At 41.7% G+C, this 49,365-nt stretch carries 42 protein-coding genes; 28 read left to right on the top strand and 14 right to left on the bottom strand.

Going from position 1 to position 49,365, the window contains the following annotated elements:
• Positions 1 to 169 precede the first annotated feature (169 nt).
• Together CQA49_RS06195 and topA are read right to left on the bottom strand one after the other, a co-directional pair.
• A complete protein-coding gene (locus CQA49_RS06195; protein WP_115575095.1) occupies positions 170 to 1,216 on the bottom strand; it encodes a microcin C ABC transporter permease YejB in 1,047 nt (348 codons plus the stop codon).
• Position 1,217: 1 nt separating this feature from the next.
• Positions 1,218 to 3,416, bottom strand: coding sequence for a type I DNA topoisomerase (gene topA / locus CQA49_RS06190; protein WP_115575094.1), 2,199 nt, complete (start codon positions 3,414 to 3,416; stop codon positions 1,218 to 1,220).
• Positions 3,417 to 3,583: 167 nt separating this feature from the next.
• Between topA and CQA49_RS06185 the strand changes: the two genes are divergently transcribed.
• Both CQA49_RS06185 and CQA49_RS06180 read left to right on the top strand, forming a co-directional pair.
• The gene (locus CQA49_RS06185; protein WP_115575093.1) at positions 3,584 to 5,128 is read left to right on the top strand and encodes a flagellin B; all 1,545 of its coding nucleotides are present in this window, start codon (positions 3,584 to 3,586) and stop codon (positions 5,126 to 5,128) included.
• Between the two features lie 34 nt (positions 5,129 to 5,162).
• Positions 5,163 to 7,505: a motility associated factor glycosyltransferase family protein gene (locus CQA49_RS06180; protein WP_258864242.1), complete on the top strand. Its 2,343-nt coding sequence runs from the start codon at positions 5,163 to 5,165 to the stop codon at positions 7,503 to 7,505.
• On the opposite strand, the gene CQA49_RS06175 is transcribed toward CQA49_RS06180, so the two are convergent.
• The 8 genes from CQA49_RS06175 to CQA49_RS06140 all read right to left on the bottom strand — a co-directional run bounded on the left by CQA49_RS06175 (position 7,502) and on the right by CQA49_RS06140 (position 14,453).
• Positions 7,502 to 8,278 carry a hypothetical protein gene (locus CQA49_RS06175; RefSeq protein ID WP_147288660.1) on the bottom strand — a complete coding sequence of 259 codons (777 nt, stop codon included), beginning with the start codon at positions 8,276 to 8,278 and terminating at the stop codon, positions 7,502 to 7,504. The two genes, CQA49_RS06180 and CQA49_RS06175, sit on opposite strands and share 4 nt — an antisense overlap.
• A 52-nt stretch (positions 8,279 to 8,330) precedes the next feature.
• The gene (locus CQA49_RS06170) at positions 8,331 to 9,131 is read right to left on the bottom strand and encodes an undecaprenyl-diphosphate phosphatase (protein ID WP_115575091.1); all 801 of its coding nucleotides are present in this window, start codon (positions 9,129 to 9,131) and stop codon (positions 8,331 to 8,333) included.
• On the bottom strand, positions 9,132 to 10,157 hold the full coding sequence (locus CQA49_RS06165; protein WP_258864241.1) for a L,D-transpeptidase family protein: 1,026 nt from the start codon (positions 10,155 to 10,157) through the stop codon (positions 9,132 to 9,134).
• A gap of 50 nt (positions 10,158 to 10,207) precedes the next feature.
• A complete protein-coding gene (gene era / locus CQA49_RS06160; RefSeq protein WP_115575089.1) occupies positions 10,208 to 11,149 on the bottom strand; it encodes a GTPase Era in 942 nt (313 codons plus the stop codon).
• Between the two features lie 326 nt (positions 11,150 to 11,475).
• The gene (locus CQA49_RS06155) at positions 11,476 to 12,249 is read right to left on the bottom strand and encodes a HugZ family heme oxygenase (RefSeq protein ID WP_115575088.1); all 774 of its coding nucleotides are present in this window, start codon (positions 12,247 to 12,249) and stop codon (positions 11,476 to 11,478) included.
• 269 nt (positions 12,250 to 12,518) lie between these two features.
• Positions 12,519 to 12,935, bottom strand: coding sequence for a hypothetical protein (locus CQA49_RS06150; RefSeq protein ID WP_258864240.1), 417 nt, complete (start codon positions 12,933 to 12,935; stop codon positions 12,519 to 12,521).
• A 12-nt stretch (positions 12,936 to 12,947) separates the two neighbouring features.
• Complete coding sequence (locus CQA49_RS06145) at positions 12,948 to 13,721, bottom strand: HesA/MoeB/ThiF family protein (RefSeq protein WP_115575087.1); 774 nt, start codon at positions 13,719 to 13,721, stop codon at positions 12,948 to 12,950.
• A 96-nt stretch (positions 13,722 to 13,817) separates the two neighbouring features.
• Positions 13,818 to 14,453: an MBL fold metallo-hydrolase gene (locus CQA49_RS06140; protein WP_115575086.1), complete on the bottom strand. Its 636-nt coding sequence runs from the start codon at positions 14,451 to 14,453 to the stop codon at positions 13,818 to 13,820.
• 111 nt (positions 14,454 to 14,564) lie between these two features.
• Between CQA49_RS06140 and CQA49_RS06135 the strand changes: the two genes are divergently transcribed.
• The 4 genes from CQA49_RS06135 to miaB all read left to right on the top strand — a co-directional run bounded on the left by CQA49_RS06135 (position 14,565) and on the right by miaB (position 18,361).
• Complete coding sequence (locus CQA49_RS06135; protein WP_115575085.1) at positions 14,565 to 15,803, top strand: hypothetical protein; 1,239 nt, start codon at positions 14,565 to 14,567, stop codon at positions 15,801 to 15,803.
• A 111-nt stretch (positions 15,804 to 15,914) separates the two neighbouring features.
• Complete coding sequence (locus CQA49_RS06130) at positions 15,915 to 16,409, top strand: flavodoxin (RefSeq protein ID WP_115575084.1); 495 nt, start codon at positions 15,915 to 15,917, stop codon at positions 16,407 to 16,409.
• Positions 16,410 to 16,479: 70 nt separating this feature from the next.
• Positions 16,480 to 16,731 carry an HP0268 family nuclease gene (locus CQA49_RS06125; RefSeq protein ID WP_115575083.1) on the top strand — a complete coding sequence of 84 codons (252 nt, stop codon included), beginning with the start codon at positions 16,480 to 16,482 and terminating at the stop codon, positions 16,729 to 16,731.
• A 34-nt stretch (positions 16,732 to 16,765) separates the two neighbouring features.
• The gene (miaB, locus tag CQA49_RS06120) at positions 16,766 to 18,361 is read left to right on the top strand and encodes a tRNA (N6-isopentenyl adenosine(37)-C2)-methylthiotransferase MiaB (RefSeq protein ID WP_258864239.1); all 1,596 of its coding nucleotides are present in this window, start codon (positions 16,766 to 16,768) and stop codon (positions 18,359 to 18,361) included.
• 35 nt (positions 18,362 to 18,396) lie between these two features.
• Here the strand turns inward: miaB and CQA49_RS06115 are convergent, their stop codons facing one another.
• Positions 18,397 to 19,608 (bottom strand): CapA family protein, encoded by a 1,212-nt coding sequence (locus CQA49_RS06115; RefSeq protein ID WP_115575082.1) that lies wholly within the window; start codon positions 19,606 to 19,608, stop codon positions 18,397 to 18,399.
• Positions 19,609 to 19,660: 52 nt separating this feature from the next.
• On the bottom strand, positions 19,661 to 20,371 hold the full coding sequence (locus tag CQA49_RS06110; RefSeq protein ID WP_115575081.1) for a hypothetical protein: 711 nt from the start codon (positions 20,369 to 20,371) through the stop codon (positions 19,661 to 19,663).
• A gap of 290 nt (positions 20,372 to 20,661) precedes the next feature.
• Here CQA49_RS06110 and CQA49_RS10285 point away from each other — a divergent pair, with 290 nt between their 5' ends.
• Positions 20,662 to 22,686, top strand: coding sequence for a methyl-accepting chemotaxis protein (locus CQA49_RS10285; RefSeq protein WP_115575080.1), 2,025 nt, complete (start codon positions 20,662 to 20,664; stop codon positions 22,684 to 22,686).
• Between the two features lie 112 nt (positions 22,687 to 22,798).
• On the opposite strand, the gene luxS is transcribed toward CQA49_RS10285, so the two are convergent.
• Positions 22,799 to 23,284 (bottom strand): S-ribosylhomocysteine lyase, encoded by a 486-nt coding sequence (luxS, locus tag CQA49_RS06100; RefSeq protein ID WP_115575079.1) that lies wholly within the window; start codon positions 23,282 to 23,284, stop codon positions 22,799 to 22,801.
• Between the two features lie 172 nt (positions 23,285 to 23,456).
• On the opposite strand from luxS, the gene CQA49_RS06095 reads away from it, so the two are divergent.
• Positions 23,457 to 25,913: a heavy metal translocating P-type ATPase gene (locus CQA49_RS06095; RefSeq protein WP_115575078.1), complete on the top strand. Its 2,457-nt coding sequence runs from the start codon at positions 23,457 to 23,459 to the stop codon at positions 25,911 to 25,913.
• Positions 25,914 to 25,974: 61 nt separating this feature from the next.
• Here CQA49_RS06095 and CQA49_RS06090 read toward each other — a convergent pair whose 3' ends face one another.
• Positions 25,975 to 26,808 (bottom strand): hypothetical protein, encoded by an 834-nt coding sequence (locus CQA49_RS06090; protein ID WP_258864237.1) that lies wholly within the window; start codon positions 26,806 to 26,808, stop codon positions 25,975 to 25,977.
• Between the two features lie 112 nt (positions 26,809 to 26,920).
• Here CQA49_RS06090 and glyS point away from each other — a divergent pair, with 112 nt between their 5' ends.
• The 20 genes from glyS to CQA49_RS05990 form a co-directional block, all read left to right on the top strand.
• Positions 26,921 to 29,053, top strand: coding sequence for a glycine--tRNA ligase subunit beta (gene glyS / locus CQA49_RS06085; protein ID WP_115575077.1), 2,133 nt, complete (start codon positions 26,921 to 26,923; stop codon positions 29,051 to 29,053).
• A 92-nt stretch (positions 29,054 to 29,145) separates the two neighbouring features.
• Entirely contained in the window at positions 29,146 to 32,115 is a 2,970-nt protein-coding gene (locus CQA49_RS06080; protein ID WP_115575098.1) for an FAD-binding and (Fe-S)-binding domain-containing protein, read from the top strand.
• Positions 32,116 to 32,123: 8 nt separating this feature from the next.
• On the top strand, positions 32,124 to 33,065 hold the full coding sequence (rsmH, locus tag CQA49_RS06075; RefSeq protein WP_309544439.1) for a 16S rRNA (cytosine(1402)-N(4))-methyltransferase RsmH: 942 nt from the start codon (positions 32,124 to 32,126) through the stop codon (positions 33,063 to 33,065).
• The gene (locus tag CQA49_RS06070) at positions 33,062 to 33,595 is read left to right on the top strand and encodes a hypothetical protein (protein WP_147288659.1); all 534 of its coding nucleotides are present in this window, start codon (positions 33,062 to 33,064) and stop codon (positions 33,593 to 33,595) included. The genes rsmH and CQA49_RS06070 overlap by 4 nt, the downstream gene beginning before the upstream one ends.
• 35 nt (positions 33,596 to 33,630) lie before the next feature.
• Positions 33,631 to 34,632: a phosphoribosylformylglycinamidine cyclo-ligase gene (purM, locus tag CQA49_RS06065; RefSeq protein WP_115575075.1), complete on the top strand. Its 1,002-nt coding sequence runs from the start codon at positions 33,631 to 33,633 to the stop codon at positions 34,630 to 34,632.
• 9 nt (positions 34,633 to 34,641) lie between these two features.
• Entirely contained in the window at positions 34,642 to 35,565 is a 924-nt protein-coding gene (locus CQA49_RS06060) for an SH3 domain-containing protein (protein WP_115575074.1), read from the top strand.
• A gap of 1 nt (position 35,566) precedes the next feature.
• Entirely contained in the window at positions 35,567 to 36,403 is an 837-nt protein-coding gene (locus CQA49_RS06055; RefSeq protein ID WP_115575073.1) for a shikimate dehydrogenase, read from the top strand.
• Positions 36,404 to 36,501: 98 nt separating this feature from the next.
• Positions 36,502 to 37,263, top strand: a complete 762-nt coding sequence (locus CQA49_RS06050; protein WP_115575072.1) for a hypothetical protein — start codon at positions 36,502 to 36,504, stop codon at positions 37,261 to 37,263.
• Positions 37,264 to 37,551: 288 nt separating this feature from the next.
• The gene (gene corA, locus CQA49_RS06045) at positions 37,552 to 38,502 is read left to right on the top strand and encodes a magnesium/cobalt transporter CorA (RefSeq protein ID WP_115575071.1); all 951 of its coding nucleotides are present in this window, start codon (positions 37,552 to 37,554) and stop codon (positions 38,500 to 38,502) included.
• A gap of 5 nt (positions 38,503 to 38,507) precedes the next feature.
• Positions 38,508 to 39,245 carry a TerC family protein gene (locus tag CQA49_RS06040; RefSeq protein ID WP_115575070.1) on the top strand — a complete coding sequence of 246 codons (738 nt, stop codon included), beginning with the start codon at positions 38,508 to 38,510 and terminating at the stop codon, positions 39,243 to 39,245.
• Positions 39,246 to 39,304: 59 nt separating this feature from the next.
• Positions 39,305 to 39,667 (top strand): arsenate reductase family protein, encoded by a 363-nt coding sequence (locus tag CQA49_RS06035; protein ID WP_115575096.1) that lies wholly within the window; start codon positions 39,305 to 39,307, stop codon positions 39,665 to 39,667.
• 16 nt (positions 39,668 to 39,683) lie between these two features.
• Positions 39,684 to 41,033 (top strand): SH3 domain-containing C40 family peptidase, encoded by a 1,350-nt coding sequence (locus CQA49_RS06030; RefSeq protein ID WP_115575069.1) that lies wholly within the window; start codon positions 39,684 to 39,686, stop codon positions 41,031 to 41,033.
• Between the two features lie 15 nt (positions 41,034 to 41,048).
• Positions 41,049 to 41,876: a metal ABC transporter solute-binding protein, Zn/Mn family gene (locus tag CQA49_RS06025; protein ID WP_115575068.1), complete on the top strand. Its 828-nt coding sequence runs from the start codon at positions 41,049 to 41,051 to the stop codon at positions 41,874 to 41,876.
• Positions 41,877 to 41,897: 21 nt separating this feature from the next.
• Complete coding sequence (locus CQA49_RS06020; RefSeq protein WP_115575067.1) at positions 41,898 to 42,098, top strand: DUF5408 family protein; 201 nt, start codon at positions 41,898 to 41,900, stop codon at positions 42,096 to 42,098.
• A 60-nt stretch (positions 42,099 to 42,158) separates the two neighbouring features.
• Positions 42,159 to 43,139 (top strand): glycosyl transferase, encoded by a 981-nt coding sequence (locus tag CQA49_RS06015; protein ID WP_115575066.1) that lies wholly within the window; start codon positions 42,159 to 42,161, stop codon positions 43,137 to 43,139.
• 12 nt (positions 43,140 to 43,151) lie between these two features.
• Positions 43,152 to 43,916, top strand: a complete 765-nt coding sequence (locus CQA49_RS06010; RefSeq protein ID WP_115575065.1) for a glycosyltransferase — start codon at positions 43,152 to 43,154, stop codon at positions 43,914 to 43,916.
• Positions 43,904 to 44,872 (top strand): Gfo/Idh/MocA family oxidoreductase, encoded by a 969-nt coding sequence (locus CQA49_RS06005; RefSeq protein WP_115575064.1) that lies wholly within the window; start codon positions 43,904 to 43,906, stop codon positions 44,870 to 44,872. The genes CQA49_RS06010 and CQA49_RS06005 overlap by 13 nt, the downstream gene beginning before the upstream one ends.
• Positions 44,869 to 46,026, top strand: a complete 1,158-nt coding sequence (locus CQA49_RS06000) for an FAD-dependent oxidoreductase (protein ID WP_115575063.1) — start codon at positions 44,869 to 44,871, stop codon at positions 46,024 to 46,026. Before CQA49_RS06005 ends, CQA49_RS06000 begins: the two co-directional genes overlap by 4 nt.
• Before the next feature lie 84 nt (positions 46,027 to 46,110).
• On the top strand, positions 46,111 to 48,213 hold the full coding sequence (locus CQA49_RS10610; RefSeq protein WP_115575062.1) for a methyl-accepting chemotaxis protein: 2,103 nt from the start codon (positions 46,111 to 46,113) through the stop codon (positions 48,211 to 48,213).
• A 174-nt stretch (positions 48,214 to 48,387) separates the two neighbouring features.
• Positions 48,388 to 49,365: cache domain-containing protein (locus CQA49_RS05990; RefSeq protein ID WP_181882620.1), on the top strand; the 978-nt coding region annotated here is incomplete at its 3' end.

Genomic DNA, 49,365 nt, shown 5'->3' with positions numbered 1-49,365 from the left:
GGGGAGAGCCTCGCTACTTCCCTTGCTAGAAAAAAATCGGGCATTAGCACTTCTGCTAATGCTAAATCACCGCTTTTTTTCACCACGCAAGGGGCGAGAGTGATGGTTACGCTTGCGCGTAACTAAAATTCCTTTGATTCTAAAAATTTGCATTACAAATTTTCAGAATCTAGCGAGTTCCGAAGTGAATCCTTGGATCTATCACCACATAGAGTGCATCGCTGATAATGCCAACGATGAGCGCTAGGAAAGTAAAAATATACAGCGTGCCAAAAATGATGGGATAATCCCTATTTACCACGCTTTCATAGCCCAAAAGTCCCAATCCATCGAGGCTAAAGATAATCTCAATCAACAAACTTCCGCTAAAAAACATTCCCACAAACACCATCGGAAATCCGCTCACAATCAAAAGCATTGCATTGCGAAAAATATGCTTATAGAGAATCTGTTGCTCACTCGCGCCTTTTGCACGCGCTGTTTGGACATAGGTTTTGTGGATTTCTTCTAAAAAGCAATTTTTGCACAGCATACTAAGTGTGGCAAAACCGCCAATAGAGATACAAAGCACAGGCAAGCACAAATGCCACAAATAATCTTTAACTTTTCCAAAAAAGTCCATTTGCGCGAAGTTCTCACTCACAAGCCCGCGCAGTGGGAAAATATCAAAATAGCTCCCGCCCGCAAAAAGCACGATTAAAAAAATCGCAAATAAAAAACTCGGTATCGCGTGAAAAATCACCACCACAAAGCTTGTGGCGATATCAAACGCGCTTCCATGCCTTTTTGCCTTGATAATGCCTAAAGGAATGCTAATAAGATAGATTATAAGCGTGCTAAAAAAGCCTAGAGAAATGCTCACAGGGAGCTTTTCGATGATGATGTCAAGCACTTTTTGCTGACGATAAAAACTCTCACCAAAATCAAAAAGCGCGTAATTTTTTACCATTATAAAAAAGCGCTCTAGCAGGGGTTTATCAAAGCCATAGAGTTTTTCAATCTGCCTAATTAGCTCAGGCTCTAAGCCGTTGCTTCCTTTATAAAAGCTTTTTTGCGCGATAGCAGATTCTGCGGGCTTGTCCAATCGCTCTAGCTTTGCGATAGTGCGCTCAATCGGACCGCCCGGGGAGAGTTGGATAAGGAGAAAATTAAGGATAAGAATCCCAAATAAAGTCGGCACAAGCAGTGCCAAGCGCTTAGAGATATAACCAAGCACGCTAGCACTCAGTTTTATGCTTGCATTTTAGGCACTCGTGGAATTTCCCACTTTTTAGCTCGCGCTCTACCATCGCCCCGCCACATTCCTTGCAGCGCTCTTTTATAAGCGGATATTTGGAGATAAATTTGCATTTTGGGTAATTTTGACAACCATAAAACGCCCCGCGTTTTGAGAATCTCTTTAATAGATTCCCACCACATTCTGGGCATGGTACGCCAAGGACTTCTTTTGGCTTGAGCGATTTTGTATTTTTGCATTCTGGGTAGCCACTGCATGCGATAAACTCGCCATTTTTCCCAAATTTTTTCACCATATCTCTGCCACATTTTTCGCATTTTTCACCCACACTTTGAGAATCTTGAGATTCACTAGGCTTGATATATTTACACTTCGGATACCCGCTACATGCGACAAATTCGCCAAATTTCCCCTTGCGCAAAACAAGCTCTTTATTGCATTTTGGGCAAAGCTCGCCTGTTGGGATTGCTTGCTTTTGTGAAGCGATGGTTTGCTTGCCATCTTCAATTTTTTGCATAAATGGCTCGTAAAATTCCCACAGCACTTGATTCCAATCCGCCTTTTCCTGCGCGATAGAATCAAGCTTATCTTCAAGCGCAGCGGAAAAATTGCTATCCACAATTTCATTAAAATGAGATTCTAGCACTTCAATCACTTGAAACGCGCTTTGCGTAGGGACAAGCGCCTTTTTCTCGCTTTGAAGATAATCGCGCCCAAGAAGGAGCGAGATTGTCGGGGCGTAGGTGCTAGGTCTGCCGATTCCAAGCGCTTCGAGATTTTTAATAAGGCTCGCTTCAGAATAGCGCGCTGGTGGCTCTGTCTGCTTTTTGACACTTGCAATTTTTTGCGCGTTGATAGATTCTTTGACTTTGAGTTGCGGGAGCAATTCATCTTTATCCTCTAATTCTAAAATTTTATAGAATCCATCAAAGACTAGGCGCCTACCATTTGCCTTAAATTGCGCGCTTTTGTCCTCATTTGCAAAAATAATATTTTGCAACTCAAACTCCGCATCTACGCTCTGGCTTGCCAAAAAGCGCTTATAAATGAGCGTGTAAAGCTTAAGCTCTTCTGGCTTTAAGAAGCTTTTTGCAATCTCTGGTGTGAATCCAAGATTTGTCGGGCGGATTGCCTCGTGCGCCTCTTGCGCGCCTTTTGACTTGCTGGCGTAGGTTTTTGGCTTCGCTGGGACATAGGCTTTGCCATAGTGAGTTGCCAAAACCTCGCGCGCGCTATCCCTTGCCTCTTTTGCGATATTAAGGCTATCTGTCCTCATATAAGTAATCACGCCCATCACGCCTTCATGCGTCTGCACGCCTTCATACAGCCTTTGGGCGATGCTCATTGTCCTAGTTGGGGCAAAGCCTAGCTGTGTCGAGGCGGCTTGCTGGAGTGTGGAAGTCATAAATGGCGGAGGCGTAGTAGTTTTTTTACTTTTTTTATTGATTTCTGCCACGATAAATTGCTGTTTTTTGAGATTTGTCAGAATCTTTTTAACCTCTTTTTCATCTTGCAAAGAAAGCTTTTGCAGTGTTTTGCCCTCATAGCTTATGAGTTCAGATTCTATAATTTCTTTTTTATCCGTCTCAAAATGCGCTTGGATAAGAAAATAAGTCACGCTTTCAAAGCTTTGAATCTCGCGCTCTTTATCAATCACAAGCTTTAGTGCCGCACTTTGCACGCGCCCAGCACTTAGCCCACGCGCGATTTTTGAAGAGATGAGATTGCTTAGCTTAAAGCCCACGATTCTATCAAGTAGCCTTCTTGCCTGCTGTGCATTAACCTTATTCATATCAATGCGCTTTGGATTTTCTAACGCGTGCTTTATCGCGCTTTTTGTGATTTCATGAAACACGATGCGCGGAAATTCCTCTGTGGGCAAATCAAGCGTTTGCGTGATATGGTAGCCTATCGCCTCGCCCTCTCTATCCTCATCGGTTGCAATATAAGTCGTCTTTGCCTTTTTGGCAAGCTTTCTAATTTCCTCAACAATGCCTTTATGATCTTTGTCAATCATATATGTTGGCACAAAGTGCTTGTCTTGCACATTGATACCCAGCGTGTATTTTGGCAAATCGCGGATATGCCCTTTTGAAGCGATAACTTCATAATCCTTGCCTAAAAAGTTTTTAATCGTGCGCGCCTTAGCGGGAGATTCTACGATGATAAGGTTTTTCATTGGGGATTCTCTTTTGCTTGGTTTTTGAGAAATTCTATCACAATGAAAGTAAAAAACACAAAACTTCTTTAATTTTATGCAAATTTTGCGCACAAAAATTGTGGAATATCTTTTGCTTTATTCGGCACAAGCAAGAAAAACTTTAGCAAAAAAAAAGGATTCTGAACATGAGCTTTCGGATTAACACAAACATTTCTGCGTTGAACGCACATACAATCGGAGTTGCAAATAATAGAAGCTTGCACAGCTCGCTAGAGAAGTTAAGCTCTGGTTTGCGTCTTAATAAGGCTGCTGATGACGCTTCAGGTATGGCTATCGCTGATAGTTTGCGCTCACAAAGTGAAGGGCTAGGGCAAGCAGTAAGGAATGCAAATGATGCTATTGGTATGATTCAAGTTGCAGATAAGGCGATGGACGAGCAGCTAAAAATCCTTGATACGATTAAGACAAAAGCCATTCAAGCCGCGCAAGATGGACAAACTACAGAATCTCGCAAAGCCCTGCAAAGTGATATTTTGCGCCTCTTAGAAGAGCTTGATAATATCGCAAACACAACAAGCTTCAACGGACAACAAATGCTCTCCGGCGCATTTTCTAATAAAGAATTTCAAATCGGCGCGTATTCAAACACGACGATCAAAGCTTCTATCGGTCCTACAAGCTCGGATAAAATCGGACATATTAGGATGGAAAGCTCCTCATTTTCTGCTAGCGGAATGCTCGCTTCTGGTGCAGCGCGCAACCTTACAGAAGTGATGTTTCATGTCAAAGAAGTTGATGGGAAAAATAGCTTTACCCTTGAAACGGTTAAAATTTCAACCTCTGCAAATACCGGTATCGGTGTGCTTTCAGAAGTTATCAATAAACACGCAGACACGCTGGGCGTGCGCGCTACTTGGAATGTCATGGGGACAGGAAGCAGTCCTGTGCTCTCAGGCACCGTGCATGGATTGGTGATAAATAATGTAACAATTGGGACAATCAATGATGTGCGTAAAAATGACGCAGATGGACGCCTTATCAATGCAATTAACTCTGTCAAAGAGCGCACAGGGACAGAGGCATTTATCGATATTACCGGGCGCTTAAATTTGCGCAGCACTGATGGGCGCGCGATTGCTATTAGGACGCAAAGTGCTACAGGAGCAGTTTTTGGCGGGGGGAATTTCGCTGGGATTAGCGGGACAGAACACACAATCGTTGGGCGCTTGACGCTTATCCGCACAGACGCACGCGATATTATCATTAGCGGGACGAACTTTAGCCATGTGGGATTCCACACTGCGCAAGGCATTGCGGAATACACCGTGAATCTACGCTCGGTGCGAGGGGAGATGGATTCTAACATTGCTTCAGCATCTGGGGCAAATGCCAATGTGGCGCAAGCAGAATTGCACGCAGGCGGAATAGGTGCGGGTGTGACAAGCCTAAAAGGCGCGATGGTGGTAATTGATATGGCAGAATCTGCGAGAATCCAGCTTGATAAACTTCGCGCAGATATCGGTTCAGCGCAAATCCAGCTTGTGGCGACAATTAATAATATTTCTGTCACACAAGTCAATGTCAAAAGCGCAGAATCTCAAATCCGCGATGTGGATTTCGCCGCAGAATCTGCGACTTTCTCTAAACATAATGTTTTGGCGCAAAGTGGTAGCTTTGCAATGGCGCAGGCAAATGCAGTGCAACAAAATGTTTTGCGCCTTTTGCAATAGAGCCTCTTAAAATTTTATGGATTCTTAAACTTTTATGCAGGATTTTTTTGAAACAAACTTTTGCGCGCTAAAGCTTAAAAATCCTGCCTTAAGCGCGCGCTTAGCAAGGGTTATCCCAAACCAAAAATATGAAGTTTTTTTAACAAATGATGCGCTGGATTTTAACATCATCAACAAAGTAGATTCTACGCCTCTCTTCCCCCAAACACCGCTAAAAAGCACAAATGAAAAGATTATTAACTTTATGCCTTATGCGCTGTATCCGTATTTGTATTTTTTCGGGCTTGGCAATGGCGTGTTTTATAAGGTTTTGTTGCAAAATGAGAATCTCAAACGCGTGGTGGTGATTGAGCCAGAGCTTGAGATTCTCTTTATTGTGTTGCATTTGCTGGATTTTTCGCAAGAGATTTTGCAAGGGCGCATTCTTTTTTGGGATAGAGAAACAAGCTATCAAGAAGTGCTTGATAATTTTATCAAAGACAAGCACACAAAGCTTTATGCGCGGCTGTATGATTTGCATATTTTTAATGGATATTATGAAAAATTTAGCGCGCTAAGTATTGAGTTTAATAAGTGGATTGTGCGTGCGCTGGAGCATTGCGTGATAAGCGTGGGGAATGATAGCAGGGATTCTATCATTGGGATTTCGCATCATATTGCGACTTTGCCTCAAATGCTTGCTTCACCGACACTTTTAGAGCTTTTGGAGGAATTGCGCTTTAAACGCGCACGGTATTTTAAAAGCGAGGCAAGTGATTTTGCAGAATCTGTGGATTCTAGCGAAGCAAAAAACGCCACGCGTCATTGTGAGGATTCACAAAATCCGAAGCAATCCACAAAAAACCTTACGCAACCAAACAGCGTTGCAGAATCTACAGAATCTAAAAACTCAAAAAATATCAAGTATGGGCGCGAGCGTAAGCGAAGCGGAGGCGAAGCGGAATTTACTTCCGCGAAGACGATACCAATTGATGGAATAGGAGCGGAGGCGAAGTGCGATTTACTCGCACGAGATAATACAATTAATAAAACAGATTCCCAAACAACAAGCCAACGCGATAGAATCCAAGATTCTCATCAATTAGAAAATATCGAATATGGGCGCGAGCGTAAGCGAAGCGGAGGCGAAGCGGAATTCACTTCCGCTGAGACGATACCAATTGATGGAATAAAAGGTAGCACCGCGGTAATTGTCGCCACAGGTCCGAGCCTTAGCAAGCAACTGCCACTTTTAAAAAAATACCAAGATTATCTTACGATTTTTTGCATTGACGCATCATTCCCAATCCTCGCAAGAGAAGGCATTAAGCCTGATGTTGTGTTGAGCTTAGAGCGCGTTGATTTGACGGCGAAATTTTATGAAGACACGCCAAAGCAAGCGCATAAAGGCGTGATTTTTGCCATTAGCTCCATCGTGCATAAGCGCCTCAAAGACGCGCTCAAAGGCGATTTGGTGCAATATAATATGCGCCCATTTGGCTACACTTATTATTTTGATTTTAAGGAATATGGCTATATTGGCGTGGGAATGAGTGCGGCAAATATGGCGTATGAAATGGCGGTGTATGCGCGCTTTCAAAGGGTGATTTTAATCGGGCAGGATTTGGCATTTTCAGAATCTGGAAGCTCACATGCAAAAAATGCTGTGTATGGCGAAGATGAAATCAACCCACAAGAGCGCAAAGATGTCGTTTTGCTCCCTGCGTATGGGGGAAAAGGCGAGGTGAAATCCACTTCAATTTGGAAGCTTTTTTTGGAATTTTACGAAACAGATATTGCGCAAACGCCTTATAAAATCGAGGTGATAAATGCTACAGAAGGTGGCGCGCGCATTAAAGGGACAAAAGAGATGAGCTTTTTAGAAGCGCTAAAGGGTTGCGAAAATGGGGGCAAAAAAGAATCTCTTATCCTCGCTTCACCTACGCCAAAAACCTATCAAGCAAATCTTAGCAAAGCGCGCCAAAAAACGCAGGAATTTATCGACTTTGGTTTGGAGAAAAAAGCAAAAATTGAAGAGGTGTTTTTGGAAGTAGCGGGGCTAATCGAAAAGCTAGAAGAAGCAAACAAGCAAAATGCTTTGGAATCTTTTGACTTTGAGATTCTCACAAATGCGCTCGAGCATATCGAGGAAGTGAAGGAGTTTTTCAAGGAAGAGAAGTTTAGCATGTGCTTTAATGACGCGATACAATCTTATATCGTGCATCAAGAGATGGAAATCGCTAAAATTATCGTGCGCGTGGCAAAAGATGAAATCGAGCTAAAGGCAAAGCAAATTGATTTGCTCTACGCGCATAAATACTGGCTGTTTTCGCTTGCTGGGGGGATTGATAGCGTTATTGAAGTGGCAAAAAAAGCCTTTGAACAGTGGGAAGTTTAAAACCAATTATAAGATAATAAAATCCGCAAACCAAAGGCTTGCGTGTAATTGTAAGGCTCTTTGAAATAAGAATAAAGCGCACCTGCTTGATACAAAGGCTGGGCGTTAGATTCTGCAATATTCCAATACTCAAAATACGCGCTAACGCCCACGCCCATATCGATTCCATATTCTTTCAATTCTCGCTCAACGCCAAAATTAAGCTCCAACCCAAACCCGCTATGCTGTGTAAATTCAAGGTTACTATCAAAACCCAAATCCTTAAAATAGCTCGTGTTTTTCCCACTCCAAAGGCTTTTATAAAGCACATTTGCAAAAAGCCTAACATCAGAATGAAGTGCGTATTGCGCGTTAAACCCAGAGATAAGATAGAGATAGCTTTGCTCGCGTTTGTAGCCAGAGTTTGCAGAGATTTGGTTAGTCAAAAAGCGATAGCCAAGCCCAATGTCAAAGCTCACAAATGCATTGCTCGTGTGGATAAAAAGGGGCTTATAGTGGTATTCAAAAAATGTGTAAGTGTCTTTAGAATCTGTATGTAATGGCGTGCAAGCATTGCGAGTGCATTCCGAGCCATTGTAGCGCGCGCTTGAAGTGCTAAAATATGCAAAATTTACTTGATGATGTGCTTCTCCAAAAAAGGCATCATCGTTGAAGTATTTATATTCCGCGCCAACTCCGCCAAAAAGCCCCGAAATATCCATCACGCGTGGTTCTTTGTAGAGATAATACTGCCCGCTAAAGCTTAATGAAAAGCTATGGCGAGGCAAAGTCATGGAATCTTGAGCAAGGCTAAGAGAGCAAAAAAAAAAAAAAAGAAACCCAAATTTAGCTAAAAAGTTCAGAATGCGCATCTAGCACTCCAAAAGCAAATAATGCTAAAAACAGCGCACCTATGAGGATTCTATAGATTCCAAAAGGGACATAGCTAAATTTTGACACAAAGAAAAGGAAAAATTTAATCGCACCAAGTGCCGAGATAAAAGCCACAACCCCGCCAACAAGCAAAATTGCAAGATTTGCAGAATCTAAAATATGCAGATTCTTATACACATCATAGCCTGTAGCGGCAAACATCGTAGGCAGGGCTAAAAGGAAGGAAAATTCCGCTGCAACCCTGCGATTAAGTCCAAGCAGTAGCCCGCCAACAATCGTCGCCCCACTCCTTGAAGTCCCCGGAATCATCGCCAAACACTGCATAAGCCCGATAAGAAACGCCTGCTTAAAGCTAATTTGCGAAATCTCATTCACCGCGTATTCCTTGCCCTTATGCTTGTACTCAATGAGCAAAAACACAATCCCGCCAAGAATAAGCATAATCGCCACGACATAGCCATCAAAAAGCGCCTTAATGTGTTTATACAAAAATAGCCCACAAATCCCCGTTGGGACAAATCCAATGGCAAGCTTTATCCAAATATCAATGCCCTGCATTAAGCGCTTATAGAGTAAAAACAGCACCGCTAAAATCGAGCCAAGCTGCACGACAATCTCAAAGGTTTTCAAAAAATCATCTTGCTTTAATCCAAGCACGCTTGAGACTAAAATCATATGTCCTGTCGATGAAATAGGGAAAAACTCCGTGAGTCCTTCAACCAAGCCTAAAATTATCGCGTCAAAAAAGCCCATTTACTTCTCGCTTAAAATTTTCATTTTGCCATTTTCAAGCCACACATACAAGTCCTTGCGGTGGTTTGAGCTAAAGTTCAATTTACCATTAAAAAACGCCTTGTAATCTTGCTTAAAGCTTAGGCGAAACATCGTCTTATTTTGCTCGTTTGGGAAGGGAAAAATATCAATCGCGCTTAAATCAATCTGCTTTTGCTCGTTTTTTGCAAACACACGCGCCTTGTAGTCTGCAAATGCAGGGTAACGCATACCATTTTCTCGGATAAAATCATTTTTATCATAAAAATTCAAATAGCTTTGCAAATCGCCATTTTTCCACGCTTCCTTCCAAGAAAAGAGCCCGCTTAAAAGCGCGGCAATTTCCTGCGCGCTCACTTCTTGCAAAGCCCCTTCTGAAATAATCACCGCGCTATCCCTGTAGTTAATTAGCTTATCGTAATTTTTAAGAATCTCATTATCAATGGCGATGCAACCCTTTGTGTTAAGCTCCTCTCTGTTCCCATCCAAGGGCAATCCGTGAATCCATATCCCGCCACCTGTTTTTTTCAATGATTTATCATAAGTATTTGGGTAATTTGTCGCAAAAGCAAGCGGTCCATAATAAGGCGGCAATCCGCTAAGGCGTGCGTTTAAATCATACACCCCAATGGGCGTTGTCAAATCGCCCTCTAGCTTTTTATGCCCCTTACCTTTTGCCACAAGCGCGCTAGAGCTTCCAAGGGATTCAAAGCCATTTTGCGTAACCTTAAAAAGCCTCAAATCCGGCACTGCCTTATCCGAAACAAAAAGATATTTTATATTTTCATAATAGCCATAGCGCACATCTTTGCCCTCAATCGCGCGTAGCCAATATTCTGGCGTGAGCAAATAGCGCTCTAGCTCCTTTTGCACGCTTGCAATACCTTGTGTTTGGTAGAGATTAATAAGCTCAAATGTCTTTTCATCAAGTGGCTTATGCGCCTCATCTGCGTAAATTACAGATAAAAAAGACAGACTAAAAAATAACGCTATAAAAAAATTTTTCAACTTTTGCCCTCCATGCCTTTGTTTGCGCTCTATTTCAAACATCACGCGCTTTATTTTGTGTATAAACTCATATCATAACCCACTTTTTTAAGCTTACTTGCTTCCTTGCTCCATGCCTTATCCACGACAACTTCAAGGCGCAAAAACACCTTTTTTTGCAAAAGAGATTCTATCTTTTGGCGCGCACAAATGCCTATACGCTTGATTGTCCTGCCATTTTCCCCGATGATTAAGGCTTTTTGGCTGTTTTTTAGGGTGAGTATTTTAGCATAAATTCGCTCAACTCTACCTTCTTTGTAGCTTTCCACCAACACATCGCTTTCATAAGGCACCTCATCGCTAAGATTTTCAAACAAACTCTCCCTTATAAGCTCCTTTACAATCTCGCGCGTTTGTGAGATTGTCGCGATATCCTCATCGTATAAAAACGGGCTTTGTGGCAAATAGCGCGCGAGCGTATCGAGCAAGATTTGAGGCTTAAAGCCCTTTTTGATACTTAGCGGGATAAGGGCGAGATAATGCGCGCTCAAAGCTTCATACTGCGTGATTTTTTCCAAAAGCTCTTTTTGACTTAGCGTATCGCATTTAGTTAAAAGCAAAATATGCGCGGTGTTAAACTTAGAATCTTGGGCTTTTTTGGAATCTAAAAGCGCGAGGAATTCCTCGTAATGCTTGACAGAATCGCTTGCAGGCGCAAGATAAAGCTTCAAATCACAATCACTAAGCGCGCGCAGGGCTTCATTAAGCATAAATTTGTTTAAGAGTTTTTCTTGGTGGTGGATTCCGGGTGTGTCGGTGAAGATGATTTGCGCATTATACGCACCTTGAGAATCTTTGCCAGAATGCGTGGTGATGATGAGCTGTTGCTTGCGCGTGGCGTTTGCCTTGCTTGAGACAAGTGCGAGATTTTGCCCGCTTAGGGCATTAAGCAGGCTTGATTTCCCAGCATTTGGACGCCCTAAAACCGCTACAAATCCACAACGCGTTTGCATAAATCGTATTCCTTTTTGTATCGCCTGCGCAAAATAAACTTCGCATTTTACCATTTTTATTTTGATTAGGCTTGCAGATTCTCTACTTTAAATGGAATCTAAAAATTCTATTCCTTCTAATTGTATCATCTCGCGGGAAAATCCTACTTCGCCTCCGCTTCGTGTGTATATTTGGGGCTTTTTGGTTGATGAGATTATAAGATTCTATTTTGCTGGTTAGAAAAATCGAGTATGTGCGCGTAAGCGGGACTTTGGCGTTAGCCAAAGTGCCAGCCCAAAAGAAATGGGCTTTCATGCAAGGTTAGTGTATTAAGAAAAGAAAATCCTTACTTCCCAAAATCATGTGGATTCCCGCTTGCGCCGACATAGGCGACTTCACCATTTGGCTTAATATCATACGCCTGTCCGAAACCTTTCACAAAGCGCCCATTTAAAAGCTGTAATTCTACAAGGCTAAAATCAAGCATTTTCTTAATCTGCTTCACGCCGCCATGTCCGCCCATAGAATTTTCCAACACACTAAATGCCTGCTCAAACTCTTCACTCTCACGCTCCACAAAGCGCGCATTGACAGAGTAGCGCAACCTTTTGCGTAAAATCACGGATTTTGCCTTGCACTCATCTTCTAAGAAAAGCGCCTCGATATTGTTTGGATTTGCCTTGATGCTGTGGTAATGATCCGCCACACCGCTAATGTAAATATAACAACGCCCATTGTGCTGGATAAGTGGCGCATAAGAGCTAATCACCTTGCCCTGCTCGCTAAGTGTCGCTAAAACCACCGAGCCAAAGCCTTTTTTGAACTCTTCAATCTCTTGCTTGACGCTCTCTACTTGCGTGTCTGTGCCTTCTTCAGAATCTGTCCCCGCACGCTTGCAAAGCGCGATAATCTCACCTTGAATCTGATCTGGCGTTATAACCTGTGGAAAATCCACGCGCAAAGTCTTTCCGCCATTATAGGTGATATCTAGCCCTGCTGTATCTACGCCTACTAAAGTAGCTTCCTGCACATCGCTTGTGCCACTAAATTTTTTCACAACCTTAATAAGTGAAGATGTGTGATGCTCGTTCATATGCTGAATGATAAAATTCTTGTCCATGGTAACTCCTTGAAGTAAAATTGAAATTAGAAGTCTAACCTCCCTTTATAAACCACAACAACACAAAAAAAGGGAGGTATTCAACAACAAATAAGGAAGGAAAAAGATGCTTGTCAGCCCAAACCCACCCAACCTAAGATTTTGTTTTATAAAAATCTTATGCTTCTAGCATCTCAAAGTGATGATTTGAAAGAAACTTTTTAGTTGTCTTTCAAAAAAGTGAGAGAATTATAAGCAAAGTTTCCTTAAAGATAAATTAATAACAATTCCTATTTTGTAATTTCTAATCCATTACTAAAATTTTCAAAATTTCGTCTATCAAAAATGCTTTTTGCACCATCAAAATTTGGCTTGAAAACAGAGTTTGAAAGCCCTATGTGGCAGTTCATACAATCATCAATCACCTTGTGTGCTTTCCTTAGCTCTGGCAGGCGGATTTTTTCCACATCATGGCAGGCAAAGCAGTCCTGCCCGCAACCACCCATATCAATATTTGCCATTTTTTTCTCTGTATGGCAGGTTTTGCATTCAGTCATAGATTTGTGTCGCGGATCATTCTTAAAATCAAGCTTAGCATGACAGCTCGCGCAATCCCCCGAACAGCTCGCCCAAAGATATTGCATAGCACACACAAGCATCGCAAGCATAAATTTTTTCATTTTTCCGCCCGCTAGCATTTTTGGCATTTGACACTCCGCCTATTTGCGCCTAGCATTTTGCCCGCACGCAGGACAATTAGGATTTTTATGCGTGGTGATTTTTGTAATGCTCAATTTTTGAGAATCCACAAGCGCGATAGTATCAAGCAACATATGCTCATTGAGATTCCCAGAATCCTTATGCAAAAAATACTTTATCACCTCGCCAGCTTGTATCGAGCCTAAAATCCCCGTGCTAAAGCCAGAAACACCGCTTCTAAAATGCTCGTGCAATTCTTGTGGCGGGATTTTCCCAAAAGTGCAAGCAAGGCACGCAGATTGTGGCACAAAGCTTAGCACCTGCCCTAAATACTCAAAATAACTTGCACTGCTAAAGGGCTTTTTTAGTAACACGCAGGCTTGATTGATGATAAAAGCAGTTTTAAAATCATTGCTCGCATCGATGATAAAATCATAATTTTTCATCAAAGCCAGCGCATTTTTCACGCCAAAAACTTCAAAATAGCCTTCAATCTTTGTATTTGGACTCATTTTTTCCAACCGCTCCTGCGCGCAACGCACTTTTGGGCGATTAAGATAGGGCATTTCATACAGCATTTGGTGTTGTAAATCGTCCATATCAATGGTATCAAAATCAACCAACCCAATGCGCCCAACGCCAACTGCGCTCAAATATGTGCTCACCACCGAGCCTATCGCGCCAATACCCACAACAAGCGCGCTAGCATTGAGCAATTTTACCTGTCCTTCCTCACCAACATCAGGAAGTAAAATCCCGCGCGCGTGACGCTCTTTTTGCCTATCATCTAGCATAAAAACTCCTTAGATTCAGCATCTTTTGGTTTAGAATCTCGGATTTATAGCATCGGTTGGAATCTTTAGAATCTCGCATTTTGTAACCTTAAAAATTTATAATCGCGCAAGCCAAAAATTGCTATTTTTCTGCTCATCACTTATAAGCGTGCTTTGCCCATGTCCGGGATATGCGATAAGGTTAGATAGAGAATCTAGCCCTTGAAAGCGCAAAAGCGATTCGCGCATATCCGCGACATTTGAATACGCAAAATCACTGCGCCCAATACTACGATAAAAAATAAAATCTCCGCTAAACACACTTCCGCCAACCTCTATCATACAGCAGCCCGGCGTGTGTCCGGGGAAATGATGAAAAGTCACATAAATTTCTGGCGCATCATTTTGGCTAGATTCTGTAAGCAAAATTGTTTGAGAATCTTTATACGCGCTAACAACCTTATCAGGCTCACTTAGCGGAAGATTAAGCCCAAAAATATCTTCTTTTAGCAAAAAAGAATCTAACTCGTGGCAAATTAATGGCGCATTTGGATAGAGCTTTTTAAGCGCGCTATTATCCCACACATGATCAAAATGCCCGTGCGTGTTAAGAATAGCTAAAATATTTTGACACTCACGCGCCACCCACGCGCTCGCGCCCTCGCCCGGATCGATAATCACCTCGCCTTGCGGGAATTTGAGAATATAGCAATTTGTTTCACAGCGCCCAAAGGCTTGGCATAGAATCTGCAATTTTTAACCTTTATATTCTTAAAGTGAAGTGGCAATTCTACTTTAAAATTGATTGCAAATGCTTAAAACTTGCTAGAATCTCACGCAATCTTAAAAATAAAAGTTGGAACATTGAAAATAAAAAATATTGCATTTTTGCTTATGTTTTGTGCGTTTGCATCGTGTTTGCACGCTCAAGATTCTATACAAAAAGATTCTTTGCAAAATGAAAAAATATTTCTCTCCAGCACTCTGCAGGGCGCAAAAGAGGAGTTTTTGGACGGGAAAAAAATTTATAGCGCTTTTAAAGGAGAGCAAATAGTTTATCGCGTGCGCTTAGAGATTGACAAGGATTTTTTTGAATCTATCCACACGCTGCACATTTCGCGCTTTTGGCTTGAGTTTGCAAAGGTGTATGAGGTGGAGCGCATTGAGGGCGAGCCACAGGAAAATATTATCTATGAGATAAGTTATGTGTTTTATCCCACGCAGAGCGGGGTTTTTGAGATTGAGCCTTTGAGCGTTGATTTTAGCATTGATGAGGCTTTAGGGGATTTTGATGAGGAGCTTTTTGGCAATGCAGTGGATAAACCAAAAACGCGCAAAACCACGCTTTTAACGCCACAATTTACCTTAAAAGTGCAAGATTTGGAAAATCCCGCGCTTTTGTATGGAGAGAGCAAACTTGAGGCGTTTTTGCAAGAGGATTCTTATCGAGAGGATTCTTACAATGAGAGTTTTTACAATGCGGGTACAATAAGCACAGAGCGAGAATCCACAATGCCTACCACTTATAAAGTCGTGCTGGAAAGCTATGGCGATGTGTTTGAGCTAGATTTTGCGCTTGAAATCCCAAATGTAAGCATCTATGATGGCGCGCTGGAACTACACTCTGTGCGGAAAGAAAACGGCTTGTATTGGCACACTTTGAGTAAGGAATTTAGCATTTTGGCAAAAAATTCTTATGAGATTCCGAGTTTCACTGCAGAATATGAAGAGGACAATAAGCGCTATTTGCTTGCCACCGCGCCTTTTGCAGTGCATATCAAGCAAGATTTAGCACAAACCCAAACGCCCAAAAAAGCGCGAAATTTGCTTCCGCTGGCATTCCTTGCGCTTATCCCCTTTGCTGGGCTTCTTATTTTTATGCGTAAAAGGCATTTTTTGACAGAATCTATCCTACGCGCGCACTCTTACAAGGAGCTTTTAGAGCTTTTGCTGGCATATAAATCTAAAAATCCAAATACTAGCACCGCGTCAATCCAGCGCTTTATCGCCTTCATAGAGGAAAAAATCTACCAAAACAAAAGCACGCATTATGATAAAAAAGCCCTTTTAAAAGAGGCAAAAAAGATTCTCAAAACACACTAATGCACCCTTTAAGCGCGTTTTTATGCAAACCTTTCATTTTATTATCTAAAAAGTTATAAAATACGCACTCTTTTTTACTTCAAAAAAAGAATATCTCACAAGGAGTTTTCAATGAGCATTGGTATTTTTTATGGAAGCGATTCTTCAAATACGCAAGGTATTTGCGAAAAAGTAGCAAAGGAGCTAGGCGCGGACGCGAAGCTTTTTGATGTGGCAAAGGCTTCAAAAGAGGATTTGCTAGGATTTACAAACCTTATCCTTGCGACACCTACTTATGGCGCGGGCGATTTGCAAGATGACTGGGATAGCTATCTTGGGGAGTTTAGCGAAGATGATTTTGCAGGCAAAGTTGTAGCGCTTATTGGCGTTGGCGATCAAGATACCTATGCGGATACTTATTGCGATGGCGTGTTTTTCCTCTATGAAAAGGCACAAAAAGCAACAATCATCGGGCAAACCGCAAACGAAGGCTATGATTTTGATGAATCTAAAGCGCTTGTCGATGGCAAACTTGTTGGATTGCTTCTTGATGAGGACAATCAAAGCGATTTGACAGATGAGAGAATCTCAAAATGGGTAGCGCAAATCAAAGGACAATTTAAGTAATCCCCCTAAGCAAAAAGTGGCTTGAAGTTTTAAGCCACTTCACTTCCCATATAAGTTTTAAGGAGAATCTATGGAGCTAAAAATCGCAAGAACTGATTTAACTAGCAAAAAGAAAGTCGAAGCAAAAATAAGCCTTGATGAAATCACGCAAAAAGTGCGCGAGCAAAACGAGCATGCCTTTTATTTTGATGGCACAAACTCGCACAAAGATATGCAAAAAGCAAAGGCAAATCTTGAAAAAAGTGGCTTCCGCGTGCAACTCAACGAAGTGCGCTATGGCTTAGATGAAAATAACTATATTTATGAATTGTATGTGGTGTAGATTTTCCTTCACCAATCCAAATTTTTAAAACCCTATGACTTCCAAAACACCCACGCAAAATAGAATCCAAAATTCTCATCAACCAAAAAACGCAGAATCTATGAGTGAGCATAAGCAAAACAGAGGCAAAGCGGGATTTACTTCCGCGAAGGCGATACAAAAAACGGAATCTCATCAACCAAACAGTGCAATAGAATCCAAAAATCTAATCAACCAAAAAACGCAGAGCATGAGCGCGAAACGCAGTGGAGCGGAGCCGAAGCGGGATTTATTCCCGCGAGGTGATACAATTGATGGAATACCTAAAAGAGTCTATATCCAAACCCTCGGCTGTGCGATGAATGAGCGGGATTCTGAACATTTGCTTGCTGAACTCGAGCACAAAGAGGGCTACGCACTTACGCAAAACCCAAAAGAAGCGGATTTGATTCTCATCAATACCTGTTCGGTGCGCGAAAAGCCCGAACGCAAGCTTTTTAGCGAAATCGGGCAGTTTGCGCGCGAAAAAAAGCAAGGCGCAAAAATCGGAATCTGTGGTTGCACCGCAAGTGCATTGGGAGAGCAAATCATCAAAAAAGCGCCGAGTGTGGATTTTGTGCTTGGCGCGCGCAACACTTCTAAAATCACGCAGGTGCTTCACAGCCCAAAAGCCGTGGAAGTGGATATCAACTATGATGATAGTCGCTATGTCTTTGCATCGCCCCAAAATATGGGAATTAAGGCGCTTTTAAATATCTCAATTGGTTGCGATAAGCTTTGCAGTTATTGCATTGTGCCTTTTACGCGAGGCAAGGAAATTTCAATCCCGCAGGATTTGCTTTTAAGCGAGGCGCGCAAGTTAGCGCAAAATGGCGTTAGAGAGCTTTTATTGCTTGGGCAAAATGTCAATAATTATGGCGTGCGCTTTTCAAGCCCGCACCCAAAGACAAATTTCACGCAGCTTTTGCGCGCACTTAGCGAGATTGAAGGCATTAAGAGAATCCGCTTTACTTCCCCGCACCCACTGCATATGAATGACGCGTTTTTAGAGGAATTTGCAAATAATGAAAAAATCTGCAAATCAATCCATATCCCCTTGCAAAGTGGCTCAAGTAGGATTCTCAAAGCTATGAAACGCGGATACAGCAAGGAATGGTATTTGGAGAGAATCGCGCGCTTAAGAGAGTTCTTAAGCAAAGCAGGGCAAGAGCATGTGGGGATAGGCACGGATATTATCGTGGGATTCCCCGGGGAGAGTGAGGAGGATTTTGCCGATACGCTTGATGTGGTGGAAAAAGTGGGCTTTGATACGCTGTATAGCTTTGTGTATTCCCCGCGCCCAAACACAAGCGCTTATTCTATTGAATCTAGCAAGCTTGTGGATTCTCACATTGCCAAAGAGCGCCTAGCACGCCTGCAAAATCTTCACAAATCAATGCTTGCAAAACGCGCAAAAAATGAGATTGGCAGGGTGTATGAAGTGCTTATTGAAAACTACCGCGATGATGAAGAGCAATGCTGGAGTGAAGGCAGAAGCGGGAATAATCGCCTTGTAAAAATTTTGGGTAAAAAATGCGCGATTGGCACTTTTGCGCACGCACGCATCACGCACGCGCAAGGTGGCTCGCTGTATGGGGAATTGCTAAGTTAAGTTTTAATGCCGCGTAAAAAGCGTCTTAAAACACACTAGCGCGCTTTTTCTGGCACTTTTGCGGTGCTGTATTCCTCAACCCTCTTTAGCACCCTTTCATATTCTGCGCTATTTTTTTCGTAGATTCTAGGGCTGTAGTCGTTGTAGGCGTTTTGACTAGAAATATTTGCAGGGATAATACTGTGTTTTAACACCGCGCTAGAATCTTCCCAAAAATCCACGCTCGGGATTGAGCGAATAGTAGATTCTGCATTCTCATTGATATTGCCAACAATCCTCGCATAAGCGCTTTTTGCGTCATTTGGATTCTCATAAAATGCAAATTCCACCCTATAAATCATCGTATCTTTATCTTTTGGATTTTTCGCCCCGCCATAGATGAAATTCCCCAAGCTATACACGATTTTTTTGCCCTTGTATTCCTCAATGCCCTGCAAAACATGCGGATGATGCCCGATAATCAAATCCGCGCCATTATCAATCGCAAAATGTGCAATCTCGCGTTGCAAGCTATTTGCGATATGCTCGCGCTCCTCACCCCAATGGAAGGTAAAAATCACCACTTCAGCGCCACTTTGACGCAAACGCGCAATCTCATCTTTCACGCGCGATTTTATATCCCTACTCCACCCGCGATGAGCGCCAAAGCCAAACTTCTTGCCCTTAATCTCGCGGATATCTAAAAACCCTTCGCCAAAATAGGGAATCTCCGCATTTTGCAAAATCTCTCTTGTATCCTTAAAGCCCTGCGCGCCATAATCGCGCGTGTGGTTATTAGCGATATTTACAGATTCTATGCTCGCAGCCTTTAAAATATTTGTATAAACACTTTTCCCCTTAAAGCTAAAAGGCTTCACAAAGGCATTTTGCAACTCTTTATCACTTAGCACGCCTTCTAAATTTGCTACGCTCAAATCATCTTCGCTTAATACCGCAACAACGCCCTTGCTAAAGTAGGCATAATCGCCCCCAACTTCTTTAAACTTCGCGTTGAAAGTCGCGCCGCTCGCACCTTTATAATCCCCTAGCACGCAATCACCCACAAAGCTTAATTTTATAATTATCGGCGCTTGCGCTGAATCTGGCGCAAGAGATTCTGCTTGAGATTTTTCTTTTGCTTGTGGAATGCTAGATTGCGGAGTTTCTAGGCTACTTTGAGAACAGCCAAAAAACAGCCCCATACCCGCACTTGCAAAGGCGCAAAAAGTAGCCACGCGCAAAATGCGCCAAACTTTCTTAAAATACATTTATTCCCTTAAACCACAAAGTGCGAGCCCAAAGATTCCCTAAAAATAATGCCTAATAACCTTGAATCCTTAAGCAATAATCCCTATCATTAAAGCGCTCCACACAGCGTTTATACTCAGAACTATTTGTCGGGTGCCACCAGCTATCAAGCATATCAAGCGCAAACGCCACAAGCGGCATTGTAATGCTCACATTTATCATCGATTGATTGACACTATGTGGGAATCCAATCTCGCTAGGCGTGCTTGCATGCAAGCTGTAGCGATAGCCCACATCTAAGTAAAATCCGCGATAGCCAATCTGAAAGCCCGCATTTACATACCCACCATTTGCATTGTGGATATTTACTAGATTGTCGTATTTTTGCCACTCATAGCCACCGCCGCCATAGATTCCCACATATTTTGAGAATCTCCACAACACATCAGCGCCACCGCCATAGCTTTGAAACTTCAAATTCCCTTCATCTGTCATTCCAAGTGGCGCGAAAGAATAAAAGCCCTTAAGTTGCGCGCCGAGTTTGCCCTCATTTTTGTAATAAGCAAGTTTTACAGCACCATTAAAGCCATCGCCACTTTGTGAGCTTTCAAATGGTGCGCTATACCATTTCCTATTGCCAAAAGTCGCGCCATAGCGCGCATAGCCAAAATCCACCAAAAGCCCATTGCCATCATGCGAGCTTTTATGCGATTTGCTTTCATCAGCACTCAAAAAACTTCCAACAACACACAAAAAAATTACCAAATAGAAATTCTTTTTCATATCTTATCCTTTATAATGCCAAGACTTTAGGAAAGTGGATTTAACCATAAAAAGGCTTTAAGGACAATAAGCTTGTTTTTTTGGAAGGATTTTCAAAAAAATTAATGGGTAGATTCTACACATTAAAATGCAAAAGTGTTACTTTTTTACAAAGTTGCATACTTTTTTGCGTAAATTTAAGAGAGCGTTTTTTTTTTTTTTTTGTTAAAATCATCGGAATGCTTTGTGATGAAATTACAAATTCAATCACCTAAGCATACATTATTTTTCAAAAAATAAAAAGGAAAACCATGAAGCTGTCACTTCGCACAAAACTTATTATCGCCACGCTTGGCGTTGTTTTCTTTATTTTAGCAATTGTGAGCGTGATAAATTACCGCTCTAGTGTCTCTACGATAAATTCTCTCTACAATGCCTTGCAAGAAAAGATGTTAGATTCATCTTTTAGCATTGTAGAAGACACCGTGGAAGGCGAGGCAAAGCAAAGTTTGGAATATTTAGCGCGAGAATTAGGCGAGCTAGATTTAGATTCTGCGCAAAATATTAGGCAAGCGCGCACGCTTTTAGATTCCATCGCGCAGGCACATAAATATAAAAATGTCTTTGTGGGCTATGAAAATGGCGATTTTGTGATCGTTTCAAAAGATAAAAGCTCAAGCGCAAAAAAGACTAGCCTTGATACTTTGGAAGATATGAAAAATCAGCAATGGTATAAAAGCGCCTTGAAGCAAAAAGGTTTTATCGTGCTTGATCCCTATATCCCGCGCGGTGGCAATATCGATCCTACGCGCAAACTCTCACTTGATGAAGATGGCAAATCACTTGCAGTAGTTGCGATGCCTATCATCAAAAATAATCAAACCATCGGCGTGGTGGGCATAAACTTCTCTTATGAGGATTTGCAAGAACATTTTGAGATTTTTGAGCTCAAGCAGTTACCGAGCTTGTCAATTTTTATCGCGGATTCTCAATATGCTATTTTCTTGCATGATGATTATAAAGTCGTCTTGGCTACGCCCGGTGAGCAACCAGTAGAGCAGGCATTAGAAGAAGCTGGGAAGAATAGAGATTCTGGAACTATACATTATATGCATGATAAGATAGAAAAAGTCGCAATGTTTAAAAAGCTAAAATCCGGCTGGGTGGTGGCTGTATCAGCTAGCACGAGTGATTTTACAGACGCGATACAAAAAGAATTTATCACAAGCGTGCTTATTGCGCTAGTGCTTTTGGTGCTTGGCTCTGCGATGCTGTATTTTCTCATCTCGTATTTCCTTAAGCCTATAAATATCATCAGGCAGGGGCTTGATAAGTTTTTCGCGTATATTAATTACGAAAGTAAGCAGGCAAATTTATTGGAAGTAAAAAGTGGCGATGAGTTTGAATATATGGCGCAAGTGCTTAATCAAAACATTAAGCGCACACAAGAATCTTTGCAAAAAGACACAGCGCTTGTCGCCCAAACTCTAGAAATCGTGCAAAAGGCAAATAATGGAATCGTGCAAGATACCATCACACTAGAATCTCACAATCCACAGCTTATGGAGCTACGCAACGGGCTAAATCACTTTATTGAAGCGATAAAAACGCGCATAGGAAGCGATTTTAACGAGCTTAAAAAAGTACTAGATTCTTATGCGGAGCTTGATTTTTGCATGAATGTGAAAGACGCAAATGGACATGTGGAAGTAGTCACACAAACGCTAGGCGAGGAAATCCGCACAATGCTAAATTCCAGCGCACATTTTGCAGATATGCTAGGCGAGCAAAGCAAACAATTAGAATCCGCTGTGGCAAATCTCACTAAAACTAGCCATTCTCAAGCAAGTAGTTTGGAGCAAACCGCAAGCGCGATAGAGGAAATAAACTCATCAATGCAAAATGTCAGCGAACAAACAAATGAAGCAAGCAAACAAGCAGAGGATATAAAAAATATCGTAAATATCATCAAAGACATTGCAGATCAAACAAATTTGCTAGCTCTTAATGCCGCGATTGAAGCAGCACGCGCAGGCGAGCATGGACGGGGCTTTGCAGTGGTGGCAGATGAGGTAAGGAAGTTGGCTGAACGCACGACAAAGTCTTTGAGCGAGATTGAAGCAAATGTCAATGTGCTGGTGCAAAGTATCAGCGAAATGGCAGAATCTATCCACGAGCAAACCGATGGCGTCACGCAGATAAATGAATCAATCGTGCAGCTAGAAAATATCGCCAATGAAAATGTGGAAGTGGCAAATGCGACAAATGAGATTATGCTTAAAGTTAATAATATCGCTAAAGATATCCTTGAAGATGTGCATAAAAAGAAATTTTAAGTCATATTCTTTTTAACGCTCGCGTTTTTGAGAAACCATCGCGGGCAAAGATTCTATAAAAGCGGGGAAAATCCCGCTTTTGAGTGGTTTTTATTGATAAATTTAAGAGAGCTTAGAGATCTTTTAAAAGCAATTTTTGCGTATCCATAATACCGATACCCTTATCAAGCACTTCACGCGCGATATCTTGGGCTTCAGTGAGCGAGTGCATCGCATAGGTGCCACATTGGAATTTATTTGCCTCTGGGATTTGGCTCACTTTCAAAATATCTTTCATGCTATTTTCCCACGCTTCGCGCACTTTATCATCGCTTGGCTCACCGATAACACTCATATAAAATCCCGTCCTGCAGCCCATCGGCGAAATATCGATAATCTCGACATTTGGCGTATTCAAATGCTCGCGCATAAAGCCTGCAAACAAATGCTCTAGCGTGTGGATTCCCTTTTCGCTCAAAATCTCTTTGTTTGGCACACAAAAACGCAAATCAAACACGCTAATTTTATCGCCCTTTGGTGTTTGCATAGTCTTTGCAAGCCTCACAGCAGGTGCTGGCATAATGGTGTGATCGACTTTGAAACTATCAAGTAATGGCATTTTTTCTCCTTGTATTTTGTAATCAAAGCGCGCATTTTAGCAGTTTTTTGTTACAAAATTGGTTACTAGATCTGTAAGATTCTCTCCATTGGTTATTTTTTTAGATTCTGCGGTGCTTTCAAGTTATAATACCGCTATTATTTATCACGCCAAGGATTAAAGGATTTTAGCCGTGCAACGACAATGCAGCCACTGCCATTTAAGCTATGATGAGCGCGCGTTAAAAAAAGTCGTGGTGGCAAATGAGGCAAAAAATAATGAGGCAGAGGAATTGTATTTTTGCTGCAATGGCTGTGAGGGCGTGTATTTCTTATTGCAAAAAGCAAAGTTACAAAGCTTTTATTCTAAGCTTGGCGCAACTACACTTAATCCCCCAAAAGAGGCTAACACAAAGGATTTGGGCTTTTTTGAATCTGCAGGATTTAAGGAAAAATATATCCGCGTGAATAAAGATGGAAGTTTTTCTTGCTCGCTTATTTTGGAGCATATCCATTGCGCGGCGTGTGTGTGGCTCAATGAGCGGATTTTGAATAACCAAAAAGGCATTAAAAACGCCACGATTAATTACACAAATAACAAGCTTCTTCTCACTTGGGATAATACGCAGATTTCTTTGCCTCAAATTATCACGCTTATCCGATCTATTGGTTATGACGCTTATGCCTATGATCCCAGCCTTCAAGAATCACGCGACAAGGCGCATTTGCGCGAATATTACATACGCATTATCGTTGCGCTTTTTGCCACGATGAATATTATGTGGATTGCCATCGCGCAGTATAGCGGGTATTTTTTGGGTATGAGCGATGAGGTGAAGGATATTTTAAACCTCGCGTCTTTTGCGCTGTGCCTTTTGACGCTAATTTTTTCTGGCTTTGTGTTTTATCGAGGCGCGTATTTTGGGCTGAAAAATGGCTTTATTGGAATGGATTTGCTAGTGAGCGTTGGCGCGACACTTACATTTTTTTATTCTATTTATGCCGCAATCACGCATAGTGGGGAAACTTACTTTGAATCTGTGAGTATGATTCTCACCTTTGTGCTGGTTGGGAAGTTTTTAGAAATACGCGCGAGGAAGGGCGCTGGGGAGAGTTTGGATAAATTACACGCGTTTTTGCCTCAAACTTTGAGCGTGTGTGAAAATGGCGATGAGCAAAAGCTAATCCTTAAAAAGCCCGAAGAGGTGGCAATTGGCGATGTGATTTTGGCACTGCCGGGGGAAAAAATCGCGCTAGATTCCGTGCTTGTTTCAGACATTGGCATTTTTGATACAAAAGCCATTAATGGCGAGAGTTTGCCACTTACAAGGCATAAGGGCGAGGAGCTAAGCTCTGGTTTTGTCAATCTTAATCATAAGATTCTCTACAAAGCGCAAAAAAGCTTTGAAAATAGCCTTATGAGCAAGGTTATGCGCCTTGTGGAGGAGAGTCTAAGCCACAAACCTAGAATCCAAAATCTCGCAAATAGCATTTCGCAAAATTTTTCGCGCACGGTGCTTTTTATCGCGTTGCTGTGCTTTTTGGGCTGGCATTTTGTGGGTGGGGTGAGTGTGGAGCGCGCGCTTATTATTGCTATTTCTGTGATTATTATCGCGTGTCCTTGTGCTTTGGCGCTTGCTACGCCACTTGCGAGTGTGGTTGGCATTATGCAGTCTTACAAAAAGCATATTATTTTTAAGCAGGCAAGTTTTTTGGAGATTCTCGCAAAGGCAAATGTCGTGGTGTTTGACAAAACAGGCACGCTCACTTGTGGGAATCCGCAGGTGGAAACGCTTTTTGGGGAATTAGGAAAAGATGATGCAAGGCTTTTGTACGCGCTTGTTTCACAAAGCAAGCACCCCATTTCTGTGGGTGTGAAAAATTACCTTGAAAAAGAATCTGAAAAAGAAGAATCTAAAGAGGGCTTGAATGTGGTTTTAGAGGATTTTTTACAGGTGGATTCTCAAGGCATTAAAGCGCATTGTAAAGGCAAAAAGCTTGTTGGTGGGAGTTTAGAATTTTTGGAAAATGAGGGCGTTAAAGTCGCGCGAGAAGGGCTTAATCTTGGCTCTGGAATGCTTTTTGGCTTTGGGATAGATTCTAGACTTGTTGGGGTTTTTGAGCTTAGAGATTCTCTAAAAAGTGGCGCAAAGGAGCTAATTTCTTATTTGCGCGCGCAGGGCTGTGAGACGATTTTACTAAGTGGCGATAGGGAGCAGAGTGTGAAAGAGTGCGCGAGCGCGCTTGATATAGCGCAGTATCAAGCTGGCGTTTCACCATTGCAAAAAGGCGCGTTTATTGAGAATCTTAAAAGCAAAGGCTCGATTGTCGTGATGGCGGGCGATGGGATAAATGACGCGCTAGCACTTAGCAAGAGCGACATTGCTATAAGCATGGGCGGGGGCAGTGATATCGCGCTTTTAAGCAGTGATGTGGTGATTTTAAATGATAGTTTGGAAAGCCTGCAAAGTGCCTTTAGGCTGGCAAAGCGCACATTTTTATGTATCAAGCAAAATATCGGGCTAAGCATTTTGTATAATGCGCTAACTATCCCAATAGCGCTTGCTGGGCTTGTTATCCCGCTTTTTGCTGCGCTTTCAATGAGCCTAAGCTCGCTTCTTGTTGTGCTAAATTCATTGCGTATCAAATAGGGCGCGAAAGCGTGGGGCGCGCTATTTTTCATAAATTATTTTTACAATTTATTCTCGCGCCTTATTCTTGCAAAAGGAAAAATTCCTTTGTGTTTGGATTGAGTGCTTTTTGTGGATTCTTAGTTTGGGCTGGTGTTTGGGCGGGTTTGGGAGCTTGCGTTGCGCTTTTTTGGGTTGTAGGCGAGGTTGTTACTTTTGGTGGATTTTTAGGTGCTGTGGGCGCTGTGGGTGTGGAAATGATAGAATCTGCCCCGCTTTTTCGTATCGGCACTTGACGCAAAAGCATCGCATTTTGCTTAGCATTTTCAAGGAAAATAATCGCATGATCCTTTTTTAGCGCCTGCTTATTGAGCGCACTTGCCACCTTTGGCATATATTCTTGCAGGATTTTTACGCGTTTTGCGATGTCTTCAAAATATTCCTGCGCCATTTTGTCGCGCTCTTTGTCCTTTTCCCAGCTAAAGCCTTTGTTATAGGATTTCACCACTTGCTGCCAATGCCAATCACGCACCCTGCCCCAATACAGCAACTCATCAAGTGCCACCTGCGAGGCGTAGTCATCATCGCGTATGAGGAGCTCGCCCACCATATTTCGCATAAAACTTGTATCTTTTTGATTATTTTTCTTCAGCACGCCCGGAATATGCGCGTGATAGATCCCAGCACTCGGATCAGCAAAATTCACTTTATATTCGCCCGCGCAAGATTCTTTCCACGCGATAGCTGCCATCGTGTAGGCATAGCCACTTGATAAGCCATATTTAAAAGCTTTTAAAATCACTTGTTTTTGGGCTTTGCTAAAATCCTTTGGTTGCACGCATTTACCCTCGATCTTATGCAAAGGGAGCGCATACAAGCTCGTGCAAAAAAGAAGTAAAAAAGAAATTTTTTTCAAAATATATCCTTAAATTTAGAGGCAAAATTTGGGAGTTTTGTAAGAATCCTTTAACACATTATAATGCTTTGCGTGTTAGAATTCTAGCCAAATTTTATAAAAAGGATTGTTTTTGCAAACTGCTTCAAACACCACATTTTTACTTGAGATTCTCACCCAAGAACTGCCAGCTAAGCCGTTTTTAAAGGAACTTCCGCAGATTCTAACAAAATGGCAAAACGCCTTGCAAAATGCAAATATTAGCGCGCCACACACACAGCTTTTTTACACGCCTCGGCGCATTGTGCTTTATTGCGAGGATTTTCCGACTTTTTCAAATGAGGAAATTAGAGAATCTTTTGGCGCGCCTATAAATATCGCCTATGATAATGATGGCAACCTTAGCAAAGCGGGACTAAGCTTTTTTACAAAAAATAACCTCGATCCGACAAAGGATAAGGGCAAAGTAAATAGGGCACTCAAAGATGGCAAAGAAGTGCTGTATTTTAAGGAGATTTTGCAAGGCAGGGCGACAAAGGAGCTAATGCAGGGCGTGGTTGATGAGTTTTTGCAAACTTTGCATTTTGGCAAAAGTATGCGCTGGGGGGATTTGGCAAGTAGATTGTCAAATTTTAATGGCTTTATTCGCCCGATTGTTAATATTTGCGCCTTTTTGGGAGAAACGCCACTGCCTTTGTGTGTGTTTGGGCTAAATTCTTGCGCGCAAACTTACCCACACAGGGACTTTGGCTACAATGCAATAGAAGTAAAAAGCATCGCGCATTATTTTGAAATATTAAAAGAATCTTGCGTGATTTTGGATCAAAACGAGCGCAAAGCGCAGATTCTCTCACAAATTGAAAGCATAAAATCCGCGCATCATATCGATGTCGAGCTTGATAGCGAGCTTTTGGAAGAGATTGTGGCGATTACTGAATATCCGCAAAGTTTGCTAGGATATTTTGAAAAAGAGTTTTTGCGCCTGCCAAAGGAAGTTATCATCACTTCGATGAAGGAAAATCAACGCTATTTTGCGCTATACAAAGAAGATTCTCTTTTTAATGGCTTTATTGTGGTGTCAAACTCCACGAGCAAGGACACTTCGCTTATTGTGAAAGGAAATGAAAAAGTCCTGCGCGCGCGCCTAAGTGACGCGATGTTTTTTTATGAAAATGACTTAAAGCGCGGGCTAAAGGCGCAAGGTTTAGAATCTGTGCTTTTTGTCGAGGGTTTAGGCACTTTGGCGCAAAAATCCTTGCGTGAGGGCAAAATCGCGCAGGTTTTGGCGCAAAAATTTAGCGCGCAACTTATGTCAGAATTTAGCGCGCAAAACTACACAAATGAGCGCCTTTTAGAGCTTTTGGCAGAATCTACCACTTTAGCAAAGGCGGATTTGCTTAGCGAAATGGTTGGGGAATTCCCGGAATTGCAGGGCATTATGGGGAGTTATTACGCTCAAAGTGAGGGGAAGGATATTTTGCTTGTGAAAGCATTGCGCGAGCAGTATTTGCCAAATTCCGAGCATTCCGCGCTTCCTTCAAATCTCTTTAGCGCCATCATCGCGCAATCTTTCAAGCTTGATAATATTCTCTCACTTTTTAGTATTAATAAGATCCCAAGCGGTTCAAAAGATCCTTATGCGCTTAGACGCGCGGCTTTGGGCGTGATAAAGATAATTTTACTCTACAAGCTTCCTTTCAATCTTTCAAGCGATTTGCGCGATATAAGCCACGCGCTAGGGTTTGAAAATCTTAATATTGAGCAGATTACAGATTTCTTTTTAGAAAGACTTGAATCTCACCTTGAATTAAACCCTTCAATTTTCCGCGCAAGTATCAATGCCCGCGATGAATCTGGCGCATTTGAGCGCGATATTCTTAGCCTTGTGACAAATGCAAATGCGCTCAATAGCGTCTTTGAAGAAAGCACCGATAAGCCCTCGCTTTTAAGCACCTTTAAGCGTGTGGCAAATATTTGCAAAGAATCTAGCGCGCAAGAGTTTTCAACACCTCAAAAAGAGCTTTTTACCCTGCCGCAAGAAAATGAACTTTTTAATGCTTTAACCCAAATACAAAGCACGCAGTTTGAAAGCACCAAAGCACGCGTGAGCGCACTTTTTGGGCTTAAGGATATTTTAGAATCCTTTTTTGACAAAGTCCTTATCAATGACAAAAATCCACAAATCGCCACAAATCGCAAAGCGCTTGTTTTTAGCGTGTATAGGGAGTTTTTACGCGTTGGAGATATTGCACAAATTGCCATTTAATCAAGCTTTTGCAAAGCTTACTTAAGGAGGAAAAGATGTCAAAAACCACACAACCAAGCCTCATAGATTCTAACTACGACAGCAACGCGCCAATGCGCGATTATCTTAGCTTTGAAGAAAAATGTCGCGAGTTTTTATTTGATGAAATAAATGGCATAAAGCAATACCGCGTTTTTAGCAATTATTTGCAACGCTTTGCCTATGGCATTGATGCGTCCTGTTATCGCTATATCCCAAAGCTTGTTTTAAAGCCCATAACAGAATCTGAAGTGCAAGAAATCATCACGCTAAGTAATTTGTATAATATTCCGCTTACTTTTCGTGGAGCTGGAACGAGCCTTTGCGGGCAGGCGTGTAGCGATAGTGTGCTTGTAGTCTGCGTGCATAAATGGCAAAATATTAGCGCGAGCGAAGATTCTATATGGTGTGATTGTGGCGTGATAGGAGTGGAGGCAAATAATGCGCTTAAAAGTTTTGGGAAAAAAATAGGACCCGACCCAGCTACGATTAATAACGCCACCATTGGCGGAATCTTTTCAAATAATTCAAGTGGAATGTGCTGTGGCGTGAAGCAAAATAGCTATCAGACGATAAAATCCGTGCGCGTGATTTTGCATGATGGTTTTATCTTAGATACTTCAGATTCTAAAAATATCGCAGAATTTACCCGCACACATAAAAATATGCTAAAACAAATCCTAGATTTGCGCGAGGAGATTCTAAGTGATAGCGCGCTTTTAAAAGAGATTAATCGTAAATTTGCGATAAAAAACACCACCGGTTATAGCCTCAATGCGCTAAGTGATTTTGCTGAAATCAAAGATATTTTAAACCACATTTTTATAGGCGCAGAAGGCACACTTGGCTTTGTTTCACGCGTGGAATATTTCACCGTTACGGATTTTAATCACAAAGCCTGCGCACTTTTATTTTATGAAAATTTGCAACTTGCAGCAAAGGCGATTAAGGTTTTAAGTGCAAATGATTCTATTGTAAGTGCGGCAGAGATTATGGATTATGCCTGTTTAAAAGCTGTGGCGGATTTAGAAGGTATGCCAGAAGAGATAAAAAATGTTAGTGATGGTAATTGCTGTATTTTAATCCAACTAGAATCTAATGAGCTAAAAACCTTAAAAAAAAATATCGCGCATATTAAAAAAGAGCTAGATTTTATTCCCACGCTTTTTGGGCTAAATTTTAGCTTTGATGCAAATGAGCAGGCAAAATGGTGGAAAGTGCGAAAAGGCTTGCTGCCAATTTCTGCTTCCACAAAGCGCGATGGCGCGACGGTGATAACAGAGGATATTTGCTTCGAGATTGATTATTTTGCAAAAGGGATTGAGGGCATAACGCGCCTATTTAAGGAGTTTAGCTTTGAAGGCATAATCTTTGGACACGCGCTAAGTGGGAATGTGCATTTCATCATCACGCCACTATTGGATGATAAAATCGAGCGCGAAAATTTTGCGCGCTTTATGGATTCTATGGTGGCACTTGTCGTGGAGCTTAAAGGCAGCACAAAAGCCGAGCATGGCACGGGCAGAATGATGGCGCCTTTTGTTGAGCAAGAATGGGGCAAAAAGGCGTATAAACTCAACCAGCGTATTAAGCAAATTTTTGATTCTAAAAATCTTTTCAACCCAGATGTGATTATTTGTGCTGACCCGCAGATTCATATTAAGAATCTCAAGCCAACGCAAAAAATCGAGGATTATATGAATGCGTGTATGGAATGTGGATTCTGCGAAAAGGTGTGTCCGAGCAAAAATATCACGCTCACCCCGCGCCAGAGAATCGCCGTGCATAGGGAGATAGAACGCCTTAAAGCAAAGAGCGCGAAAACCGCACAAGAACTTGAAGAACTCGACTTGCTAGAATCTGAATATGGCTATTTTGGCGTAAGCACTTGTGCGACTTGCTCGATGTGCTCCACGCTTTGCCCGCTTGAAATTGATAGCGCGAAAATCGCCGTGCAGTATAAAAATGCCGCTGCTTCTAAAATCGCAATAAAAATTGCTGGAAGTGTGGCAAACAACATGCCCCGCGCGGTGAAAGTCGCAAAATGGGGCGTTGGAATCGCAAATTTTAGCGCAGGGCTACTTGGGGCAAATGTGCTTAAAAATTTGAGCCTGCGCGCAAATAGGGCGATTGGCACGCCTATTGTGCCAAAATTTATGCCACGCAAAAATACTTATATTTTGGAATCTAGGCTTAATGCGGGGCAAAATGTAACGCAAAATATGGCACAAAATGCAGCGCAGAATCCACAAGGGCGCGAAGAATCTATAAATCAAAATTCACAAACTAAAGCCCCACAATCTGTGCTTTATTTTTCAAGCTGTCTTAACCGCGCCTTTGCTCCCGCGCGCCAAGCAAATGACAAGCGAAGTATTCAAGAAGTTTTTGAAAGTCTATGCGCGAAGGCTGGAATCAATGTGATTTATCCCCGCGCGCTAGATTCTATGTGCTGTGGCAAGTCGTTTAAGGATTACACCAAAAAAGCGCCTGAAATTAACCCGCTTACGCGCACCTTGCAACAATTGCTTGTGGATTCTCATAATGGCGCAATCCCCATTGTCTGCGACCATAGCGCGTGCAGCGGTGAGGTGATTTCCCAGCTTAAGGGACTTAAAGGCTTTGAGAATCTACGCGTATATGATATGAGCGTGTTTGTCGCGCAAAATCTCCTCCCACGATTAAAGATTACGCCAATAAGCGAAAATATCGGAATCTACGCTGTTTGCTCAGCGAAAAAGGGCGGTTTTGCAAACTCTATCAAAGATATTGCCAAAGCCTGCACGAGCGGGAAAATTTACGAACATACGCAAACTTATTGCTGTGGTTTTGCAGGAAACAAGGGCTTTATCACGCCTGAACTTAACATTTCAGCCACAAAACCACTTGCGGAGTTTTTTAACGCACTGCCAACGATGCGCTGTTTTTCTAGCTCAAGCACTTGTGAAATCGGCTTGAGTGATGCCACCAACCGCCCATGGCAGCATATTATCTATTTGCTTGATAGCGTTTGCGCGCGAGATTCTCAAAAAACCACGAGCAAATAGGGCGAATCGTGCATATCAGCGTTTTAAAAAATGAAGTTTTGCAGGCGTTTGATTTTTTAAAAGAGCGCGAAAATGGCGTTGTGCTTGACTGCACGCTTGGTTTTGGTGGGCATAGTAAGGCGATTTTGCAAGCTTACCCACAAAGCAGGGTTATTGGCGTTGATAGGGATTTGCACGCGATTAAGCTTGCGAGCGAGAATCTGCGTGATTTTGCTAAGCGAATAGAGATTTTGCAAAGTCCCTTTGGGAGCGCGTTTGAAAAGCTTTCAGTCAAGCAAAAAGGCGCGATTTGCGCGATTTTGGCAGATATTGGCGTAAGTTCCATGCATTTAGATGACAAATCGCGGGGCTTTAGCTTTGAATCTAGCAATCTTGATATGCGTATGGACACCGCGCAAAGCCTCACTGCGCGCGAGATTCTCAATACTTACAATCTTTTGGAGTTGGAGCGCATTTTTTTTGAATATGGTGAAATTAGAGAATCCAAAAAGCTTGCGCGCGCCATTGTCGAGCATAGGGAAAAATATAAAGAAACTTTTGAAAGTGGTGAAGAGTTTAGCGCCTTTGTAGCGCAGTATGTCTCACGCCAAAAAGGCGTAAATCCCGCCACGCAAGCTTTTCAAGCTTTAAGGATTGAAGTTAATGATGAATTAGGACAATTGAGCGCGCTACTAGATTCTATAAAAAATGCCTATAATGAGGGCTTTTTACGAGGCGCGAAGCTTTGTATTATTAGCTTTCATTCTTTGGAGGATAGAATCATCAAAAACGCTTTTAAAGTATGGAGCAAAGAGTGCATTTGCCCGACAGAGGCGATGAAATGCACTTGCGGGAACAACAACGCGCTAGGGGTTGCTAGCAAAAAGCCGATTTTGCCAAGTAGCGAAGAGATTTTATTAAACAAACGCGCAAGAAGTGCTAAAATGCGCGTTTTTGAATTTAGACAATGAAAGAAACGACAATGGATGTGCGCGATTTAAATCTAGGGAATTTACAAAGCCAAAACACGCGAGATTCTGCGTTAGGCATGAATGATACAAATGACACAAATAATGAAAGCTTGCAAGCGCGCGCGCCACAAAATTTATACATTCCACAAACTCAAAGCGTAAAATCCCCGCTAGAATCAGCAGATTCCAAAACGCACAATCCACAAAGTTATGAAAACCAAACACAAGATTTAAAGGATTTTCAAACTTCCCAAAACTCGCAAGATTCCATAAAAGAGGCTCTTGTAAAGGATTTAGACGATAATGGTTTGGGCGTTAGGGAGCTTGTTTTTGGATTTTGTCTTTTTTTTGGTGCGCTGGCACTTTTTTTTCCAAAAATTTATTTGGCAAATAGCATTTATTACCTTAGCAAGGACATTGCGAGTTTGCAAACGACACGCGAGATTTTGAGCGAGGAGCATAAAAAACTGCGCCGAGAGCGCGAGGATATAGAATTCCTCTTTGGCGTGCTGGATAACCTTGCGCGATAATATGCTACAATTACGCCCTAATTTACCCAAAAGGAATGCTTGTGCAAAATAAAATCAGCTATAAAGATTCTGGTGTAGATATTGATGAGGGAAACGCGCTAGTCGATGGGCTCAAACCGCTTGTGGCAAGCACTTTTGATAAAAATGTCATAGGTGGAATCGGCTCATTTGCAGGCGCGTATGCACTGCCTAGCGGGTTTAGAGAGCCTGTGATATTGGGCGCCACTGATGGCGTTGGGACTAAACTTGCCCTTGCGATTGAATCTAAGCGCTTTGATAGCGTGGGGATTGATTTAGTTGCAATGTGCGTGAATGATCTTATTTGCAATTTTGCCACACCGCTTTTTTTCCTTGATTATTACGCCACGGGGAAGCTTGATAAAAAAAGCGCGCTGGAGGTTATTTCTGGCATTGTTAAGGGGTGTAAAATCGCTGGGTGCGCGCTTATTGGCGGAGAGAGTGCGGAGATGCCCGGAATGTATAAGGCTGGGGATTTTGACTTAGCTGGCTTTGCGGTAGGGATTGCTGAAAAAGATGAGTTAGAGAGGGCGCATTTGCTCGAATCTGGCGATTGTCTCATCGCGCTGCCTTCAAGTGGCTTGCATTCTAATGGCTTTTCGCTTGCGCGCAAGGTGCTTTTTGAAAAGTTGCAATTGCGCTTAGATTCTGAATTTGAAGGCAAAACGCTAATCCAAACACTTTTAGAGCCGACAAAAATTTATGTGGATATTTTTAAGCAAAATAAATCGCGCATTAAAGCCCTCGCGCATATCACAGGCGGTGGCATTGTGGAAAATCTCCCGCGTATTTTGCCCCCGCATCTTGGCGCAAGGATTAAAAAAAGTGCGATCCGCTCGCAGGGGATTTTTGAGCTTTTGAGAGAGCATGTTGATGAAAAGGAATGCTACCGCACTTTTAATATGGGTGTTGGAATGATTCTTGCTGTTGGTGAAAAAGAATGTGAAAGCGTGCTAGCCCAAAGCGGTGGCTATCTCATCGGGCATTTGGAACACACGCAAGGCGTGGAAATTATCTAAGGGGGCAGATTGCCATTAAAATCGCTTATTAAGCTTTACTCAATCCCTACACTTATCGTAATTGCCGGCGTTTGTTTGTATTATTTTGTGTTTCTTGGGGTGAAGGATAAAAATCTCAAGCACAATGCCCAATCTATCGCGCAAGACACGCCACAGCAAGCGCAAAAAGAGCCACAAAAACAGCCAGAGATTCTCTACGCAAGCACGCAAGATGAGCCACAAAGCGCAAACCTAGCGACAGCACAAACTACGCAAGAGCCACAAAATCAAGCGCCAGAAGCACCACAAACCCAACCAGCGCCACAAGTTGCCACCACACAAGCGCCACAAGCTCAAGATTCTGCCATTTCAGTGGATTCTTCGCAAGCCCAGACTTTGCAAGATCAAATCATCGCTCAAGCAAAGCTCACACAAGATTCAAACAAAGATTTAGAGAATCCAGCCACGCCACAGCCCACCACCTACGCGCTCATCACTGCAAAAAGCGTCAATGTCCGCGCACAGCCTGACACGCAAAGCGCGATTGTGAAAAGGGCGCAGCTCAATGAAAGTTATGAGCTTGTCCAAAGTCAAAATGATTGGCTTGAGATTAAGCTTAATAGCGCGCAGCATGGCTATATCGCAGCATATTTAGCAAAAATAGTGGAGGAAAAGGATTTACCACAAAGCGCGCAAAATGCCTTAGCTGATCGCCACCATACGCACTCAAGCATGCAAGAGCACACCATTAGGCTTTATGAGGTTATCGCGCGTAGGGCAAATGTCCGCACGAGCCCGATTGTAGATTCCGCAGTGATTGCTTCTATTGAATCTGGTAAAAAAGTGCGCGTTGCAGAAACGATCACTATCGATGATGTCGCGTGGGCGCATGTTTTGCTAAACTCTGGGAGTGAGGGCTACATCGCTTTGCGCTTGCTTAAAGAGGTGGAGTAGTTTGCGACAATTTTGCGTTTTTGGGAATCCTATCTCGCATTCCAAATCCCCGCTTTTACACAATGCGGTGTTTTTGCAAAAAGGGCTTGATTGCTTTTATGGGCGCGCGTGCTTAGATTCTGCTTTTAGCGCGAGCGCACAGGATTTTAAGAATGCGCCGAGCCTTTATACGAGCTTCAAAGAGCTTGGTTTGAGCGGCGCAAATATCACCATTCCTTTTAAAGAATCCGCGTTTAGGGAAGCCGATTGCGTGCGGGGCATTGCTAAAGAGATTGGCGCGGTGAATACTTGGGTTTTGGAAGGCGAAAAAATCATCGGCTACAATACTGACGCGGAGGGCTTTTTTATGTGTATTGAGCGCTTTGGCGTGAGATCCGCGCTTATTTTGGGCGCTGGTGGCTCGGCGAAAGCATGCGCGAGTATTTTGCACGCCCAAGGCATAGAGACAAGCATCTATAACCGCTCAAGCGCGCGACTAAGCGCTTTTGGCGACTTTGCATGCTTTAGCCCTGAGTTAAAAAATCTCTCTGCCTTAGAATCTAAGCATTTTGATATTGTCATAAACACCACGCCAGCGGGGCTAAAAAGTATGCATTCAAGCGCGCTTCCGCTAGATTCTGGGCTTCTTACGCAGATTCTCTCTCGTGCAAATTATGCCTTTGATCTCGTGTATGGCGCGGATACGCCCTTTCTCTTGCTTGCAAAAAGTTTAGGGCTTCACACGCAAGATGGCACGCAAATGCTTATCAATCAAGCAGCCCTAAGCAACGAGCTTTTCACCTTTAAGCAATGTGCGTTTGAAGACGCGCTTAGCATTATGAACGCGCTTAAAATCTAAAAATTTCAATCAACATCTTTTGGAATATAGAATCTTACCAAACCTTAAGTCGCTTTATTTTGCTATAATGGGCGGATTTTGTTTTTGAAGGATTGAAAATGACATGGATTAAGACTTTTTTATTTGCGGTGTTTGCGTTGGCGCTTTTTGTGGGCGGGATTGTGTTTTATATGCTTTTTTTGCAGGGCAACGCGCTGTTTTCGCGCTTCATAAAAGAGCCTATGGCGGTGGAAGCGTATGTTGAAGCGCAGGTGAACGTTATGCCGGATTCTTATGTTGCTTTCCCAAAGATTAAAGAAAGTGAGAATCTCGCTAAAAAAATGAACCTTAGTAATGAGGAAAAAGCGGTCATTGATGTGGCGTTTCAAAAAGTTTCTGAAAAGTTCGCGCAAAGTGAGCTTTGCAAAGGTGGAAGCTACACGCTTGAGCCGAGCTATTCTTACAAAGATGGCGTAAAAACCTTGAGCGGACAGCGTTTAAGCGCGGATTTTTCTTGCACTTTCAAAAAAGAAGAGTTTGAAAAATACGCTACGATGATGCAAGAAGCGGATTCTATAAGCAATAATCTTGGGTATTTTACGCTGATTATCCCAACTATCAACACCGCGCTAAGCAAAGAGCAAGCACAAAAGGTGCGAGGCGAGCTTGAGGAAGCGTTGTTTGCAAAAATAAAAGAGAGCGAGGGCAACTTTAGCCAGCATTTGGGGAAAACTTGCAGAAGCGTGAAGCTTTCCTTTAATGAAACTCAACTTTTGCGCTCACACGCTTCTATGGCGCTTGCGTCAAATTTGAGTGCAGAGCCTATAGAATCAACACAGCAAAAGCAACTTGGCGCGCAAGTAAGTTTTGTGTGTGAATAGATAAAGATTCTGGGATTTTCAAATCACAAAACGGCGTTACAGAATCTTACAACCTTAGCAACCAAAAAAGGTCGTGTATGTGCGCGGAGCGGAGCTTGCAAGGGCTTTGCTCTTGCAAGTGATACATCTTAAGGAGTAGATTCTCAAATCACAAAACAGCGTTAGAGAATCTTAAAGCCTTGATAACTAAATAGGGTAAAATATGCGCGCGTAAGCGAAGTGCAAACAAGCTTTCGCGGAGCCGAAGTGCGATTTACTCGCACAAGGCGATACATTCTAAGGAATAACATGAATATATTTTTCAAAAAAAATGGTTTTGTGAGCAGGGAGAGTTTCGAGCTGACTTCAGGCGTTGAGTTAGGCGAGACGATTCTTTGGATTGACCTTTTTGAGCCTACAAGCACGGAGGTTAATTACATCGCAAACACCTACAACCTCGACATTCCTACCAAAGAAGAGCGCGAGGAAATCGAGCAATCCGCGCGCTACTGGGAAGATAGCAACAGCATCACGATAAACACTTACTTCCTCGTGCGCAACGCTAGCGAGCTTGTGAATGAGACGATTACATTTATCCTGCATAAAAATATCCTTTTTACTATCCGCTACAGCGAGTTTAAGGTGTTTGATGAGATACAAGCCATTGTGCTTGCAAGCCCAAAAAACTTCGAAGATGGCTTTGATCTAATCGCCAAAATTTTTGAAGCGCGCGTGGAGAAAGACGCCGACTTGCTAGAATCTGCGGCAAAAGAAACCAGAATCTTACGCAAAAGCGTCTTTAGCGAGCAGCTTACAGATTATGATGAAATGCTTGAGCGGCTTTCAAACCTTCAAGAGCTTAATATGAGCGTTAGGGATTCTCTTTTTGATAAGCGCCGCGCGATTACCGCGATTTTAAAAAGCAACAAAGCCGATATTGATACGAAAAAAAATCTCACAATCGTGCTAAAAGACTTAAACTCGCTTGTGGAATTTACCGCGGTAAATATGAATGCGCTTGATAATATCCAAAATATTTTGACAAACCAAATTAATATCGAGCAAAATAAGACGATTAAGCTTTTCACCGTTGTGACCGTAGCGATGATGCCCCCAACGCTCATTGGCACGATTTATGGAATGAACTTTGACTATATGCCAGAGACGCATTGGGAGTTTGCCTATCCTGTGGTGCTTGTCATTATGATACTTTCCACGATTTTCCCCATTGTGTATTTTAAGAAAAAAGGTTGGTTATAGCTTTTATGGAGGCGTTTTCTTTTTTATTTACATGGATATTTGATGCGCATAATTGGCTGGCACTTGGCACGCTTAGCATTATGGAAATTGTGCTAGGGATTGATAATATTATTTTTATCGCTGTGCTTGTCTCGCGCCTACCGGAATCCATGCGTCAAAGAGCGCGGATTTTGGGGCTTGCATTTGCGTGTGTAACGAGAATCTTACTTCTAAGCCTTATCTTTTTACTCGTGCATTTAAAAGAGCCGTTTTTTTACATTGGTGATTTTGGAGTCTCTTGGCGCGATGTGGTGTTATTTTTAGGTGGATTGTTTTTAATCTACAAAAGCACGCTTGAAATCCACCAAATGGCGCAAGGCGAAAGCGAGCAGGCAAAAGCAAAGCTCACGCATTCTTTTTTTCTTGTTATCGCACAAATTGCTTTGCTTGATATTGTCTTTAGCCTAGATTCCGTCATTACCGCAGTTGGTATGGCAGAAAATCTTGTGGTGATGGTTTTAGCCATTATTGTAGCTATTGGCGTGATGATGCTTGCCGCGCAAAGCATTTCAGAATTTGTCGAGCGCAACCCAACGATAAAAGTGCTCGCCCTAGCGTTTTTAATCCTTATTGGCGTGGCGCTTGTGGCAGATTCTTTGCATTTCCACATACCAAAGGGATACTTGTATTTTGCCATCGTCTTTAGCCTAGGCGTTGAGATGATAAATCTTTGGCTACAAAGGCGCAAGCAAAGCAAAGACTAAAGCATTTATGCTATAATACGCGCCTTTTGCATTGTGAGATTTTTAACAAGGATTTTAAAATGATAAAACTTTATGGGATTAAAAACTGCGGTAGCGTGGCAAAGGCGCGTGCGTTGCTGGATTCTAAAAATATTGCGTATGAATTTATTGATTTTAAGAAAACACCCCCGACTTTGCAAAATATCCACTCTTGGCTTGAAAAATCAAGTATGGAAATTCTGCTAAACACCAAAGGCACGACTTATAAGAAGCTCGGATTAAAGGAAAAAAACCTTAATGATTCTCAAAAAATCCAAGCAATGCTTGAAAATCCAAGCCTTATAAAACGCCCGGTGATTGAGATTGCGCCTTCTAATTCTCATTGTAGTCTTATAGTGGGATTTGATGAAGCAGCCATTCTCTCTGCGCTAAAATCTCTCTAAATAAACAAGGTGCGCTATGAGTAAGAGTTTTTGGGCATTAGGTGCTTTTGTAGCACTTTTTTTAAGCGCATGCTCGCATACAAAAGTGCAAGTAACACCAAAAGATCTAAGCACCTATCCGCAAAATGCCAACTACTATCTCGAGCAGGCGACTTTGAGCTTCACTTTGCCAACTTTAAATCCTGAAGAGTTAAAAAAGTTAAAAAATGATTATTTGGCAAAGTTTTTTTCTCCATGGAGCGAAGAGCCAAATAAAGATGTGGATTCTGTGTTTTGGATGCGCTATGATATGCTTAAAAGCAAAGGCTATGGGGAAAATACCAAGCCCTACACACTGCAAGAGGCGCAAAGCCTTTTAGATTCTATGCAGTTAGAATCTTACCCTTCAGCCAAAATTAAAGCCCTCATCACAAAAACCACAAGCGTGCGCGCAGTGCCCACAATCATGCCAAAATTTTCAAAAAAAGATGGCTACCCCTTTGATAGATGGCAAAACTCGCTCATCTTTGCAGGCACGCCTGTGCTTATCACGCATTTTGACACAAGCGGGCGCTTTGCGCATATACAATCAAGCTTCGTGTATGGCTGGGTGGAGCTAAGCGACATAGGCTTTGTAGAGGCAAAAGACAGCGCGACAATCCAAAAATTTAGCGAATACATTACGCCAAATAGGGATAATATCACTATTAAAGATACTAAAGGACATTTTTATACCATTGCGCGTTTGGGGCAGATTTTCGCGCTTAATCCAAACTTCAAAAGTGCGCAAGAATATGAAATCTATATCTACACGCGCACAGAATCTGCAACTGCCAAAATCACCACCGCGCGCGTGAGTAAGCAGGATTTTCTTCTCTTTCCAAATACGCTAGATTCTAGCTTGGTGGCGGATTTTCTCACGCAGTTAATGGGGAAAAAATACGGCTGGGGCGGAATGTATGAGGAAAGGGATTGCTCGGCTTTGGTGCGCGATATTTTTGCGCATAATGGAATCTTTTTGCCACGAAATTCTAAAGCACAAGTTTTGTATGCAAGCAATGCGACAGATTTAAGCAAAATGAGCGCAAAGAAAAAGGAAGAATTTATTATCCAAAATGCCACGCCTTTTTACACGATTTTATGGCTTCAAGGGCATATAATGATTTATCTAGGCGCAATTGAAGGCAGGGCAATAGTCGCTCACAGCGCATGGAGTGTGACTAGTGGCAAAAAATATGAGAACTTACTTGGTGGCGTGGTGGTAAGTAGCCTGTATGTCGGAGATGAAAAAAATGGCGTTTTCTCACGCAATAAAACGCTTCTTGAGCGCGTAGGTGCGATGTCTGATATACGCGTTTTGAGCGAGAAAATCTTACAAAGCAAATAAAGGAATGTTGGAAAAATGAGAAAAAGTGTTTTTTATTGTTTTTTTGTGCTGTGTCTTGTCTCAAATGCGCTTGCTGCGCCAAAGCAATTGCGCGTAATGGTAAGCATCGCGCCACAAAGCTATTTGGTGGAAAAAATCGCCAAAGAGCGCGCAAAAGTAAGTATCCTCGTCCCTCAAAATCTCGCACCAGAATCCTACGAACCACGCCCAGAGCAAATGAAAGAAATCAAAGATATGCGCCTTTTTGTCGGCATTGGTATGCCTTATGAAAAAAAATGGCAAAACCGCTTCAAGCAGGTAAATCCCAGAATGCGCGTCATCAATAGCACAAGCTCAATCCCTCAAAATATGTTTATTGAAAATGACAACCACACATGGCTGTCGCCAAAGCTTTTGAAACTGCAGGCAAAAGAGATTTTTTACGCTATTGCAAGCATTGATTTGCATAATAAAAAAATTTATGAGGAAAACTATGAGGCGCTGTTAAAAGAGCTTGATAGCTTAGATTCTGAAATTAAGGCGATTTTTGCAAAGGAAGATTCTAAAAAAATCTTTGTGGTGGCGCATTCTTGCTTAAAATATTTTGCGCGCGATTATGGGTTGCAGGAGTTGGCGCTTGATTTTAAGAGTGCGGAAAAAGCAAAGCAGCTAAGCGAGGTAAAAGCGCAGATAAAGGATTCTCAAATCCATACAATTTTTACCCAACCACAATATTCAAAAAAGCAAGCACAAGCGCTAAGCTACGAGCTTAAAGCCCAAATTGAAGAGCTTAATGTTTTGAGCGCGGACATTAAAGAAATGCTTCTAAAAGTCGCGCATGCGATTGCCGAGCAGGGAAATTAACTTTAATAAAAAGGAGAAAATATGGCACATGAGGAAGATGTAAGAGCGATTGCTAAGCGCGCGGTAAAAATCGCGCTTTTTTGCGTGGGGCTGGTGGTGCTTTTTAGCATTGTGAATATTTATGTGTTGCTTGTGCAAGTGGATTCCACAGCGGGCATCAGCCACCGCGTTATCGAAGTGGAAAAAAAGATTGAGAATATGGAAAAACTTAAGGACAAATAAGAAATTAATATAAAATTTTTGTTACAATAGGCACCTGATTTTAAAAAAGGGGTTGGAATAATGCAGTTAGATTCTACTTTTATTTCTATTGCATTGTTAAATAAAGAAGTAGATTGCGCGCGATTAGCAGAATTGCAAGATACTTTAAATAAACATTTTGCATATTATGAGATTTTGCTTATAAACCCAATTTTTACACATAGCTCTTTAGCTGAAAATAGTATTACCCCCCCCCCCCCCATACAAGGCTTATTAGAAAACTATCCAAATCTTAGAATCCTAGAGGTGCGTTCATCGGCAGGCACAGCATTTGACTGCGAAATTTTTCTACAAAATTGCATTGGTGATTATTTACTCTTTGCAGATTTGCAGACTCAAAGTATAAAGGATTGTTTAGAGATTCTCAAATTTGCACCAACACATGACATAGTTATCGGCACGCGTTTGGATAAAAAGCAAAATTTCTTTGAAAAGATTTTCTCTCGCGCTTTTTATATAAGTCTTAGAATCTTTGGAGACTTTACCAAATGCAAACACAACTACAGCGATTTTTGCGTACTAAATAGAAAAGTAATACATTCACTTTTAAGTACTCAAACACAAATCAAACTTTTGCGACTCGTGCAATTTGATGAGGCATTTTCAAAATACGAATACCCTTTCACTCCACTTGCAAAATCCCCAAACAAAAGCTTTTTGCAGAATCTAAACCTTGGCATTGATTACATCACGCAGCATTCTTTTAAGCTTCTGCGAATAGGCACTATTTTATGCCTTTTGATGGCATTTTTTAATTTTTGCTATGGCATTTTTGTTAGTATCTCATTTTTGCTAAAACCCTATATTGAGGGCGGTTGGACATCTAGCTCACTTTATGCTGTGAGTGTGAATTTTGTGATATTTTTGATGCTTTGTATTCTTGGAGAATATTTACGCGTAATGCTTTTAAGCATGCGCAAAGAACGACTTTATGAAGTGATTGATGAAAAGAGCAATTTAGAGCTTTATATCGCAGAAAAAAATGTGGAAACTCAAAAATAATAAGGAAACAAAATGAAACGCCTAAATATCGTGCTGCCTGTATTAAATGAAGAGGCAGTGTTAGAATCTAGCATTGAAAAAATTGAAAGATTCTTGCAAAATGAGAAAATCCCCTATCTCCTTACTATTGCTGATAATGACAGCACAGATTCTACCGCGCAAATCGCACAAAAATTATGCCTAAAAAGTCCTTTTGTAGAGTATTTGAAAATTTCTCAAATTGGTGTGGGATTAGCTTTTAGAGAAGCAATTTTGCATAATGCAAAACGCAAGGAATCCACAAATCATAAGGATATGTTTTGTGAATTTATAGGCTATATGGATATTGATTTATCCACTGATATTATGCATTTATCTGAAGTTTATGAAAGGCTTATGGACGGAGAAAGCATTGTTGTGGGTTCAAGGTTGCTTAAAGATTCTCAAGTAAGCGGGCGTAGTTTGAAGCGCACTTTTACTTCGCGCGTGTTAAATATCATTATGCGCCTTGTGTTAAGTGCGCGCTTTAATGATTGCATGTGTGGATTTAAATTTTATCAAGCACCCATCGCACAGCGTTTGGTTGAAAATTGTTACAAAGATAATGGCTGGTTTTATTGTGCGCAAATGCTTATAGTGGCGCAATATAGTAATATAGCTATTACTCAAATTCCCATAAATTGGGAAGATGACAGCAATTCAAAAGTAAAAATTATGCGCCTAAGTTGTGAGTACCTCAAGCAAATAAGCAGGCTTTTTGTGCGAAGAATACGCGGAAAACTTGCATGCAAAAGCTAGATTCTATCGTGCCATTTCCCAGCGTGCTTATAGGCAAGGGATATTGGGGAAGCATCTTAACACGCTATATTCAAGAAAATCCTAACTTTCATCTATTAAAAACCTTTGGCAGTGAGTTTAAAATACAGCTTTTACCAAAAGACTGCAAATGTGCATTTGTCGCTACGCCCTTAGATTCTCATTTTGAGCTATGCAAAGAGCTTTTATCAAAAGGCATTTATGTTTTTGTCGAAAAGCCAACTTGCAGGAGTTTAGCAGAACTTGAATATTTGTATTTATTAAGCACACAAAATAATACCATATGCTATACCGACTATCCTTACACGCTTTCTCCATCAATACAGCACATACAAGCACTTCTTTTGAAACATTCACACTTATTACAAGCACCATTGCAATTTAAAGCAAAAATCACGCAATATGGCAAATTTTACAAAAATGAAGGTGCGCTTGAAGTGCTTGGCGTGCATTGGTTAAGCGTATTTGCTTTGTTTTTCAAAGAAATTGTTCCTTTTAAGGTAACCACACAAACTACATCACCTTATCCGCTAAGTGTTTGCATAAAAGCTCGTGCAAAATTTTTAGATTCTCAATTTAAAGATAAGGATTTTCCTATAAATTTGGAGCTTGCCTGCTCTCTTGAATGCGAAGAAAAAGCACGCATGCTAGAAATTTCTGCGCCAAATTTTTCAATTTATTTTGATATGTTAAATTCTCCAAAAATTACCTTTAAGATAGATTCCAAAAAAACGCAATATTTTGATTTTGATGAGACCAATACCCTTGCTTTTTGTATGCAGGATTTTGCCTGCGCTATTAAAGATAAAGAATATGCAACAAAGATTTTAAGTGTTCATAGGCGCGTTATAAAATTCCTAGAATCCTGTGTTGAAGCTTTAAAATCACCGCTTGCATTAGAATCCGCCACTCAAATTAGCAATAAAGGCACATTATGAAATATGATTGCATTATTATCGGTGGTGGATTCTATGGCTGCTCACTTGCTGTATTTTTGCAAAAGTATTTTGACAAAATTCTTATTATAGAGCGCGAAAGCGAACTTTTAACTCGTGCAAGTTTCAGCAATCAAGCGCGCGTACATGGAGGCTACCACTATCCTCGCAGTTTGCTTACAGCACATAGCTCAATGCGGAGTTTTACACGCTTTTGTAAAGATTACAAAGAAGCAATTGTGGATAATTTTGATAAATATTATGGCATAGCGCGCATTGGCTCAAAAACAAGCGCAAAGCAGTTTTATCATCTTTTCTCCAAAATGCACGCGCCCATCAAGCCAGCGCCTAAGCATATTAAGGCGTTTTTTAACCAGCAGTTAATTGAAGAGGTTTTTTTGGTGCGAGAATGTGCCTTTGATAGCGTGATTTTAAAGCAGATTTTAGAGCGCAAACTTTTTGAAAAAAATAGTAAATGCGAAGTCCGCTTTAATCTAAACGCTCAAAAAATATGGCAAGAAGGCGAGAATCTAGCGCTACTTGCACAAGATTCAATCCCAAACAACACTTTCAAATCAACTTTTAAAAATTCCGCGCAATCCTTGCAGCCCGCACAATCTACCCTCTATGCAAAATATATCTTTAACTGCACTTATGCAGGACTTAATACGCTTTTAAAAAACTCTAACCTTCCTCTTTTAGACTTAAAGGCAGAAATTACAGAGATGGCACTTGTTTCAATCCCTAAAGAATTAGAAAATTTAAGTATCACCATAATGGATGGGGCATTTTTCTCCCTTATGCCTTTTCCAGCGCTTAACTCACACACGCTAAGCCATGTGCGCTATACACCGCATGCAAGTTGGCGCGATAAGCTAAATTTTATCAATACTTACGACACGCTTGCTACATATCCCAAAACTTCCAATTTTCCCTATATGCTAGCAGATGCAAAGCGTTATATGCCTATTTTGAAAAATTTGGAGTATCAAGATTCACTTTTTGAAATAAAAATTGTGCGAATGCAAAATGAATCTGATGATGGCAGACCCATTGTTTTTACTAAAGATTACGGCTTGAAAAACTTTTCAAATATTCTTGGCGGGAAGATTGACAATATTTATGATATTTTACAGAGTGTAGAATCAACCTTTTAAGGCACTTTATTTTTAAAATTTGTTTTGTTTGGCTATAATTAGCGACTTTTCTCTTTTAATTCACCACAACAAATAAGGAAAAAAATGTTTTCATTCTTTAACAACCTCAAAATAGGAACAAAGCTCGCAAGCTCTTTGCTTATATTGGTGTTTGTGGGGATCGCAGCCTTTGCAAGCATTACGATAATGCAGGTTTCTCGCTCTTTGCAAGATGACGCGCAAAAATTCCTACAAGCTTCTGCCAAACGCTACGCAAACTTCGCTGAAGGCATTTTCCAAGAAATGGGCACAACGCTTAAAGGCTTAAGCAAAGCCATTAGCACGAACTTGCAGTATGAGAATCTCGGCGCAGAAGAGGCACTTATTTCCATTGCTTCTTCGCTTGATACGAGCGATTACGCAGAGTTTGCATACATTCATCTCACTCACCCAAACAAGGCATTCCGCGAGTATGATGAGCAGTTTAGTATGCCAAGTGGAAAGTTTATGATTACCTTGCGTGATAAAGATTGGAATCACGATGGTGGCGTGGAAGTGATACAAGCACAAGATAATATCTTTCAAGTCCCAGCCTTGCAAGAAGTGCTAAAAACTGCTAAGCCTGCTGTGGGCGATCCTGTGAAAATCACTATTGATGGGAAAGAATTTTTTGCAGTGGATTTTGCCTATCCTGTGTTTGAAAAAGATGGCAAAACCGTGGCGGGCGCGGTTGGATTTTTGTTTGATTTGAAAAATCTTTCTGATAGAATCTCTGATGCGCGCTTTGATATTTATCAAGGAGACATACGCTTTATTATAGATTCTCGTGAGTTAATCGCAGCGCACCCTCATGAAAGTGCGTGGGGCAAGAAACTTGAGGAGATAAATACGCATGCAGATTCTACAAAAGCTATTTCTGATGCGATTAAAAACAAAGAAAAAACGCTCTTTATGGACGACTACATAACGCTTGACAACATAGATTCATTTATGGCGATGACGAGTTTTCCTATCAAAGATATCGATGAGTGGTATATGATTGTCACCGCGCCAAAGTCCGCTGTGCTCGAGGCGCTGACATCATTGCAAATTGCGCTTTTTGTGATGAGCATTATCTTTTTGGCAATAGTTGCAGCGGTGCTGTATTTCTTAGTGTATAAGATCGTCTCATCGCGCATAGGCATTGTGCTAAGTTCTTTGCAAGGGTTTTTCAAATACATTAATCACGAGAAAGTCGAGTTAAAGCTTATCAAAAACCACTCGCGCGATGAGTTGGGGCTCATGGGAATAGCGATTAATGAAAATATCGAGCGCACAAAGGCATCTTTGGAGCAAGATTCCAAAGCAGTGGCGCAATCTGTAGAAACAGCGCATAAGATTGAAGAAGGCGATTTGCAAGCGCGTATCACGCAAGAGCCGGCAAATCCACAATTGCGCGAGTTAAAAAATGTGCTAAACACAATGCTTGATGTGCTAGAGCGCAATATTGGGGCAAATATTAATGAAATTACGCGCGTCTTTGATTCCTACACTGCGCTTGATTTCACTACTGAAGTAAAGGATGCAAGAGGGCGCGTGGAGATTGTCACAAACACCTTGGGCGAAGAGATTAAAAAAATGCTCACAACTTCTTCAAACTTCGCCAAAGAGCTAGAATCTAAGTCCAAAGAACTAGAATCTGCTGTTAGCAATCTCACACATTCTTCAAATACTCAAGCAAGCAGTTTGGAGCAAACCGCCACAGCAGTGGAGGAAATCACTTCATCAATGCAAAATGTTAGCAGTCATACTGATGAGGTGATTAAGCAAAGTGAGGATATTAAGAATGTCATTAGCATCATTAGCGATATTGCAGATCAAACAAACTTGCTCGCGCTCAATGCCGCTATTGAAGCAGCGCGCGCAGGCGAGCATGGACGCGGTTTTGCAGTCGTGGCAGATGAGGTGAGGAAACTTGCTGAGCGCACGCAAAAAAGCCTAGGCGAGATTGAAGCAAATACAAATGTGCTTGTCCAAAGCATCAACGACATGGCACAAAGCATCAAAGAGCAAGCAGAAGGTATCGAGCAAATAAATGCCTCAATCTCTCAGCTAGAATCTATCACGCAAAAAAATGTCGAAATCGCCAACCACTCGCGCTCCGTAAGCAGCGCGGTGGATAATATCGCAACACAGATTCTCCAAGATGTGAATTTGAAAAAGTTTTAAGGTAGAATTTTTTAGAATTGCATTTTTGTTTTTATGAATTGCAAGGTTTTAACCAGCGGAAAATCTTGCAACCAAACCAGCCAAAAAGTCTTAAATGCGAACGCGAGCCGAGCGGATTTACTTCTGCGAGGTAACACATTGAAATAACAGAATTTAAATATAAGGACAAAAGCTATGTTATCGTATAAAAATCTTTCATTAAAGTTCAAGGTTTTGTCTCTTGTGAGCGGATCTCTTGTGAGTTTTGCCCTGCTTGTTGGGATTATCGTTTATAGCAAGCGCGGGCTAGAAGCCAAAGCAGGAGTAGAAGTCGCGCACACAATCCAATCTGAAGTGGAGCAAAAAATCAAACTTGCCACAGATTCTATGGCGTATGCCTTAGGCGATTTGGTGGAGGGCTTGCCAGAAAATGAGCAAATCGCAATTATTGACAAGGCGATTGAAAAATTCCGCTTTGAATCTGATAAATCCGGCTATTACTTTGTGTATAAAGAATATGTCCCAGTAGCGCACCCCACGAGAAAAGACTTGCTTGGAAAGTCACTTTATGATGCTAAAGATTCTAATGGCGTGTATTATGTGCGCGATTTGTTTGAAACTTCTAAAAATCAAGATGAAAAAGGGAAGTTTGTTTATTTCACTTTTTCAAAGCCCCTGCCTGATGGCACTCTAGGCACTGCGCAAAAAGTTGGCTACGCGCAAAAAATCCCAAACACCCAAAATATATGGATTTCAACAGGCGTTTATGTGGATACGCTGGCTGAGCACACAAAAGAAGTGACAACAGAGATTATCGACCCTATTTTTGGCTCTATAACAAATGCCGTGTGGATTTCAATCATCGCATTTGTGGTTGTTTTCACACCGCTTGTTTTTATTTTTTACACCAACCTTATACGTAGTGTTAATGCGCTAAGTAGCAATATCGCAAACTTTTTCCAATATCTCAATCACGAGATTAAAGAGCCTCATTTTAAGCCTTTGCGCACAAAAGATGAGTTTGGCAAAATGGAGCAAGCAATTGAATCTAATATCTCCCGCACTCAAAAATCCCTCCTTCAAGATGAAGAAGCCATTGCACAATCAGCTCAAACAGCTAAAGAAATAGAAAGTGGGAATCTTAAAGCAAGGATTATTAAAAATCCTGCTAAT

It is taken from the genome of Helicobacter sp. MIT 00-7814 (assembly GCF_003364115.1).
Lineage (GTDB): Bacteria > Campylobacterota > Campylobacteria > Campylobacterales > Helicobacteraceae > Helicobacter_F.
This window is presented reverse-complemented; position numbering and strand designations above follow the sequence as displayed.

Excerpts from the sequence above, each read along its gene's own strand:
- CQA49_RS06125 (WP_115575083.1), top strand. The coding sequence starts at position 16,480 with ATGGAGCTAAAAATCGCAAGAACTGATTTAACTAGCAAAAAGAAAGTC.
- CQA49_RS06175 (WP_147288660.1), bottom strand. The coding sequence starts at position 8,278 with ATGACTTTGCCTCGCCATAGCTTTTCATTAAGCTTTAGCGGGCAGTAT.
- CQA49_RS06050 (WP_115575072.1), top strand. The coding sequence starts at position 36,502 with ATGACATGGATTAAGACTTTTTTATTTGCGGTGTTTGCGTTGGCGCTT.
- CQA49_RS06015 (WP_115575066.1), top strand. The coding sequence starts at position 42,159 with ATGCAGTTAGATTCTACTTTTATTTCTATTGCATTGTTAAATAAAGAA.
- CQA49_RS10610 (WP_115575062.1), top strand. The coding sequence starts at position 46,111 with ATGTTTTCATTCTTTAACAACCTCAAAATAGGAACAAAGCTCGCAAGC.
- CQA49_RS06145 (WP_115575087.1), bottom strand. The coding sequence starts at position 13,721 with ATGCTAGATGATAGGCAAAAAGAGCGTCACGCGCGCGGGATTTTACTT.
- CQA49_RS06030 (WP_115575069.1), top strand. The coding sequence starts at position 39,684 with ATGAGTAAGAGTTTTTGGGCATTAGGTGCTTTTGTAGCACTTTTTTTA.
- CQA49_RS06185 (WP_115575093.1), top strand. The coding sequence starts at position 3,584 with ATGAGCTTTCGGATTAACACAAACATTTCTGCGTTGAACGCACATACA.
- luxS (WP_115575079.1), bottom strand. The coding sequence starts at position 23,284 with ATGCCATTACTTGATAGTTTCAAAGTCGATCACACCATTATGCCAGCA.
- CQA49_RS06180 (WP_258864242.1), top strand. The coding sequence starts at position 5,163 with ATGCAGGATTTTTTTGAAACAAACTTTTGCGCGCTAAAGCTTAAAAAT.
- CQA49_RS06155 (WP_115575088.1), bottom strand. The coding sequence starts at position 12,249 with ATGGACAAGAATTTTATCATTCAGCATATGAACGAGCATCACACATCT.
- CQA49_RS06010 (WP_115575065.1), top strand. The coding sequence starts at position 43,152 with ATGAAACGCCTAAATATCGTGCTGCCTGTATTAAATGAAGAGGCAGTG.
- corA (WP_115575071.1), top strand. The coding sequence starts at position 37,552 with ATGAATATATTTTTCAAAAAAAATGGTTTTGTGAGCAGGGAGAGTTTC.
- purM (WP_115575075.1), top strand. The coding sequence starts at position 33,631 with ATGCTTGTGCAAAATAAAATCAGCTATAAAGATTCTGGTGTAGATATT.
- CQA49_RS06000 (WP_115575063.1), top strand. The coding sequence starts at position 44,869 with ATGAAATATGATTGCATTATTATCGGTGGTGGATTCTATGGCTGCTCA.
- CQA49_RS06130 (WP_115575084.1), top strand. The coding sequence starts at position 15,915 with ATGAGCATTGGTATTTTTTATGGAAGCGATTCTTCAAATACGCAAGGT.
- miaB (WP_258864239.1), top strand. The coding sequence starts at position 16,766 with ATGACTTCCAAAACACCCACGCAAAATAGAATCCAAAATTCTCATCAA.
- CQA49_RS06070 (WP_147288659.1), top strand. The coding sequence starts at position 33,062 with ATGAAAGAAACGACAATGGATGTGCGCGATTTAAATCTAGGGAATTTA.
- CQA49_RS06115 (WP_115575082.1), bottom strand. The coding sequence starts at position 19,608 with ATGTATTTTAAGAAAGTTTGGCGCATTTTGCGCGTGGCTACTTTTTGC.
- era (WP_115575089.1), bottom strand. The coding sequence starts at position 11,149 with ATGCAAACGCGTTGTGGATTTGTAGCGGTTTTAGGGCGTCCAAATGCT.
- CQA49_RS06080 (WP_115575098.1), top strand. The coding sequence starts at position 29,146 with ATGCGCGATTATCTTAGCTTTGAAGAAAAATGTCGCGAGTTTTTATTT.
- CQA49_RS06040 (WP_115575070.1), top strand. The coding sequence starts at position 38,508 with ATGGAGGCGTTTTCTTTTTTATTTACATGGATATTTGATGCGCATAAT.
- CQA49_RS06170 (WP_115575091.1), bottom strand. The coding sequence starts at position 9,131 with ATGGGCTTTTTTGACGCGATAATTTTAGGCTTGGTTGAAGGACTCACG.
- CQA49_RS06005 (WP_115575064.1), top strand. The coding sequence starts at position 43,904 with ATGCAAAAGCTAGATTCTATCGTGCCATTTCCCAGCGTGCTTATAGGC.
- CQA49_RS06020 (WP_115575067.1), top strand. The coding sequence starts at position 41,898 with ATGGCACATGAGGAAGATGTAAGAGCGATTGCTAAGCGCGCGGTAAAA.
- CQA49_RS06150 (WP_258864240.1), bottom strand. The coding sequence starts at position 12,935 with ATGCCAAAAATGCTAGCGGGCGGAAAAATGAAAAAATTTATGCTTGCG.
- topA (WP_115575094.1), bottom strand. The coding sequence starts at position 3,416 with ATGAAAAACCTTATCATCGTAGAATCTCCCGCTAAGGCGCGCACGATT.
- CQA49_RS06110 (WP_115575081.1), bottom strand. The coding sequence starts at position 20,371 with ATGAAAAAGAATTTCTATTTGGTAATTTTTTTGTGTGTTGTTGGAAGT.
- CQA49_RS10285 (WP_115575080.1), top strand. The coding sequence starts at position 20,662 with ATGAAGCTGTCACTTCGCACAAAACTTATTATCGCCACGCTTGGCGTT.
- CQA49_RS06025 (WP_115575068.1), top strand. The coding sequence starts at position 41,049 with ATGAGAAAAAGTGTTTTTTATTGTTTTTTTGTGCTGTGTCTTGTCTCA.
- CQA49_RS06035 (WP_115575096.1), top strand. The coding sequence starts at position 39,305 with ATGATAAAACTTTATGGGATTAAAAACTGCGGTAGCGTGGCAAAGGCG.